The organism is Cupriavidus sp. FW305-3-2-15-C-LB2 (assembly GCF_058787575.1).
The window spans coordinates 1-42302 of the sequence record NZ_JBYSZW010000065.1 but is presented as its reverse complement, the minus strand read 5'-3'; the positions used below and the strand labels follow the sequence as shown (position 1 = coordinate 42302).

The window sequence follows — 42302 nt, the reverse complement described above, 5'->3', positions numbered from 1 at the left end:
CACGTGCACCCCCCAGACTCCCGCATCTGGCGATCCGCCCCCGAGCAGCGCGCCTTTGAAGACGCCCGCCGCCGCGTGCGCGCGCTGCGTTTCTTCTATATGCACGCCATGGTCTACGTGGCGGTCAATGCATTGCTGATCGGCTTCCATCTGGTGGGATCGCCGCATCGGCCGTGGTCTGGTGGGCCGCTCGTGGGCTGGGGTATCGGGCTGGCGATACACGGCGTGATGACGTGGAGTCGCGTCGGCCTGCTCGGGCGGCAGTGGGAAGAGCGCAAGATCGCGCAATACATGGCGCAGGAACAGGTGCGCACGCTGTCGACGGAGAAGCAGCTGGTCGAAGCCCGCATGCGCCTGCTGCAGGCCCAGATCGAACCGCACTTCCTGTTCAACACCCTGGCCAACGTGGTCAGCCTGATCGAGCCCGCGCCGCAGAAGGCCACGCTGATGCTGGAGCATTTCATCGCGTACCTGCGCGCATCGCTTGCAGCCAGCCGCGCCACGCAAGGCACGGTGGCGCAGGAGGCGAAGCTGCTGCGTGACTATCTGGCGCTGATCCGGATCCGCATGGGGGACCGGCTGCATTACTCGGTCGATGTCGACCCCGAACTCGAATCGATGCCGCTGGCGCCGATGCTGCTGCAGCCCGTGGTCGAGAATGCGATCAAGCATGGGCTGGAGCCCAAGATCGAAGGCGGGCGGCTGCTGGTCCGGCTGGAGCGGCGCGGCCCGCGCATGCTGGCGACCATCGAGGACGATGGCATGGGCTTTCGTCCCTCGGCCGGCGCCGGCGTCGGGCTTTCTAACCTGCGTGAACGGCTGGCCGTGCTGTATGACGGTGACGCCCACGTTCGGATTGAAGAACGCTCGCCCGGCACTGCCGTGCTGATCGAAATCCCGCTGCCGCGTGCATCCTGAAACGGAGACGCCCATGACGCCCACCGCCCTGATTGCCGACGACGAAGAGCACCTGCGCGCATATCTGCGCAGCAAGCTGCAACGCCATTGGCCAGAACTGCAGATCGTTGCCGAGGCGACCAACGGCATCGAAGCCGCCGACGCCATCGCACGGTTGTCGCCGAGCGTAGCCTTCCTCGACATCAAGATGCCCGGCCTGTCCGGCCTGGAGGTGGCGCAAGGGATTGAAACCGATACGCGGCTGGTGTTCGTTACGGCCTATGATGAATTCGCGCTCGATGCGTTCGAGCGCGCGGCCGTCGATTACCTGGTCAAGCCGGTCAGCGAGGAACGGCTCGGCCGCACCATCGAGCGGCTGCGCAAGGCGTTGCAGGAAGCGGCGCCTTTGCCGGAACTGGCACAGCTACTCAGCCAGCTCACACGCGCCCAGCCGCGCGCGGAAAGCGGCGGCCAGTTGCGCTGGGTACGCGCCAGCCGTGGCAATACCACCAGCCACGTGCCGATCCAGGAAGTGATGTACTTCCAGAGCGACGACAAGTACGTGGTCGTGCATACCCGCGATGGCGAGCACCTGATCCGCACGCCGCTGGCGGAGTTGATCGCCGGCCTCGATCCCGAGGTGTTCTGGCAGATCCACCGCTCGTCCATCGTCAACATGGAATACGTGGCCGGAACGCGCCGCGATGAGGCAGGGCGGCTCTTTGTCCGGATGCGTGACAGCGAAGCCGAACTGCCGGTATCGCGCGCCTACATGCACCGCTTCCGGCAGATGTAAGGCGGTCGGGGGGGGCCACTGCGCCGCCGGCTGAGGGATTCACTTGCGATCCATGAATTCCTGGATCTTGCGCTGTTCCCAGTCACGCCCGCGGCGCGACAGCCGCATCCATACCAGCAACCCATGCACGGTCAGCGCCAGGCCCCAGGCCAGGGTGGTGGTCAGCGGCCATGGCCAGCCGGTGGCGGCGTAATGCGACCACCGCGGCGACGGAAAGTAGAAGAAGCGGAACCACAGCCAGCCGTTGACGACAGCGTAGACCAGCAGGTGGATGTACCAGCCGCGCAGGGCGTGCACCATGCGGCGCGCGCGCCAGTAGGCCATGGCGTTGGGGTCGTCGTTGGGCGGGAAGGCGTGGTGCATGGGATACCCCGTGATCAAGATGGTTGGCTTGCGTCAGGTATAGGCCATTGCAAAGCGCCGCTCCAGGCCCAAGGGCCGAATCGACGGATTTCGTTCGCCGGTGGGCGCGCGGATCGCGCGAATGTCGGCGGGTCCGACCCTCCATGACCCCCGACTTGTTGCAGCTCTTGACCCGTCTCGCCGGGAATACCCGCATAGGAAAAGCCCAGTCCTTCACCATAATCATAGTAATTATGATCATAAATACGAAGCGATGGATTCCAAGCCGACCCCGCAGATAGAGGGCAGCAAACGCGTGAAGCGCTCGGACCAGGTGGTCAACGATATCAAGCGCTGGATCGTGCAGACGCACCAGAAGGTCGGAGACAAGCTGCCGCAGGAAGCAGCGTTGATCGAACAGATGGGCGTCGCACGCGGGACGGTGCGTGAGGCGCTTGCCTCGCTGCAGGCGCAGGGGCTGGTCAAGGTCAGCACGGGGCCAAACGGCGGTGCCACGCTGACGCAGCCGCCTTATGAGCGATGCCTGGAGGCAGTGTCCAACTTCCTGTACTTCCAGTCGGTCGACATCGTCACGCTGTACGCCCTGCGCCGCGCGGTTGAGCCGGAGCTGGCCGCCAACGCCGCCTTGCGCCTGACCGATGCCGACATCGCCGATCTCGAAGCGCTGATCGGGCTGAGCCACCCGGAACATGGCGGCAGCACGGACTGGAACGAGCGGCGCGAGGCCGACCTGCTGTTCCACGACCGCCTGGCCGATGCCTGCAGCAGCCCGATGCTGGCGTTGTTCTGCCGCCTGCTCAACGACATCATCCGCCGCGTCATCGTGGTCCGGAATGCGCAGGATGATTTCGACGACTTTGATGAAGAGATCTTCCACAGCCACAACGCGCTGATTGAAGCCTTCCGGTCGCGTGACCCGGAGCGTGCGCGTGCCCTGATGCAGGAGCACATGGAGCATGCCGAATCCCTGGCCCTGGAAGCCGAATCCCGCGTGGACCGCGGGAGCTTGCTGATGAGCCCGGTCGACTGGTCCCTGACGCGCTAGCGTCCCCCTTTTTTCTGCACACCCAACCGCCATCGTCGCATCCGACACGGCGGGTGGGATTCCTATTGCCTGAATCCTGGGAGCCTTGACGTGAAACCTGCTGAATTGCTTTGGCGCTGGAGCGCTGTCGATATTGCCGATGCCGTGCGGCGGCGCGAGATTTCCTGCCGGGAGGTCACGGCCAGCGTGCTGGCCCGCATCGATGCCCTTAACCCTCGCCTGAATGCGTTGCCGGAGGTGCTGGCAGAAGAGGCGATGGCCAGCGCGGATGCCGCGGACCGCCAGGTCGCTGAGGGCGCAGAGCTGGGGCCGCTCCATGGCGTGCCGGTCACGATCAAGATCAATGTCGACCAGGCAGGCCATGCCACCACCAACGGCGTGATTCCGCTGAAGCACAACGTCGCGCGTGAGGATGCCCCCGTGGTTGCGAACCTGCGTAGTGCCGGGGCCATCATCGTCGGGCGCAGCAATACGGCTACCTATTCCTCGCGCTGGTTTACCGACAACGGCCTGCACGGGCGCACGCTGAACCCGTGGGATGCGGATATCACTCCCGGCGGCTCCAGCGGCGGTGCCGCGTCCGCGGTCGCTTCCGGCATGGGGGCGCTGGCGCATGGCAATGACATCGGCGGCTCCATTCGCTATCCGGCCTATGCCTGCGGTGTCGCCGGCTTGCGGCCGACGACCGGGCGGGTGCCCGCGTACAACCCGTCGGCCACTGCCGAGCGCAGCATCACGCCACAACTCATGTCCGTGCAGGGGCCGCTGGCGCGCAGCATTGCCGACCTGCGGCTCGGCTACCACGCCATGGCCCGCTATGACGGGCGCGACCCGGCATGGGTGCCGGTGCCGCTGGAACTGCCGCTGCCGCCGGGACCGATACGCGTGGCGCTGTTCCGGCGGTGTCCGGGCGTTCCCGTCGACCCAGCGGTCAGCGCGGCGCTGGACAGTGCCGGGCAATGGCTGCAGCAAGCGGGCTACGCCGTCGAAGAAGCCAGGCTGCCTGACTTCCTGGAAGCGGCAGCGCTGTGGCGCACGCTGACGGTCGACGACAGCCGCCGCAACATCATCGCAGGCGTTGACCAGCATGGCGACGAGGCCATGCGGCAAAGCCAGCGCAACATGCTGGACGGGATGCAGGAGACCGACCGCGATGGCTTTCTCGATGCCCTGGCACGCCGCCAGGCGATCGCACGCAACTGGTCGCTGTTCATGCAAACGTATCCGCTGGTGCTGATGCCGGTGTCGTGGCAGCGCCCGAGCGTGCAAGACGCGGATACCCGCACGCCCGAAGAGAACCGGGCCTTGCTGGACGCACAGAGCCCCATGCTGGCAACAGCGATGCTTGGCATGCCGGGGCTGTCCGTGCCGACGGGCATGGCCGGCGGCGTGCCGGTCGGCGTGCAGCTGATGGCATGGCGCTTCCGCGAAGACCTGTTGCTGCGCGCCGGCCAGGCCATTGAGGACGCGGCGGGTTTTACCCCTTACACCGACCTGCAAACCGGCATCTAGACCCAGGAGCTTCCCATGAACGAACGCAAACCTGCTTACGCCCCACGGCTGTCGCGCCGCGCCATGCTGGCCGGCACCGCCGCCGCTCTGTGTACCGGTGGCCTGCTCTCCAGGGCCGCATGGGGGCAGTCCGTATCGCGCATCATCGTGCCGTTTCCGCCGGGAGGGCCGGCCGACTACATGGGCCGCCTGCTGTCCGAGAAGCTGAAAGATGCCATGGGCCGTACCGTCATCGTCGACAACCGCCCCGGTGCCGGGACGCGCGTGGCGGCCGAAGTGCTGAAGAACGCCCCGGCCGACGGCACCACCGTGCTGCTGGCACCTGTCGATCCGATGTTCATCGGGCCGCTGATCTACAGCAATATGCGCTTCAACCCCGCCACCGACTTCACGGCGATCACCGATGTGACGGGCGTCCAGTTCGGTATTGCAGTCAGCGCCAGCTCACCCATCAAGACACTGGCCGACTTCGTCAAGGCCGCCAGGGTCAAGCCGGCTGACTATTCGATCGGCATCAGCACGGTTGGCTCGCTGCTGCATTTCCTTGCCGTGGAGTTCGTCAGCCAGTCGCGCACCGGCAGTACGCTGGTGCCGTATCGCGGTGGCGCGGCGATGGTGACGGAAATAATGGGTAACCAGGTCGCGGCGGGCATGGACGCCATCACGACCTTCACCGAGCTGCATCGCGGCGGCAAGCTTCGCGTGCTGGCCGTGGCAGGGGAAAAGCGCGCCGATGCCTTGCCGGATGTGCCTACGTTTGCGGAGTCTGGTTTCCCCAACCTGGTGACCTCGTCGCGCTACCTGCTTTATGTCCGCGCCAACACGCCGGCCGACGTGACCGCGCAGTGGTATCAGGCCGTGCGCAAGGTGCTGGCCATGCCGGACGTGCGCGAGAAGCTGGCGCGCGCCGGGTATGACATCCTGCCGGGCGGCACTTCTGATGAGGTTGCCAGGTATGCAAGCGCGCTTTCGGCACGGTGGACGCCGGTGATCAAGGCGTCGGGTTTCAAGGGGGATTGAGAGGAATTTCGTAACCGCAGCCAAACTCGGCTGAAGACGATTTCTATTTGTGTCAGCTTGCTGGAGAATTCCCGCGGCACCCTCCTCCTGTAGGGTGCCGCTTTGTATTAAGCATGTCTGTCCCAGTGTCGTAATTAGCCTCAGAAGACAACCTGGGCGGCGCCAAGGGAAAGTGCCAATGGCGCCGCATCGTGCCGACTGGCGCAATTGCTGTGGCTCGCAGCCGCTCAGGCTGCGAGCCATACACCCGAGCGTATCCAGCCATGACCTCCTTCTCTTTCCGCGCCCGCCGCCTGTGGCTCGCCACAGGCTTTGGCCTGGCACTCTCCGCCTGCGCCCCGATGATCGCGACCACCCCGGCAACAGTGGAGCTCATGCAGCCAGCTGCCACGGCCAAGCGCGTCCAGCTTCTGGCGCCAACGCAGGTCAAGCTCGACACCGGCTATTCCCGAGACCTCGCTGCCAGGTCGACCTGGTCGCAGGTCGGGCGCCTCCCGCAAGGCGATGTCTACCGCCCCGTCGGCACCATTCTCACAATCGAGGGCCGCCACGTTCATGAGGCCTACCTGGTCGTCCGCAACAAGACGCTGGTGGGCTTCTATCTGCCTGGGGAGCAGAACTACTCCCCGCTAACGACAGCAGTACCTTTGAACTTGGGAGAATCGGAATGAAACGGGTTGCGCGCATGCTGATCGCCGGACTGGCGGTGTCATCGCTGCTGGCGGGATGCGCTTCGGGCGTGAAGCACGCCGAGATGGCGGCATCGATGCCCACGCTGAAGCCGGGCGAGGGTCGGATTTATTTCCTGCGTTCGGCGTCGATGTTCGGGGCGGCCATCCAGCCGGATATCCGCCTGAATAGCCAGGTCGTTGGCGAATCCAAGCCCGGCGGTTTCTTCTTCGTGGACCGCACGGCTGGCAAGTATGTCGCGGCGGCCTCGACCGAAACCGAGAAGACACTCAGCTTCGTGCTGGATGCCGGCGAGACCAAGTACGTGCGCAGCTCGCCGTCGCTGGGGCTGATGGTGGGCCGCGTGGTGCTGGAGCTGGAAACGCCGGAGAAGGCGAAGGAAGAGCTGGCGTCGCTGAGCTACACGGGGGACCAGGTGAAGACTGCGGCGAAGTAAGCGGATTGATTCAGCCGCGTTGCAGGCTGAGTCGCGCTGACGACGCCGGTGCGTCGTCAATTGACGCATCGGAATTCCGCATGGCTTGCGGCTCAGCGCGGGCCTATCAACGTAGGCGGGGCACCTCCTCGTGATGTTGGCAAAGCAGGGTTGCGCCACCCTTTTCATTGTAGTAACGTAACTACATTGAAGTTGCTAGGAGGGTCATCATGACGATCACAACCCTATCGAGCCGAGAACTCAATCAGGACGTGACAAAAGCCAAGAAGGCGACGAAGGACGGTCCGGTCTTCATCACGGACCGCGGCAAACCGGCGCATGTGCTGTTGAGCTTCGAGGAATATCAGAGGCTCACCCAGCAGCGTCGCAATATTGCAGATGCACTCGCGATGCCCGGCATTGAGGACATCGAGTTCAATCCCCCACGTGCCAACATCAAATTCCGGCCCGCTGATCTCACATGATGTTCGTGCTCGATACCAATGTCGTTTCCGAACTGCGCAAGGTCCGAGCCGGTAAGGCTGATGCAAACGTTGCAGCGTGGTCTGCCAGCGTTGATGCAGCTTGGCTCTTTGTGTCGGCGGTCACCATCATGGAACTGGAAACCGGTGTCTTGCAAATCGAGCGGCGGGATGCCCGCCAAGGTGCGCTGCTGCGGGCGTGGCTGGACCACCATGTATTGCCCGAATTCGCAGGCCGCGTTTTGCCCATTGATACCGCCGTGGCCCTGCGTTGCGCTCGGCTGCACGTACCAGACCGGCAATCGGAGCGGGATGCGTTGATTGCCGCAACAGCAATCGTGCATGGAATGACCGTCGTTACACGAAATGTCGCCGACTTCATGGCAACTGGCGTGAGCGTCCTGAACCCTTGGGACGCCTGATCGTGAGCCGCCGTCATTTCCCAAGGAGCTTCCCGACGTCACAGTCATCAATGCCGGGAAGCCATCCCCGTTAAGACGCAGGCAGCTCATCCGCCAACACACTCTCCAGCTGCGCCTTCACCAGCCCCAACAAGCAAAATGCACTAAAGCAGCCCTCGAATTGCACACTCTGCTGTTCCAGCAGGGTAAGCACACCATCCATACCAGCCGAGACTGACTGAAGGCTGTACCGCGCCGTGGATAGATCGGTTTCCGACATAGGACCTCCTATCGTTGAGTGAAGGTCCGCCGCACGACGTTAGGGAAGGGCGGCGGGCCTGACGACGAGGGTGGAAACCGGTGCCACAGCCATTGCCGGTCAGCCTTGCGGCTGCCTCATCCGGCCCGCCATAGATGGCTTGCCCGTATAGGCAAGAACGGTCGTCAGGGACGACCGTCCGGCTGCTGACATTCGGGTTTCCACACCCGGTCACCGTTGTGTGCGATGACCGTGTCAGTCTCCCGCGTCAGAGCCAACAACTCGATAAGACACTTCGCATTCCTACACGGACGCCGCATCCTGCCCGAGCCACGCCCGCCAGCAAATAGCCAAACGCCTAAACCACTCGCCTCAATCCACCAGCGTCGCCAATGCCTCCCGCGCCTCCCGGCGCAGCTTCTCCAGATCCAGCCCCACGATCGCGCCATCACGCACCACGTGCCGCCCCCGCACCAGCACATCCCGCACCGGCGTAGGCTCGCCAGCCGCCACAGGCGCAGTGCCGATGTCATGGAAGCCATGGAACCGCAGCCCGCTGACGTCATAGATCGCCAGGTCGGCAGACTGCCCTGGCGCGAGCGTGCCGATACCCGGCAGCCCCAGCACCTGCGCACCGCCTGCGGTACCCCAGTGGATGACTTCCTCCACGCGGGTTTGCGCGGCCCCGCCCAGCGCCCGGTGCACCAGCCACGCGAAATTGGCCTCATGCACCATGCTGCCCGATTCATTGGACGCCACTCCATCCACGCCCAGTGAAATCGGCACGCCCGCATCGGCCATCGCGCGCACTGGCGCAATGCCGCTGCCGAGCCGCGCATTGCTGACGGGGCAGTGCGCCATGCCGGTGTTGGTTACGGCGAGCATTCGGATCTCTTCGGGATTCACGGTGACCAGGTGCGCGAACCAGACGTCCGGCCCCAGCCAGTCGTGGTCGGCCACGAACTGCACCGGCGTGCACTGGTACTTCTCGCGGCAGAACTTCACGTAGTTGTCGGTCTCCGACAGGTGCGAATGCAGCCGCAGGTCCATGCCGCGCCCGAAGGCGGCCAGCTCGCGCAGCAGTGCGGGGGGCAGCGAAAAGGTTGGTGTCGTTGGTGCGACCACTACGCGGCGCAGGCCATCGGCCGAAGCGTCGTGATAGCGCGCCTTCAGTCGCTCGATATCGGCCAGCATCACGTCCAGCGTCTCGGGCACCAGCGCGGTGGCGCGCATACCCGGATGATCGGAGGCTGACTGGATGGCGCCGCCGCGGCACAGCACCAGGCGCATGCCAAGCTCTTCCGCTACCTCGAACAGCACGTCCCCGGTCTCCGCCCCATGGCCGTGGTGATACAGGTAGTGGTGATCGGCGCAGGTGGTGGTGCCGGACAGCAGCAGTTCGGCCATGCCCAGTCGCACGGCGGTACGAAAGATCTCCGGCGTGAAGCGCGCCAGGCGCGGGTAGGCGACGGAGGCCAGCCATTGCTCCAGCCCCACGTTCATGCCGCTGGGTACGGCCTTGAGCAGGTTCTGGAACAGGTGGTGGTGGGTGTTGACCCAGCCCGGGTAGACCACGCAACCGGTGGCGTCCAGCACAGTTTCGTCGCCCTGGCGCAGCAGGACTGCACCGATCTCGGCGATGCGGCCGTCGCGGATGCGGATGTCGGCGGCGCCCGCTCGCGCGGCATTGCCGGTGCGGCCGGTCATCACGGCGGCGGCGTTGCGGATCAGCAGGCCGCCGGCGGGCGCGGCGCTGGTGGTGTTGGTGTTCTGCACCATGTTTCAGACCCCTTGGACGTTGTCGGCACTGGCGGGCAGCTCGTCGGCTTCACGGGCGGGCACGCCGTTGAGAATCAGGTTGAGCAGCACAGAGACCACGCAGGCGATGATCACGCTGCTGTGGACAAAGGGCTGCAGGAAGCCGGGCAGCTTCTCCAGCATGCCGGGCAGCATCACGGGCATCATCGCGCAGCCGAGCGTGATGGAGACGATGGAGAGGTTGTTGGGATTGCGGTCGTATTCGACCTCTCCCAGCGTCTTGATGCCGGCGGCCACGACTACGCCGAACATGACCATGGTTGCACCGCCCAGCGCCGCGGCCGGGATCGAGGCAAACAGGGCGCCGATCTTGGGCACCAGCGCCACGGCGCACAGCATCGCGCCGCAGGTGGCCACTACCCAGCGGCTGCGCACCCCGGTGACGATGACCAGGCCCACGTTCTCCATGAAGGCGATATACGGGAACGCCGCGAACATGCCGCCGATGGCGCTGGCCAGGCCGTTGGCACGCAGGCCGCGGGTGGCATCGCGCTCGGTCAGGGGGCGCTTGACGATATCGCCGACGGCGATGAACAGGCCCATCGATTCCACCATCTGCACCACCATCACGATCACCATGGTGGTGATGGCGCCCACGTTGAAGGTGGGCATGCCGAAGGCAAACGGCGTCACCATGGTGAACCACGGTGCGCGCGCGACTTCGTCGAAGCTGCCCATGCCCAGCATCCACGCCACCGCGCCGCCGACCAGCAGGCCGATCACGACGGACAGGTTGCGGATCAGCTCGCCGCCGTGCCGGTTGATGAACAGGATCAGCGCCACCACGCCGAAGGCAACGATGAAAAAAATGGGGGCGCCGAAATCCGACGCTCCCCTTCCGCCTCCAAACCAGTGAAACGAAACCGGGAACAGCGACAGGCCCACCGCGGTGATGGTGCAACCGCTAACCACCGGCGGGAAGAAGCGCTTGAGCTTGCCAATGATCGGCGCAAGGAACATCGCGATTACGCCCGCGGCGATGATGGCGCCGCAGACGCCGTTGAAGCCCAGCGACGGATCGGTGCCGATGGCGATGACGGGGCCCACTGAACTGAATGCAACGCCCTGCATCAGCGGCAGGCGCACGCCGAACTTCCAGAAGCCGACGGTCTGCAGCAGGGTGGCGATGCCGGAGGTGAACAGCGCGGTGCTGATCAGCATGGTGGTCTGCGCCGGCGTCATCTTGAGCGCGCCGGCCACGATCATCGGCACGGCGATGGCACCGAGATAACTGACCAGCATGTGCTGGAAGCCGAGCGTCGCCATGGCGCGTGCCGGCAGGACCTGGTCGACGGGGTGAACCGCTGCTTGCATGATGTTGTCTCCTGCCGCGTGCTGGGGGAAAGTGCGCCATGCCGGCGGCGGCTGGCCCGGTCTGTTGGTTGCCGGGCTCGGTCCGTCACGGTGCCATGCGCGGCGCATGGCCGACGCATGCCTTGCACAGTAGTGATGCACGGCATGCCGTCATAGCGCTATTGCGAAGGCCCTGGCACCGGGCCGCAATCGCGCTTGCAAAATGCGCGCCCGGGGCATCAGGGGTTTCCCTTGGGTTGCGTGAGGGCGGGGGTGGTCATAGGATGGATGCGCTTCTTCATTGCTATCCGAATGCGCTGGAAGCGAAGACGTATTCCCGGCGCTTTCCACCATTTTCCCAACGCCATGTCACCCACCGCAGGATGGTCTGCTGCTGCCTCCCGCTCGCCAGTCAGCCGCGGCGGTGACCTCGACCGCATCCAGTCTCTGTCTGGCCGCGTGTTCGGTCCCACGCGGCTGCGCGCGACGGAGGCCGATGCGGCGCTCGATGCCCGTATCGACACCAGCACCATCGGCCGGCTGACGCTGGTCACCATTGCCTACAACCAGGCAGTGCAGATCGAGCCGCAGCCGAACAAGGATGAGTTCGTGATCCAGACCGTGCTGGCGGGTACGTGCCGCGTGGAGACCCCGCGCGGTGCGATGCTGATGCCGCCGGGTGCGACCTTTGTGTTCTCGCCCACCGTGCCGGCCACGTTGTCGCTGGACCCTGGCTGCGAACGCTTCAGCGTGGTGATCCGCCGGCAGCTGATCGACGAGGCGTTCCGCCAGCAGTTCAGCTTCGAGCCGCCGGTGCCGATTGAATTCGACATGCAGCCGGTGGCGGACGATGGCCGCGCCGCGCGCTGGCAGGCGCTGGTGAGCTACCTGCGCGCGGAAACGCGGGTGCGGCGCGAAGGCAGCGGCGTGCCGGCGGTGGACGGCAGCATCGAGCGCATCGTGCTGTCGACACTGCTGCTCGACCGCTTTGCCGCGGACGGCAATATGCTGCCGCGCCGGTTCGAGGCGGTGCTGCCTGACTATGTGCGCAATGCCATCGCCTACCTGCGCGCCAATCTTGAACAGCCGCTGACGCTGGAGCAGATCGCCGCACATTGCGGCGTATCGGCGCGCACCTTGCAGCTGGGTTTTCGCAAGAGCAAGAACACCACGCCGATGGAGTACCTGCGTCTGCTGCGCCTGCATGGCGCACGCGCCGATCTGCAACGGGCGCGGCAACAGAAGGGGATGGTCAGCGCGATTGCGCTGCGGCACGGCTTTACGCACCTGAGCCTGTTCTCGCGCGAGTACCGGCGCGAGTTTGGCGAGCTGCCGTCGCAGACCTTGCGGGCGGCAGCGCAGCAGGGGGGCTGACGGCGAGCCGGCCCCCTGTTGCTCAGGGCCTTCAGCACTCAGATCGTGCCCGCGGCCGCCAGGGCTTCGATCTCTGCCTCGCTCATGCCGAGCGACTTCAGGACAGAAGCAGAGTGCTCGCCGACTGCCGGAACATTCCCCATGGAAGCCGGTACGCCCGACAGCGTAGCCGGCGGCAGAAGTGCCTGGATGGCGCCACCCGGCGTCTGGACTTCCCGCCAGCGATTGCGTGCGGCAAATTGCGCGTGCTGCCAAACATCATGCATGTCGTTCAGGGGCGAGTTGGCAATGCCCCCGCGATCGAGACGCTTGACCAGCTGTTCCCCGGTCATGGAGCGGAGATGACTGGCGATCTCCTGGTCCAGCGCCGCGCGATTGGCGACGCGTTGGAGATTGGAGTTAAAGCGGTCATCTGCCGCCAGGGCCGGGTCCTCCAGCACCTCGGAGCAGAACCGCTGCCATTCCCGTTCGTTCTGCAGCCCGAAGATGACGCTGGCCCCATCGCCGGTCTGGTACTGGCCATAGGGGGCGATACCCGGATGCGCAACGCCGTTGCGTGCCGGCGGCGTGCCGCCATAGTGAGCGAAGTTCAGGGGATATGACATCCATTCGCTCAACGCCTCGAGCATGGTGACTTCAACCCGGAGGCCGGCGCCAGTCCGTGCGCGTTGCAGCAAGGCGGACAGGATGCCGGTATAGGCGTACATGCCAGCGGCAATGTCCGCGATGGAAATGCCGGTGCGCGACGGCGCAGCTTCCGTACCGCTTACCGAGATCAGGCCCGCAGCGGCCTGGATCAACAGGTCATAGGCCTTCTTGTCGCGGTATGGCCCGCTGTCACCATACCCTGAGATATCGCAGACGATCAGCTCAGGATAGTCAGCATGCAATGACTCGAAGTCCAGTCCCATGCGTTGGGCGGCTCCCGGCGCCAGGTTCTGGATGAACACGTCCGCTTCGGCGAGCAGCTTGTGCACGATCGCCTTGGCCTCGGGCTTCTTGAGATCCAGCGTGAGGCTTTCCTTGCCGCGATTTGCCCAGACAAAGAACGACGACTGGCCGTGCACGGAATGGTCATAGTCGCGGGCGAAATCGCCAACGAGCGGGCGTTCCACCTTGATGACGCGGGCGCCGAGATCGGCGAGCTGGCGGCTGGCAAAGGGCGCCGCTACAGCGTGCTCAAGCGCCAGAACGGTGATGCCATCAAGGGGGCGTAGGCTGGGTTTCATGGAGGGAGAATGAAGGGACCTGGCGGCACACGGGCCGGACGACAAAGTATAGGAACGGTCCTCTTCCCCCGAACAGTCGAGAATTCCTAAGGCGGCTTCGAAGTCTTCGAAACTGGCCGCATGCCTGCCCTTAGGGCGCAGCGTCCGGTGCGCCCCATTCGGCGACATACCGGATAAAGTCCCGCGTATAGGCCGGGAGCGCCTTCTGGCTCCGCACGACAATCCGCTGCTCGCGCCGGGCCCATGGCTCATCCAGGGTGACCCCTTCCACCACCCCTTGCTCAATCAGGGGACCCGCTACGGAACGTGGCACGAGGGAGATGCCGGCGCCTTCCTGTACGCAACGCATGGCCGCGGCAAAGTCGGGTGCATGCACGCGAACGCGTGGCTTGATGCCGGCACGCGCGGCCATGTCATTGAGGAAGAGGAAATTGCTGCTCTTGCTGCCGACGGATACCAGGTCGTAAGCCAATGCCTGTGCAAGGGACATCTTGTCGAGCAACCCGGACGGGTGGCGTGCCGGAACCACGAACATCAGCTCATCGACGCCATATCGAATGAACTCCAGGCCCCGCATGTCGATCGCGCCGGCCACCAGTCCGACGTCCGCACGGTCCTCGATCACTGCCCGCACGCTGTCCTCGCTGAGGTGCTCCTCCAGGTCGACATTGACATTCGGGTACGCCGCCAGGAACCGGCTAAGCGCGGCGGGCAGGCTGGCCATGGTGCTGCTGTTGGCGTAGACACGGATATGCCCTTCAATGCCGTCAGTATGGCGCCGCATCTCCGACTGCAAGCGTTCGACGTTCTCCATGATCGCCTCGGCATAGTGCTGTACCGTCTCGCCCGCCGGCGTCAGGGCCATGCCCTTCTGCGTCCTGTTGAACAACGGGACGCCCATCGCCTGTTCGAGGTTCTTGAGGCGGTAGCTGGCCGAAGGCGCCGTCAAATGCATATCTGACGCTCCTGCCGTCACGCTCTTGGCCTGCGCAATGGCGAGGAATACTCGCAGATCGGTGAGTTCGAAACGCACGCTTGTCTCCGTTGCCCGACAGTTCCCGGGGATGTTTAGAGGAATTCTAACGACACCCCAGGAGCTTTCGACTGGTGTCCTTGTAGGGTCCGATTCTATATTTCGGCTCGTCACCGCAGCTACCCCTGTGCTACGTGAAAAAGAATCGGAGACCAACATGACCACATTCTTCCGCAGGATCGCCAGCGCGCTGGGCAGCGCCGCAACACTCCTGGCCTGGGCGTCCCCGTCAGTGGCGCAGACAGACTACCCGGTGCGGCCTGTCCGACTGATCGTTCCGTACCCCGCTGGCGGGCCGACGGACACCTTCGCCCGATCGCTGGCTGCAAGCTGGGGCCGCAAGCTGAACACCTCGGTGGTTGTCGAGAACAAGTCGGGGGCCGGCACGATAGTCGGCACCGAGCTCGCGGCGAAAGCGGCACCGGACGGCTATACGTTGCTGCTGACCACTGTCGCGCATGCCGTGAACCCAAGCATTCACGCCAGCCTGCCGTATCGCACGATCGAGGACTTTGCGCCAGTCGGGCTGGCGGCTCGTGCGCCGCTGGTGCTGGTCGTGAACAAGGGCGTCCCGGCGAAAACACTGCCGGAATTCTTCGCTTATCTGAAGTCGCGTCCCGGCCAGGTCAACTATGGCTCAGCCGGAGTTGGCAGTGCCCCGCATCTCGCCGGGGAACTGCTGAACTACACGGCAGGAACGAAAGCGGTCCACGTCCCATATCGGGGGAGCGCGCCTGCCATGGCCGATCTTATCGGTGGCCATGTCGAATTCATGATCGACAGCGCACCGACAGGGCTGGCGCAGGTGCGCGCGGGAACGGTGCGATTGCTGGGAACGTCGATGGGAAAACGCCTGCCGCAGACCAGGGAGACGCCGGCGATTGCGGAAGCCGTGTCAGGCTATGAGGCGTACACCTGGAACGCGGTATTCGTGCCAGCCCGAACACCGTCGGCAGTTGTCCAGAAGCTGGTCTCGACACTTGGCGATGCACTCAGCGATCCCGCCCTGCAAAGCAAAGCCTTCGAACTCGGATTGCAGCTGGAGACGCAGCCTACACCAGCGGGGCTCGACCAGTTCCTGCGCGCGGAACTGGAGAAGTGGAAGCGGGTGGCCGTCGCCACGAATATGAAAGCCGACTGAGCGAAACCCGCGCAGGCCAGCGCCGGAACCAACCATCAGGAATACGGAGAAGCCATGAACGCCTATCAACTTTGTCCGCAACGCTACTTTGAGGATTTCGAACTCGGAGAGCACTTCAACCTGCCGTCCCGCACCATGACCGACGCGCTGTTCGCGGCGTTCCAGCTGGCAAGCGGGGACAACCATCCGGTTCACTACGACGTCGAGTACTGCCGTGCTCTCGGCATGCCGCACATGCTGGCGCACGGCTTCCAGGTCGTGATCCAGACTGCCGCGGGGGCGGGCCTGTTTCCCCATATGGTCGAGGAGTCCCTGAAGGGCTTTATCGAGCAGAGCAGCCGCTTCCTCGCGCCTGTCTATGTCGGCGATACGTTGTACTGCCGCCTCACCGTCACCGAGCTGGTTCCCGGTCGTACGACCGGCGTGCTGGCGATGCGGTCGGAGGTGCGAAACCAGAACGACGTCTGCGTCATGGAGGGTACGCAAAGGTACTTGCTGCGCAAGCGTGTGCCGGGCAGCAGCGGGGACTGACGGGAGGTCAGCCTCCGCTGCCGGTCAGGACCGTCAGGCTGCCTGGGCCACGGGCAGGCAGACCCTCAGCAGCGTCTGCAAGCGCAGCTTGTCGAGGTGCCGGCCGATAAATACGAACTTGCTTTGCGCGGCCTCCGCGCCCCACGCATCGGCGGGATGAAAATCCATCAGCCGGTGCACGGCTTGCAGCACGTAGCGGCGGTCATCGCCCTCCACGGCCACGATCCCCTTCATCCGGAACACATCGTCCCCTTGCGCCGCGAGCAGTGCCTTCAGGCCGTGCTCCAGGCGCTGGCGGTCGAACGGCTGGTCGAACACCAGCGATACGGACGTCACCGACGGATCGTGGCGGTGGCCGTGCGCGTCGTCATCGTGCACGTGGTCGCAATGCTCGTCGCACACGTGGTCGTGATGGTCGTGGTCGTGCGCATGTTCGTGGTGGTCAGCGTGCGCGTCCGCCTGGATCGTGCCCGTGGTAAAGCCGCCGATGCCGAGGATCTTGCCCAGGTCCACCTGTGCAAAGTTTGAGCGCAGGATCTGCGCACCCTCATTCAGGCGGTGGATGCGTGCCTCCAGCCTGTCTAGCTGCGCGGCGTTCACCAGGTCGGTCTTGTTGAGGATCACGCGGTCGGCCGCCACGATCTGGTCGACGGCCTGGTTGTCGAAGCCGGTCAGTTGGGGATCATCGAGGTGGCTCTCGATATGCACCGCGTCCACCAGCGTCAGGATGCCGTCGAGCGTGACCTGCTTGGCGACTTCGTTGTCCATGAAGAAGGTGGCCGCCACCGGCGTGGGATCGGCCAGGCCGCTGGTCTCGACCAGGATATGGTCGAAGCGCTCGGGCTGCTCCAGCAGCTTCTGCAGGATGCGCACGAGGTCGGTGCGCACATCGACCACGCAGCAGATGCAGCCGTTGGTCATCTGGTAGATCTCTTCGTCGGAGGTCATCACCAGGTCGGAATCGACATCGACCTCGCCGAACTCGTTCTCGATCACGGCGATGCGGTGGCCATGCTTCTGCGTCAGGATGTGGTTGAGCAGCGTCGTCTTGCCCGAGCCGAGGAAGCCGGTAAGGATGGTGACCGGGACGGGCGGTTGTTGTGCGACGGCAGGTGCGTTCATGTTGTCTCCTGATTGGGTACTGCGTTCCCCGCTATCGCGGGGCGAAAGTTCTCTAGTTCTCTTCAGGCGGTAGCCACGTTGGGGCGCAAGCCTTGCCAGCGTTCCACCAGCCCGTCGTGCGGCACGTCGAACAGGTCCAGCACGCGCCCCACGGTGTGGTTGACGATGTCGTCCACTGACTGCGGATGTGTGTAGAAGGCCGGCACCGGCGGCACCACGATGGCGCCCATCTCGGTCACCGTGGTCATGTTGCGCAGGTGCACCAGGTGGAAGGGCGTCTCGCGCGCCAGCAGCACCAGCCGGCGGCGCTCCTTGAGCATCACGTCGGCGGCGCGGGTGACGAGGTTGTCGGCAAGCCCGGTGGCGATGGCGGCCAGCGTGCGCATGGAGCACGGCGCCACTACCATGCCGTCGCAGCGGAACGAGCCGCTGGCGATGGTGGCGCCGATGTCGCGCACGTTGTGCACCACGTCGGCCATGGCTTCGAGCTGCGGGCGCTGCAATCCCAGTTCATGGTGCGCGGTCAGCAGGCCGGACGGCGAGCAGACCAGGTGGGTCTCCCAGCCGTCCAGTGCCGACAGTGCCTGCAGCACGCGCACGCCGTACACCGCGCCGCTGGCGCCGGTAATGGCCACCACCAGGCGTTGCTTGCGGGTCATGGGGTGGCGCCTTCCTTCGCTGCCTTCTCAGCCAGTGCCTGCAGCACTTGCTCCGGCTTGATCGGGTAGTGCCGGAAGCGCACGCCGATGGCATCGAACACCGCATTGGCAATCGCCGGCCCGATCGCGACGATCGGGTCCTCGCCCACCCCCTTGGCGCCGAACGGGCCGCCGGGGTCGGGGGCCGCTTCCAGGATCACCGTGTGGATGGGTGGCATGTCCATCGCCAGCGGCATCTTGTAGTCGACGAAGTTGGCGTTGAGCGAGCGCCCGGTGCGCATATCGATCTGGTAGTCCTCATACAGCGTATGGCCGATGCCTTGCTGGATGCCGCCTTCGATCTGCCCTGCGGCAGCCACCGGGTGGATCACCTTGCCGACGTCATGCACAGGCAACACCTGCTGCACGGTGATGAAGCCGGTTTCGGTATCGACCGCCACCTCGACAAAATGCGCGGCGAATGAATACGACTTGGTCGGGTGATAGGTGGCGGTGCCCACCAGCTGCGCGGCGGGGATGCCCTTGCGCGGCATCACGGCCTCGCGCACGGTCAGGGTCGGGCCGTCGCGGTCGCGCACGGCGATCACGCCGGCGGTCAGTGTCAGGGCCTCGGGCTCGCATTCCATCAGCTTGGCCGCGCGATCGAACAGCTGGCGCTTGATCTCGCCCGCCGCCATCTGCGCGGCCTTGCCGACCATATAGGTGGTGTGGCTGGCAAAGGCGCCGATGTCCCAGGGCACCACGTCGGTATCGCCGTGCACGACCGCCACCGCTTCGAACGGCAGGGTCAGTTCTTCTGCAACGATCTGGGCGAGGGCGGTATGCGCACCGGTACCCAGCCCGGCCGCGCCGGTCAGCAGCACCACGGTGCCATCCTCATTCATCTTGATGATGGCGTTGCCCTGCTCCTTGATGCCGGGATAGGCGCTGCTGCCGTGCATTTCGCAGCCCAGGCCCCAGCCGGTGCGGATCGGGCCGTTGGTGTCGCGCGGGCGCCGGCGCAGCGCGGGCCAGTCGACCAGTTCCATGCCTTTCTCGATGCAGGCCTCCAGGCCGTGCCCGATCAGCGGATGGTTGGACGGCGCAATGTCGCCTTCGCGCACGGCGTTCTTCAGCTTCAGCCCGGCGGGGTCCAGGCCCAGGTGCTCGGCGGCCTCGTCCATCTGCACGTCGAGCGCGTAATAGGTCTGGACCACGCCATAGCCGCGGAAGGCGCCGGCGATGGGGCTGTTGGTGTAGACGCAGCGGCCTTCGAGCAACACGTTGTCGCAGCGGTACAGCGAGACCATGGCGGCGGTGCCGACATTGGTCACACCCGGGCCATGCGAGCCATAGGCGCCGGAGTTGAACACCACTTTGGCCTGGCGCGCGGTGATGGTGCCGTCGTTGCGGAAGCCTTGCTTGAGCCAGATCTTCGCCGGATGGCGCGTGCGCCCGCCGAGGAAGGTTTCCTCGCGCGTGTATTCCATGCGCACCGGGCGGCGCGTCTCGCGCGCCAGCAGCGCGCACAGGAACTCCTGCTGGAATAGGTCCTGCTTGGCGCCGAAGCCGCCGCCCATGTGGTCGACCAGCACGCGCACCTTGTGCAGCGGCAGGCCCAGCACCTCGGCCATGATGCCGCGCACCATGAAGGCGGTCTGGGTGGAGATCCACACCGTCAGGTTGCCGTTGCCGTCCCAGCTGGTGGTGCAGACGTTGGGCTCCATGTAGGCGGGGGTGGGGCGGCCGCCTTCGTAGATGCCTTCGAGGATGAAGTCCGCCTCGGCAAAGCCCGCTTCGACGTCGCCGCGCTTGATGATCACCGGCGGCAGCACCAGGTTGCCGCCGGGTTCGCGGTCGTGGATGCGCGGGGCGTCAGAGCGCTCGGCGTCCTCGGTGGTGAAGACGGCGGGCAGCGTTTCGTACTCGACTTCGATCAGCTCGACCGCGCGCTCGGCGATCTCTTCGCTGATGGCGGCCACCGCGGCGACGCCTTCGCCCCAGTAGCGCACCTTGTCGTCCAGGATGTACTGGTCGCAGGTCACCGAGGCGGAGCGCGGGTGGGGCGAGCCGGCGTGCAGCACGCGCGGCACGTTCTCATGGGTCAGCACGGCTTTGACGCCTGGCAATGCCAGCGCACGCGAGGTGTCGATGCGGTGGATTTTCGCGTGCGCGAGGTTGCAGCGCTTCATCTTGCCGAACAGCAGGCCGGGGAAGGGCATGTCGGCAACGTATCTGGCGTTGCCGGTGACCTTGTCGAGCAGGTCGGTGCGCTTGACGCTGTGTCCGATCACGGCGTGGGTCATCATGCCTCCTCGCTGGCGCGGGCCTTGCAGCCCGCGAATTCCATGGCCTCGGCGGTCCTCTCGATGGCCTCGATGATCTTGGTGTAGCCGGTGCAGCGGCAGATATTGCCGGCAATGGCAAAGCGGATTTCGTCGCGCGTGGGACGCGGGTTCTCGTCCAGCAGCGCCTTGGCCATCACCACGAAGCCCGGCGTGCAGAAGCCGCACTGCGCGGCGCCGCACTGCATGAACTGCTCCTGGATCGGGTGCACGGTGTCGGGCGCGGGCTGCACGCCTTCGATGGTGGTGATGTGGCAGCCGTGCGCTTCGGGCGCCAGCACCAGGCAGGAATTCATCGGCTGGCCGTCGATGATGACGGTGCATGAACCGCATTCGCCCACGTCGCAGCCCTTCTTGGTGCCGGTCAGGCAGGCGTCGTTGCGCAGGGCGTCGAGCAGCGTGCCGTGCGGTTCCACCGCCAGTTCGCGCGGTTCGCCGTTGATGACGAGTTCGATTATCTTTCGCATGTTGCGGCCTCCAGGGCTTGTTCCAGGGCGCGGCGGGTCAGCACGCTGACCATCTGCCGCCGGTAGGCTTCGCTGGCGCGCACGTCGCTGATGGGGCGCGCTTCGCCCATGGCGGCGTGCGCGGCCTGCAGGACCAGGGCGTCCGTCACGCGCTGGCCGCGCAGCACCTGCTCGGCACGCACGGCGCGTACCGGGGTCGGGCCGACCGCTGCCAGCACGATGCCGACCTCGGCGCAGTGGCCGTTCTCGACTGTCAGTGATACCGCCACGCCGACGGTGGCCAGTTCCATCTGCACGCGGCGGCCATGCTTGAGGTAGACCTTGCCGGTGTGGGGGCGCGGCGCCGGCACGGTGATGCGGGTGACGATCTCGTCCGGCGCGATGGCGGTCTTGCCGACGCCGGTGACGAAGTCCTCGACGCGCAGCTCGCGCGAGCCTGACAGGCCATACAGGTGTACCGAAGCACCGTCCGCCACCAGCGGCGCGATCGAATCGGCCGACGGTGACGCGCGGCAGACGTTGCCCACCACGGTGGCGCGATGGCGCACCTGGATCGAGGCGAAGTCCGTCACGGCTTTCGCCAGGCTGGCGTAATGGCGCTGCACGAAGCCCGAGGTCTCCACCGCGCGCGTGGTCACCAGCGCGCCGATGCGCAGGCCGTTGACGGGGTCGAACGTCAGCACGTCCATGCCCGGGATCTTCTTGATATTGATCACCTGCTCGGGCTTGCGCACGGACTCCTTGATCTGGACCAGCAGGTCCGTGCCGCCGGCCAGCACGCTGGCCTTGCCGCCGCACCGGTGCAGCATGGCCGAGGCTTCCGCCAGCGTTGCCGGTTCGAAATATTCAAACGCTCTCATTGCTCCTCCTGGTCTGTGCCATCGGCGTCTGCCTGTCGTGTGGGGCGCGCACCGTTGAAGTCATCATGGGCGGATGGGCTTCATCGGTAAAGACCCGGAAACGGATTAATTGATCGTGTTACCCTCTGAATCAGACGCGCCGGCCAATCTGGCAAGACAAGTGCGCACCCCGACATCCCGGAGGTAGACAACGTGCCAAACATCAGCAACATGAACGTGTCGCTGCGCCAGCTGCGCGCGTTCATCGCCGTGGCGCAGGAGCGCCACTTCACCCGCGCGGCCGAGAAGCTGGACCTGTCGCAGTCGTCGGTCAGCGCGCTGATCCACGAGCTGGAAGGCAACCTCGGCCTGAAGCTGTTCGACCGCCACACGCGCCAGCTGCACATCACGCAGGCGGGCGCGGAGCTGCTGCCGCTGGTGAAGAAGGCGGTGGCCGATATCGACAGCGTGATCGAGAACTCCAGCGAGCTGCGCACGCTGGGGCGCGGGCGCGTGTCGATCTCGGCGTCGTCGATCCAGGCCGCGCTGATGCTGCCGCGCGTGATCCGCGAGTTCTGCGTGAGCCATCCCGGCGTGAAGGTGGAACTGCACGACGTGTCCGAGCATGAGGTGACCAAGATGGTCAGCTCGGGCGAGGTGGATTTCGGCATCGGCACCATTCCCGAGGGCCAGCCCGACCTGAGCGCCCACCGGCTGATGTCCGATCCCTTCGTGATCGTGATGCCGGCGCATCATCCGCTGCGGCGGCGCAAGACGCTGCGCTGGGAAGACGTGGCGGGCCTGCCCGTGATCGGGCCGCACAAGGGCAACCCGATCCGCGACTGCCTGGATACCGCGCTGGCCGCGCGCGGCATTTCGCTGCAGCGGGTGCACGAGGTGTTCCTGCCGCTGACCATGGTGGGCATGGTGGATGCCGGGCTGGGCATCGCGGTGATGAGCGCGGCGGTCACGCGGCTGACTTCCGCGCTGGGGCTGGCCACGGTGATGCCGACCGATCCGGTGATCCACCGCGAGATCTCGCTGCTGGTGCACGCGGACCGGTCGCTGTCACCGCCGGCCCAGGCTTTCCGCGACCTGCTCATGCGCTATCGCGCCAAGCTGGCCGACGCAGCCTGACTACGTCATGCCGGCTCCTTCGCCAGCCCGTGGGCCTGGGGGGCCGGCGAGCGGGCGTTGAACAGCAGGTTCAGCAGCACCGCGGTCAGCGTGCCGAGCAGGATGCCGTTCTGGCAGAACTTGGCCAGCAGCTCCGGCATCTGCGCGAAGAACTTGTCCGACACCAGCGGGATCATGCCCAGCGCTACGCTGACGGCGACGATATAGGCGTTCTTCTTGTTCTCGACAAAGTCCACATGGCCGAGGATGCGCACGCCGGTGGCGGCCACCATGCCGAACATCACCAGCGCGGCGCCGCCCAGCACGTATTGCGGGATCGAGGCGGCAAAGAAGGCCAGCTTGGGCAGGCAGCCCAGCACGATGAGGATGCCGCCGGCGGTGGCGCAGACCCAGCGGCTGCGCACGCCGGTGACCTGCACCAGCCCCACGTTCTGCGCGTACGAGGTGTAGGTGAAGGTGTTGAACACCGCTCCCACCAGCGCGCCCACGCCGTCGGCACGCAGGCCGCGCGCGAGGTCGTCGCAGCCCACCGGGCGGCCCACGATCTCGCCTAGCGCCAGGAACTGGCCCACGCCCTCGATCATGATCACGATCATCACCACGCACAGCGTGACCGCGGTCATGGCATCGAAGGTGGGCCAGCCGAAGTGGAAGGGCGTGATGAACTCCACCCAGTGCGCGTTGTGCAGGCCGTCGAAGTTGACCTTGCCCAGCGACAGCGCGATCACGAAGCCCACCGCGATGCCGATCAGCACCGCCACGTTGCACAGGAAACCCCTGGCAAAGGCCACCAGCGCCAGCACCGTGCACAGCACAGCGGTGGCGATGGCGATGTTCACCGGCAGGCCGAAGTTGGGATTGGGCACGGGGCCGGCCGCCGTGTTGATGGTCGGGTTGCCGCCCGCCGCCCAGTTGATGCCGACGCGCATCAGCGAGACGCCGATCACCAGCACCACCGTGCCGGTCACTACCGGCGGGAACCAGCGCACCATCTTGCCGACATAGGGCGCGGCAATGTAGGTGAAGATGCCCGCCACCATCACCGCGCCGAACACGGCCGGCAGGCCCAGCGACGGATTGGAGCCGGTGGCGATGATCGGTGCGATGGCGGTGAAGGTGACGCCCATCATCACCGGCAGGCGGATGCCGACCTTCCAGATGCCGATGCTCTGGATCATCGTCACCAGGCCGCAGCAGAACAGGTCCGCGGCGATCAGGAAGGCCACCTGGTCCTTGGGCAGCTTGAGGGCGCCGCCGATGATCATCGGCACGGCAATGGCGCCGGCATACATCACCAGCACGTGCTGCAGGCCAAGGGCCAGCAGGCGGGTCGGGGGCAGGACCTCGTCGACGGGATGCACGGGGGCATTCCCTTGCGTAGGCAGGGTGGAATTCATACTGTCTCCTTTGGTCGGTACCACGCCGGTCGCGCATTGCGCTCACGTGTCGCCAAGGTCGCCGGCAGTTTCCTTTCCGGGATGGTCAGTGGCCATCCTTCTCGTGCGATGCCCGCGCCTGTCCTGTCTTGTCAGTCCAGCATGACAGCGGCGGCGGGAAGGTACAACGTTCGCGGCGGATTTATCGATCGGGTGAAACGATGAGTCCGCCAGTTTCAGCGGGTTATCCCTTACGGCACGTGGGAGCCCGCGCGTTCCAGCCGCTTCAGCAGTGCTGCCGCGCGCTCCATCGCGGCAGGGTCGATGCGAGCGCGGATACCGTCGAAGGCAGGTCCGCGCGTGGCGTCCAGTCCCATGCGTGATGTGGTGCCCACACCCGAGGCCGAGGGGTCGAGTGCGCTGCCAGGCAGGCCGTCGACCACCACCACGTCCAGGTGCGGTTGCAGGTGCGTGGCCATCGCCCACAGCACTTCTTCATCGCGGGTGATGTCGACGTCCTCGTCCACCGCGACCACCGTCTTCAGGTACGGATCCCAGCCGAGCAGGCCCAGCATCACCTGGCGCGCCTCGCCTGGGCGGCTCTGGCGCAGCGCCACGTAGGCGTGGAAGTGCGTACCGGAGCTGGGGTAGTGCACGGCGGTGACGCCGGGGAAGCGCTCCCTGAGCTTGTCGACCATCTCCGATTCGCGCGGGATGCGGCCCAGGTTCAGGTGTTCGGCCGAGTTGCCGCCGACCACGTCGACCAGCCATGCATCGGTGCGGCGCATCACGCTTTCCACGCGCAGCAGGTTGTTGGTCGAGCGGTCCGACGAATAGCCGGTGAATTCACCGAAGGGGCCTTCGTCGACGCGCGCGTCGGGATCAATCACGCCTTCAAGCACGATCTCCGCATGCGCCGGCACCAGGATGCCGTGGCGCGGCGTGCGTACCGCTTCCAGCGGCGCGCCGAACAGGCCGCCGGCAACGTGGCGCTCGTCCACGCCGTAGGGCAGCCGCGCAGCGCCGGCCAGCATGAACAGCGGATGCGCGCCGATCACCATGGCCACCGGCAGCGGCCGGCCCAGTTCGGTGGCGCGCTGCTGCATGCGCCACAGGTGCCCGCGCGAATGCAGGCTGGTGGCGATCTCGGTCGGCGAGTGCAGCATCGAGCGGTGGTAGCTGGCGTTGCCGATGCCGGTGTCGGGGTCTTCCGCGATCAGGATCGCGTTGGTGATGTATGGGCCGCGGTCGGTGGCGAAGTGCTTGATCGCCGGGATCGTGCGCAGGTCGATGTGTTCAGTCTCGACATGGCCGGTGACGGCGCCGCTGTCCAGCACGCGCGGCGCCACCATGCGGCGGCTGCGGGTCTGGTATTCGCCATGGATGCCGGCGGGCGCCACGCCGCCCAGCATGCGCCCCACGCGCTCGCGCGAGGCGAAGAGGTTGGTCGCCAGCGACGTGCCCAGCCCTTCGACATGGTCGAACAGCAAGGCCGGATGGCGGCCCTGCGCGGCCAGCGCCCACACCAGTGCGGTCGGGTCCTGGTCCGCGCCGACCGGCTCGCGGATATGCAGCACGTCTTCGGGAAAGGCCTCGCGGTAGGCGGCCAGGAACTGGTGGAAGTCCTGCGAGGTGTCGTGAAAGGGCTTGCGCGCCGATGCCGCTGAGGCGAAGGGCGCTGAGGGTGAGTTCATGGATCGGCTCCTGTGGTCAGGGTTGGCCAGGGCGAAGGCTGCCCCGGCGGCCGGGAGTGCTCCCGGCCGCCGTGCCGTGCCTGCCTGCCGAACAGCTAGCGACTACATGTCAGCGCGTGCTGGCGTACGTATCCTTCAGCCGCGCCAATGCCTCTTGCTGCGTCCTGGGCGGCGCCGTGGTCTCGATGCCGACCAGCCGGGCGATGTTGTTGCCCATGTAGTCCTCCAGCCCGTCCTCGTCCAGGTCCATGCCCTGCGGCGCGGGACCGCACAGCATCTCCAGCTCGCGCAGCCACATGCCGGGCTCGTTGGGCGGGGTGTCGGTGCCGAACACGATCTTGTCGCGCGGCAGCTGGCGCGCGAACTCGACGATGCGCGACTGGAAGCACCAGCCCGATTCGCAATACACGTTGGGCGTGTCCATTGCCATCCAGAAGGCCTCGAACGAGTAGTTGCCGCCGGTCTGGATGCCGAAGTGGCCGATGATGAAATTGACCATCGGGAATTCGCGGATGATCGGGTAGAACATCGTCGGGATGGTGTACGGGCCGTCGCCGGTGTGGATCAGCACCACCACGTTGTACTTGGCGCAGACCTTCATCGCCGGGCGCAGCCAGTCCAGCGCGCGGTCGGGGCGGTAGCCGTGCATGTTGGCATGCAGCTTGAGCATCTTGAAGCCGTATTCCTTGACGTGGAATTCCAGCTCCTGCGCGCCTTCTTCCGGGCCCCAGCGCGGGTTGAAGGTGAAGTTGCCGATAAAGCGGTCGGGGTACTTCTGGCAGAGCTCCGCGATGTAGGCCATGTAGTCGCGGATGCCTTCGCGCCCGCGGCGGTTGCCGTCGCGGTAGCCGGTGTTGCCCGGCGGCGGCTGGATAAAGCCCATGTCGATGCGGCGCGGCTTGCCGTTGATCATGTAGGGGCCGTCCATCATCTTGAGCATGCGCTCGCCGTTGAAGGGCTCGCCGGTGTGGCGCCAGGCCTCGTCGACGAGATTGGTCGGGTGCAGATGGGTATCGATAATCATGTTGTGTGCTCCGGAGTCCGTTGTCGGTGGCGCGGGCCTGTGCGCTTACGCGGCCAGGCGTGCTTTCGCTTCTTCGAGCGTGCGCGGGACCGGCGTCGGTTCCAGGCCGATCATCCGGGCGACGTTGTTGCCGAGGTAGTCTTCCAGCGTGTCTTCATCCAGGTTCAGGCCCTGCGGCGGCTCGAAGCACAGCACTTCCAGCAGGCGCAGCCACATGCCGGGCTCGTTGGGCGGGGTGTCGGAGCCGAACAGGATCTTGTGCTTGGGCAGCACTTTGGCGAACTCGACGATGCGCGACTGCAGGCACCAGCCCGATTCGCAGTACACGTTGGGCATGTCCATGGCCATCTGGAACGGCTCAAAGCAATACACGCCGCCGGTCTGCACGCCGAAGTGGGCCATGATGAAGTTCACCGTCGGGAACTCCTTCATCATCGGCACCCATTCGGTCGGGATGCTGTAGGGGCCGTCGCCGGTATGCAGCTTGACCAGCACGCCCAGCTCGGCGCACTTCTGCAGTGCCGGGCGCAGCCAGTCGAGGGCGCGGTCCGGGCGGTAGGCATGCATGTTGGCCTGGAACTGGACCATCTTGAAGCCCAGCTTCCTGACGTAGTGCTCCATGGCGTTGACGCCGTTCTCGACGCCGCAGCGCGGGTTGTAGACGAAGCAGCCGATAAAGCGTTCCGGATACTTCTTCACCATCTCCGCGGTGTAGGCCATGTACGCGTCGATGGACTCGCTGCCTGACTTCACGCCGTCGGTGTAGGTGTAGATGGTGTTGCCCTGCGGGGGCTGGATAAAGGCTTTGTCGATGCGGCGCGGCTTGCCGTTGATGGTGAACGGGCCGTCCATTATCTGGATCAGGCGCTCGCCGGTGAACGGGTCGCCGTCGTGGCGCCAGGCCAGGTCCACCAGGTTGGTCGGATAACAGCTGGTGTCGATGATCATGGGAGATCCCCTAACAATGACTAGGTTGGACACGCATGCGGCGGGCGTGCGCGAACAACGCCGCGGGGCCGGCCTTGCATGCTGCTATCGGGAGTCTTTGTCAGGGGAGCTGTTGGACCACTGCGCCACCGACGAAACCCTCCGTCAGTGAGCAATCTCCAGTTGAACCTCGCGGCATTGCACCGCTGCTGTCCAATCGACCGCTTCTACCCACGCGCTCTTTATACCTAGCGCGCAAGCGTTGCGTCAAGCGCATCGTGTGTTGCGCCGCACGAACAGCGGGCGCACGTGCATTCCAACCATGGTACGAATCCGCTACATTGCATAAACCGTGGTGGCAGGCCCGCCGGCGCGGGGCAGGGAGAACTCGGGCCGATTGCTTTGAACGGGGTTTATCACGGGGAAGGGTGAAAAACATGCACGGCAACTATGCGGTGATGGCGGGGGCCATGCTGTCTGTTGCGCTGTCGATGGCGCTGGGCGGCTGCGGCGGGGATGGGGGCCAGACGGAGATGGTGTCGCCGACTGCGACGACCACGGCGGCCACGACAACAAAATACGGGGTCACGGAAACCACCACCAGCGCGACCACGCGCTGGGCACCGGCGCTGACCGATACCTGGCAGATCCAGCTGACCGGCAAGCTCAACACCAGCTATGCGGTGACTGCCTATGACTTCGACCTGTTCGATACGCCGCAGGCCACTATCGCTGCGCTCAAGGCCCAGGGCCGGCGCGTGATCTGCTATTTCTCCGCGGGCAGCTCCGAGGACTGGCGCCCCGACTACAACCAGTTTGCCGCCGCGGACATGGGCGCGCCGCTGTCGGGCTGGGCGGGCGAGCGCTGGCTCGATACGCGCTCGGCCAACGTGCGCCGCATCATGCAGGCGCGCATGGACCTGGCGGTCAGCAAGGGCTGCGACGCGGTCGATCCGGACAACGTCGATGGCTATACCAACAGCACCGGCCTGCCGCTGACGGCCGAGACCCAGCTCGACTACAACCGCTTCCTGGCGGCCGAGGCGCATGCGCGCGGGCTGGCGGTGGGGCTGAAGAACGATGTGGAGCAGGTGGCGGACCTGGCGGCGAGCTTCGATTTCGCCATCAACGAGCAGTGCTTCCAGTACCGGGAGTGCGGCGCCTATACGGCGTTCACGGGGCAGGGCAAGCCGGTGTTCCAGATCGAGTACGCCACCAAGTACAAGGACGCGGCCACGCGCGCCGGGCTGTGCGCCAAGGCGCAGGCCGCCAACCTGCGCACGCTGGTGTTGCCCAAGACCCTGAACGGCTCGTTCCGCTACGCCTGCGACGCCTGAGTGCCTGCGCCGGCGGGGGCGGCGCGTTCCAGCTCCCGCCAGGCCAGGTAGAGCCGGGTATCGAATTCCAGCTGGTGGTAGCGCGGCTCCATGTGTTCACAGAGCCGGTAGAAGGCCTTGTCGTGATCGCTCTCCTTCAGGTGGGCGAGCTCGTGCACGACGATCATGCGCAGGAATTCCGGCGGCGCTTCCTTGAACAGCGACGCCACGCGGATTTCCTTCTTGGCCTTGAGCTTGCCGCCCTGCACGCGCGAGATCGCGGTGTGCAGGCCCAGCGCACGCTGGGCCGAATCGAGGCGCGCATCGAAGCCGACCTTGTGCAGCGGCGGCGCGCTGCGCAGATATTCCTGCTTGATGTCCGTGGTGTACTCGTACAGCGCGCGATCGGTCTGCACGGTATGGCGCCCGGGGTAACGGCGGGCGATATGGTCCCCGAGCCGGCCGGCGGCGATCAGCTCGCGCACCTGCTCCAGCACGCCGGGCGGGTAGCCGCCCAGGAAGCGCATCGGGTCCTTGGCGGCGGGGCGCCAGGTTTCACTCACGGCAGTGGCCTGCTCAGTGGTGGTGGTGATGGTGGTGCATCCAGCTGTTGTCCAGCGAGTTGACGAAGGACTCGACCGCGTCCTTGTCGCCGGTGGCGTGGCGCATCATCTCGCCGCACTTGCAGAAGCCCTGGTACGGGGTGATGTGCGAGCAGGCCGACGTCTTCTGCAGGTACAGCGTGACGGGTTTGGTGCACTTCTTGCACTTGAACTTCAGGGTCAGGGCGGGTTTGCTCATGGCGATGGCTCGGGAAATCGGCGAAAAATCGAACCTGTCATTGTACCGGCCAGGGCGGAATCGAGCAGCGCTGCCTCAGCGCGCCGCGCCTGCCTGATACACTCCCGCCATTCCCGAACAACCCTCCAACACGCACCCATGGCACAGTACGTTTTCACCATGAACCGCGTGGGCAAGATCGTCCCGCCCAAGCGTCACATCCTGAAGGACATCTCGCTGTCGTTCTTCCCCGGCGCCAAGATCGGCGTGCTGGGCCTGAACGGCTCGGGCAAGTCCACGGTGCTCAAGATCATGGCCGGCCTCGACAAGGAAATCGAGGGCGAAGCCACGCCGATGCCGAACCTGAACATCGGCTACCTGCCGCAGGAACCGCAACTCAATCCCGAGCAGACCGTGCGCGAATCGGTGGAAGAGGCGCTGGGCGGCGTGTTCGAGGCGCGCAAGAAGCTCGACGAGATCTACGCGGCCTATGCCGAGCCGGACGCCGACTTCGACGCGCTGGCCGCCGACCAGGCCAAGTACGAAGCCATCCTGGCCGCCAGCGACGGCAATAACGTCGAGCTGCAGCTGGAAATCGCCGCCGACGCGCTGCGCCTGCCGCCGTGGGACGCCAGGATCGAGCATCTCTCCGGCGGTGAAAAGCGCCGCGTGGCGCTGTGCCGCCTGCTGCTGTCGCGCCCCGACATGCTGCTGCTGGACGAGCCGACCAACCACCTGGATGCGGAATCGGTGGAATGGCTGGAACAATTCCTGACGCGCTTCCCGGGCACCGTGGTGGCGGTGACCCACGACCGCTACTTCCTCGACAACGCCGCCGAGTGGATCCTGGAACTGGACCGCGGCCAGGGCATCCCCTGGAAGGGCAACTACAGCTCGTGGCTGGACCAGAAGGAAGCGCGCCTGAAGCAGGAAGAGGCCAGCGAATCGGCCCGCCAGAAGGCGCTGCACAAGGAGCTGGAGTGGGTGCGCCAGAACCCGAAGGGCCGCCAGGCCAAGTCCAAGGCGCGTCTGGCCCGCTTTGACGAACTGAACAGCCAGGACTACCAGAAGCGCAACGAAACCCAGGAAATCTTCATCCCGGTGGGTGAGCGCCTGGGCAACGAGGTGATCGAGTTCGACGGCGTGAGCAAGGGCTACGGCGACCGTCTGCTGATCGACAACCTCAGCTTCAAGGTGCCGCCGGGCGCCATCGTCGGCATCATCGGCCCGAACGGTGCCGGCAAGTCGACCTTCTTCCGCATGCTGACCGGCAAGGAACAGCCCGACAGCGGCGAGATCAAGATCGGGCCGACCGTGAAGATGGCCTTTGTCGACCAGAGCCGCGACGCGCTTGATGGCACCAAGACCGTGTTCGAAGAGATCTCGGGCGGCTCCGACATCCTGACGGTGGGCAGGTACGAAACGCCGTCGCGCGCCTATATCGGCCGCTTCAACTTCAAGGGCGGCGACCAGCAGAAGCAGGTCGGCACGCTGTCGGGCGGCGAACGGGGCCGCTTGCACATGGCCAAGACGCTGATTGCGGGCGGCAACGTGCTGCTGCTGGACGAACCGTCCAACGACCTTGACGTGGAAACGCTGCGGGCGCTGGAAGATGCGCTGCTGGAATTCGCGGGCTGCGTGATGGTGATCTCGCACGATCGCTGGTTCCTGGACCGGATTGCTACGCACATCCTGGCGTTCGAGGGGGACTCGCATGTGGAGTTCTTCCCCGGCAACTACCAGGAATATGAGGCGGACAAGAAGCGGCGGCTGGGTGAGGAAGGGGCCAAGCCCAAGCGGATTCGGTATAAGCCGATTGTGCGGTGAGCGTTGTGGAGGGGAGTTAATTCGCCGTTCGCGTTTTCGCGCGAATGGCGAATGACGCAGTGTTGTCGCAAGTCCTGCAGGACGGGAGGAGTGATGATGAAATCTAGCAGGTCTCCAGTTTCCCTATACCTGACGAAATCCGAAATCGCCGAGCTAAGGCGGAACAAGAAACGCATCTCAGACTTGGCTCGAAAGGCATTCAGCTCGATGAACCTGAAGGGCAAATAAAGCCCCTTGGGCCCGAGCGGCGCCAAGCGGTGAGCAGACAGCGCTCGTGCCATAAGCAAAAGCCCCGACTCAAATGAGCGGGGCTTTCTGCTGAGTAATCCCTGCGACCATTCTTCGGCCTTCTACGGCATTCTCCTAGCCCGCTTTCACCAGCCTAACCCGCGTAATCTCCGACGGCGCCCCAAACCGCTTCGGCGGCCCCCAATACCCGGTGCCACGGCTGATATAGATCCACAGTGAACCATGCCGCACCAGTCCGGCGGTGTATGGCTGCTGCATCGGCACGAACAGGTTCCACGGCCAGAACTGGCCGCCGTGGGTATGGCCGGACAACTGCAGGTCGAAACCGGCTTCCGCCGCGGCGGCAGCGGTGCGTGGCTGGTGGGCCAGCAGCACGCGCGCGCCGGCGTGTGCCGGGGCGCCGGCGATGGCGCGGTGCGGGTCGCTGCGGTGGCTTTCGTGGAAGCGGCCGGCGGAGTAGTCGGTGACGCCGCCAAGTACCAGCGCGTCGCCGTCGTGCTGCAGCACCACATGTTCGTTCATCAGCACGCGCACGCCCAGGCGGCGCAGCTCAATGATCCACGGCTCCGCGCCGGAGTAGTACTCATGGTTGCCGGTGACGAAGTAGGTGCCGTGGCGCGCCTGCAGCCGGGCCAGCGGCGCGGTGTGGGCGGATAGTTCGCGCACGGTGCCGTCGACCAGGTCGCCGGTGATGGCGACGGCGTCGGCCTGCAGGCTGTTGACGCGGTCGACGATGCGGTCGAGGTAGGGCCGCTTGATGGTGGGCCCGACATGGATGTCGCTGATCTGGGCGATGGTGAAACCATGCAGGGCGTCGGGCAGGCCGGCCACGGGCACGTCGACTTCAACCACGCGCGCCAGCCGGCGGGCATTGATATAGCCGGCCAGCGTGACCAGCAGCGCCAGCAGCGGCACCGCCACCGCACTGCCCGCGGACAGGCCGGGCGCGTGCCAGCCGAGCAGTTGCCCGGCCAGCCAGGCCGCCGCCAGCGCCACATCGCGTACCAGCGTCAGCACCAGCAGGGATGAGAAGAATCCCATTGCCAGCATGCCGATCCAGGAAACCAGGTCCGACCAGGGCTGGCTGACGCGCCGCGCCAGCAGCCCGGCCGGCAGCAGGGCGCAGGAGAGGGCCAGCCAGGCGACGGCCAATGCCTTGACCGCCATCGGCACCGGCATCGCCGGCAGCAGGCGCAGCCCGATATAGCCGTGCAGCAGGGCTGTCACGAGGGCGGCGGTCAGGATGGTGGTGCGTGGAGGCATGGGGGCGGGCCTGGGCGGAGTCTTCAAAGATGAGGCCGTGCGGGGCGGCTTCAAGGGCCGTTGTGGTGGCATCAGGCCAAGCAAGATGCACACCCGCCTTGCCTGCGCGTGTCGCAACGGCGCATTGCGGCTTGACATGGCCGCCTGCCGCCCCGACTACTTCTTTGTATGAAGGCCGCTGTCGATGGCCGCCGCGCATGCCCCATGCCACCGGCTGATCTGTCTTTTTTGGGACGGATCCTGAATGTTTTCGAATCAGATTGTTCGGCTTGGCGGCCTAATTTAGATTCGCGGGATGGGCCGTCTGTTGTGCAGCATCGTGCCCGCGGTGCCGGCCCGCCGGTGCAGGCGGCTTCCTCCCGGAGAAACCCATGTCTTTTCGCCTGAAGCAGACCAGCGCCCTGATCGCCGCGGCGTGGCTTGCATTTGCACCGCTCAGCCCGCAGGCCGCCACGCCGGCCAAGCCAGCGGCGACTGCCCTGGGCTGGCCGCGCAACTTCGACGCCGCCAACGATCACGTGGAGCTGTACCAGCCCCAGATCGAGACCTGGGACGGCAACCGGCTGTCCGGGCGCGCGGCGGTGGCGGTGGGCGAGAAGTCGGGTTCTCCGACCTACGGCGTGGTGCATTTCTCGGCAACCGGCGATATCGACAAGTCCTCAGGGCTGGTGCAACTGACCCGAATCACGGTGGACAGCGTCGAAGTGCCGACCCGGCCCGACGCCGCCGACCGGGTGCGCCAGGCGCTGGTGTCGCGCCTGCCGGCCAACGGGCTGACGGTGCCGCTGGACCAGCTGCAGGCCAGCTACGCGGTATCGCAGCAACTGGCCAAGGCTGGCCGCGTGGCGGTGCGCAATGACGTGCCCCAGATCCTTTTTGCCACCACGCCGACGCTGCTGGTGCTGGTCGACGGCGAGCCGGCCTGGCGCGCCGTGCCGGGCACGCAGTACGAACGGGCGCTGAACAGCCGAGCGCTGCTGCTGCGCGAATCCGGCGGCGAGCTGCACCTGAAGGCGGCCGGCTACTGGTATCGCTCCGAATCGGCCGGAGGCGCCTGGGAAGTGATGACGACCGTGCCCAAGGCGCTGGAGAGCGCGGCCACCAAGGCGGCGGCCGGCATGAAGCCCGACACGATGCTGCCGGCCGACGGCAAGCGGCCGGCGAGGGCGCCGGCGATCCTCTTTGCCACGCAGCCGACCGAGCTGGTCATGACCAGCGGCGCGCCGCAGATGACGCCGGTCAGCGGCGTCAGCCTGCTGACGATGTCCAATGCCGACCACGCGGTCTTTGTCGATCCGGGTGCCAACCAGTATTACGTGCTGGTCTCGGGCCGCTGGTTCCGCGCGCCGATGCTGACCGGGCCGTGGGAGTACGTGCCCGGCGCCCAGCTGCCGGCAGACTTCGCCAGGATCCCGGCGACCGACCCCAAGGCCAATGTGCTGGTCTCGGTGCCCGGCACGCCGCAGGCACGCGAGGCCGAGATCGCGGCGACCATTCCGCAGACCGCCACGGTGTCGCGCAGCAAGGCCAGCCTGGCGGTGGCGTATGACGGCGCGCCGCGCTTCACGCCGGTCACCGGCACCTCGCTCAGCTACGCGGTCAACAGCGGCACGCCGGTGATCGAGGTCGACAGCAGCCACTACTACGCGGTCGCCAACGGCGTCTGGTTCACGGCGCCGGCACCGTCCGGCCCGTGGCGTGTGGCCACCGAAGTGCCGTCGGCGATCTACACCATCCCGCCGACTTCGCCGGTGTACTACGTGACCTATGTGCGCATCTATTCGGTCACGCCGGAGACCGTGGTGGTGGGCTACACCCCCGGCTACATGGGCGTGGTGGTCAGCGCCGACGGCACGGTGGTGTACGGCACCGGCTATGTCTATCCGCCCTATGTGGGCGCGGTCTACTACGGCTACCCGGCCACCTATGGCTACGGCGCCGGCTTTGGCATCGGCATGGCCGAGGGCTTTGCCTTCGGCTTCGCCGCCGGTGCGTTCTGGGGCGCGGCGTCGCCGTACTGGGGCCCTTATTGGTGGGGCGGCGCGTACAACTGGAACTACGTCAACGTGAACCAGGCCAATTTCTACGGCCGCTGGGGCCAGGGCACCGTGACCCACGCCCAGGGCTGGAACGCCTGGACCGGCACCGAATGGCGCGGCACCGCCGGCGCCGGCTACAACCCGGCCACCGGGGCGCGCTACCAGGGCAGCCGCGGTGCGGCGTTCAATCCCTATTCCGGCAACTATGCGGCGGGCCGCCAGGGCTCGTTCGCCAATCCGTCGACCGGGCGCGAGGGCGCCGCGCGCGGCGGCGTGGCCGGCAACACCTACACCGGCAACTATGCCGCCGGCCGCCAGGCGGCGGGCTACAACGCGCAGACCGGCCGCGTCGGCGCGGCCGAGGCGGGCATTGCCGGCAATACGCAGACCGGCCAGCACACTGCCGGCAGCCGTGGCTTTGTCGCCAATCCGGACAAGAACAATGCGGTGGTGTGGAACAACGGCAACGTGTATGCCGGCCACGACGGCTCGGTGTACCAGCACACAGACAACGGCTGGCAGAAGCACACCCCCAGCGGCTGGGAACCGGTGCAGCCCGGCAACGACGCCACTGCGCGGCTAGAGCAGCAGCGCCAGGCGCGTGAGATCGGCCAGCAGCGTTTCCAGGGCACGGCCCAGCAGTGGCAGGGGCGCGGCGGTGGGGGCGGTTTTGGCGGCCGTGCCGGGGGTTTCCGCGGCGGCGGTTTCCATGGCGGGTTCCGCCGCTGAGACAGGGCCCTGGCAGCCCGCGCGGGTGCGGGCAAAAGCAAGTCGAAAGCAGTAAAGACGCCTACAAAAGAATTGAATTGGCGCCCGCAGGGCCGAGCCTTACCCTGCCGGTAAAGAGGCGAGTGCGGCCACCGGTCCGGCGCGACGGAAGGCCGCCAGCGTGCGCGCGCGGCGATCGCGTGCATAACCATGGCGGGAGAGGGATCCGTGAACACTGCTTTCCATTGGCGCGGCGCGCTCTGGCTGGTCTGCGCGATGACGCTGGCCGCCTGCGGCAAGGACAAACCGGCGCCCAGCGCACCGCCCGCGGCCGAGGTCGGCACCATGACGGTGGCGCCGCGCGATGTGCCGATCGTCTATGACTTCGTCGGCCAGACCCAGAGCTCGCAGCAGGTGGAGATCCGCGCGCGCGTCAATGGCTTCCTGGACCGGCGCGTCTATACCGAGGGCGCGGTGGTCAAGGCCGGCGAGACCATGTTCCTGATGGATCCCAAGCCTTTCGCCGCGGCGCTGGATGCGGCCAATGCCGAAATGGCGCAGCAGGTGGCGCGGCTCAAGACCGCCAATGCCGACCTGGCGCGGGTGCGCCCGCTGGCCGAGCGCAACGCGCTGAGCCAGCGCGACCTGGACGACGCCGTGGGCAAGCAGCAGGCCGCCGCGGCCGCGGTCGAGGCGGCCCGGGCCAATGTCACCAATGCCAGGCTGAACCTGGGCTATACCACGATCAAGTCACCGGTCACCGGCGTGTCGAGCTTTGCCAAGAAGCAGGCCGGCAGCTATATCGATCCGTCGAACAGCCTGCTGACCTACGTGGCCAAGCTCGACCCGATGTGGGTCAATTTCAGCCTGTCCGAGAACGAGGTGCTGTCGTCACGCTCGGAGCAGGAGTCCGGCGCGCTCAAGTTCCCGCCCAAGGGCGCCTTTGACGTGGTGATCGTGATGGCCGATGGCAGCCAGTTCCCGCATCACGGCAAGATCACCTTTGCCGATGCCTCGTTCAGCGCCGAGACCGGCACCTACATGATCCGCGCCGAGGTTGCCAACCCTGACGGCACGCTGCGCCCCGGCCAGTTCGTGCGCGTGAAGCTGCATGGCGCCGAGCGCACCAAGGCCGTGGCGGTGCCGCAGGAAGCCGTCATCCAGGGCCCGCGCGGGCAGATGGTGTGGGTGGTCGGCGCGGACAACAAGGTCCACCAGCGCGTGGTCGACGTGGGCCAGTGGACCGGCGACAACTGGGTGATCCGCTCCGGCCTGAAGCCGGGCGAGCGCGTGGTCGTCAGCGGCGGGCTGCGGCTGGCGCCCGACGCGCCGGTCAAGGCCACCGAGGTCGCGTCCGGCCAGAAGCCCCCGGCGGGTGCGGCGCCCGCCAGCGCACCGGGTGCGCCAGGCGCGTCATCCCCCGCCCAGGCCAAGAGCACGCAGAGCGCGGGGAGCAAGCCATGAAGCTTGCCCACTTCTTCATCGACCGACCCATCTTTGCGTCGGTCCTGTCCATCATCATCGTGGTGGGCGGCCTGGTCGCGCTGACCAAACTGCCGATTGCCCAGTTCCCGGACGTCACGCCGCCGTCGATCACGGTGACGACTCGATACCCCGGAGCCAGCGCGGAGGTGGTCGCCCAAAACGTAGCGGCGCCGATCGAGCAGCAGGTCAATGGCGCGGACCGGATGATGTACATGAACTCGACGAGCTCCTCGACGGGTGACCTGACCTTGACGGTGTATTTCGAGATCGGGACCGATCCGCAACTGGCGCAGGTAGACGTGCAGAACCGGGTCAACCTGGCGCTGCCAACCCTGCCTGAAGCGGTCACGGCCCAGGGCGTTTCCGTGCAGAAGCGTTCTTCCGCGTTCATGATGGTGATTGCCATCTTTTCGCCGGACAACAGCTACGACCAGACCTTTGTCGGCAACTACGCCAACATCTATGTGCTGGATGCGCTCAAGCGCATTCCCGGCGCCAACCAGTCAGCGATCTTCGGCAATCCGGACTACGCCATGCGGCTCTGGCTGCGGCCGGACCGGATGGCGTCGCTGGGCATTACCACGGAAGACGTCAAGAACGCTGTCAGCGCGCAGAACCAGCAGTTCTCCGCCGGGCGTATCGGACAGTCGCCGACCACCGATCCCGTCCTGCAGACGTTCCCGATTGCGACCAAGGGCCAGATGACCGAGCCCGCCGAGTTCGAGAACATGATCCTGCGCGCGCAGTCGGGCGACGCCGCGCTGGTGCGGCTCAAGGACATCGGCAGGGCTGAACTCGGCGTCAAGGATTATTCGCTGCGCAGCCGCTACAAGGGCAAGACCGCCACGCTGCTGGCGGTCTACCAGCAGCCGGGCGCCAATGCGCTGGACGTGGCCAAGCAGGTGCGCGGCACGCTGGCGGAGCTGAAGAAGTCGTTCCCGCCCGGGCTGGAATATGAGGTTGCGCTCGACACCACCGAGTTCGTGAACGAATCGATCAACGAGGTGGTGCACACGCTGCGCGATGCGGTGATCCTCGTGATCCTGGTCGTCTACCTGTTCCTGCAGAGCCTGCGCGCAACCATCGTGCCGATCCTTGCCGTGCCGGTGTCGATCATTGGCGCCTTCGTCGGCATGAGCATGTTCGGCTTTTCGGTCAACATGCTGACCTTGTTCGGGATGGTGCTGGCCATCGGCATCGTGGTCGACGACGCGATCGTGGTGATCGAGAACGTCGAGCGCAACATGGTGGAGTTCAAACTGCCACCAAAGGAGGCGGCCAAGCGTGCCATGGACGAGGTGAGCGGCCCCGTGGTTGCGATCGTGCTGGTGCTGCTGGCGGTGTTCATCCCGGTGGCGTTCCTGTCCGGCATTACCGGCCAGCTCTACAAGCAGTTTGCCGTCACCATCGCGGTGTCGGTGGTGTTGTCCGGGGTGGTGGCGCTGACCCTGTCGCCGGCGCTTGCGGCAATCCTGCTCAAGCCCGGCGAGCACAAGAAGAACCGGTTTTTCCAGTGGTTCAACAATTCGTTCGATCGCCTGATCCAGGGGTACGACAAGTCGCTGCAGGTCGTGATCAGGCGGACGGTGATCTCCATCGTCATCATCCTTGTCATGATCGGGGTGAGCGTGCTGATGTTCGTGCGGATACCGTCGTCGTTCCTGCCGGTGGAGGACCAGGGCTATCTGTTCGGTGCCGTGGTGATGCCGGATGCGGCCAGCCTGGACCGCACCGGCAACCTCTCCTCCCGTGCCGAGGCCTGGTATGCCAAGCAGCCCGGCGTCAGCTCGGTGGCGTCCGTGGACGGGTACAGCCTGATCGATTCGCAGAACAAGGCCAATGCTTCCACCTTGTTCATCACGCTGAAGGGCTTCCATGACCGCAAGGAAGGCGAGAGCGCGGCGGATCTGATCGCCAAGGCGAAGAAGGAGTTTGCGAGCTACCAAGACGGTGTGACCATTCCGATCAACCCGCCCTCGATCCCGGGCCTGGGAACGACCGGTGGTTTTGAGTTCTGGCTCCAGAGCACGGCGGACGGCACCTACCAGCAGCTGGAGGAGCGGGTGCATGCCTTTATCGCCAAGGCGCGGCAGCGGCCGGAGCTGACCGGGATCAATTCCACTATCAACACGCGCTCGCGCCAGTTGCTGGTGGAGGTGGATCGCGAACGCTCCGAAACCCAGGGCGTGCCCGTCGAGCAGGTCTATTCCGCGCTGCAGACCATGTTCGGTTCGCTCTTCGTCAGCCAGTTCCCGAAGAACAGCCGGCTGTTCCAGGTGATCCTGCAGGCCGAGGCCGACTACCGCTCGCGTCCGGAGGATCTCGACAAGGTCTACGTGCGCAACCGCACTGGCGAAATGGTGCCGATCAAGGCGGTGACGACATCCCGGTATGTCCCGGGCGCCGATATCATGACCCGCTTCAACAATTTCCCGGCCGCCAAGATCATGGGCGATGCCGCGCCGGGCTACAGCTCCGGGCAGGCGCTTGCGGCCATGGAGGACGTGGCGCGGGAGGTGCTTGGCCAGGGCTACAGCTTTGCCTGGAGCGGACAGGCGTACGAGGAGAAGACTGCCGGGTCGACGGCAGCAATGGTCTTTGCCTTTGCCTTGCTGATGGTGTTCCTGATCCTTGCTGCGCAGTACGAAAAATGGACGCTGCCGTTCGGTGTGCTGCTGGCGGTACCGTTCGCGCTGTTCGGTGCACTGGTTGCCATCTTGTTGCGTGGCATGCAGAACGACGTCTACTTCCAGATCGGGCTGACGGTGCTGATTGCGTTGGCGGCGAAGAATGCCATCCTGATCTTCGAGTTCGCGGTGGAAATCCGGCACAAGGAAGGCCTCAGTGCCTACGACGCGGCCTTGCATGCGGCCAGGCTGCGCCTGCGCCCGATCATCATGACCTCGCTCGCCTTTATCCTCGGCTGCGTGCCGCTGGCGATCGCCAGTGGCGCGTCGGCGGCCAGCCGACAGTCGCTGGGCACCGGCGTGATCGGCGGGATGCTCGGCGCCACGGTGATTGCGCTGTTCTTCATCCCGATGTTCTTCTGGGGGCTGGAGGTTATGTCCGAGCGCAAGCCTAAGCCCAAGGTCGGGGCCGCAGCCACCACGCCACCGGCCGGAGAACCGTCATGAGCGCGCGCCACCGGCTGGCCGGTGCCTGCCTGGCCGCAGCGCTGGGCGGCTGTGCCATCGGCCCCAACTATGAGCGCCCGGCCACGCCCGAGCCGGCGCAGTACCGCATCGATACCGGCGTGCTGTCGGTGGCCGCGGACAGCGCCTGGTGGGACAGCTTCGGCGACCCGGTGCTGAACACGCTGGTCGAGACGGCGCTGCGCAACAGCTACGACGTGCGCATCGCCGCGGCCCGCATCGATGAGTTCCGCGGCCAGCTGATGGTGGTGCGCTCGGGATTCTTCCCGCAGGTGAACCTGTCTGCGGCGGCAACGCGCCAGCGCGCCGGCACCTTCAACGGCACGCCGTTCGCGTCGCTCGATGGCCCGCGCAACTCGTACCAGCTGCTCGCCAATGCCAGCTGGGAGATCGACCTGTGGGGCCGCATCCGGCGCCAGGCGGAGTCCGCCGAGGCCAGCCTGTGGAACGCCGAGTACGCGCGCCGTGGCGTGGTGCTGTCACTGGCGGCATCGGTGGTGCAGGGCTACGCCACGCTGCGCGGGCTGGACGCGCAGCTGGAGATCGCGCAGCAGACGCTGAAGGCGCGCGGGGCTGGACTGGATATCTTCCGGCAGCGCTATGAGGGCGGGGTGATCTCGCAGGTTGAGCTGTCGCAGGCCGAGAACGATTTCTACGTGACCGAGGCGACGATCCCGGTGCTGCGCAGCGGCATCGCGCAGACCGAGAACGCGCTGTCGGTGCTGCTGGGCCGCGAGCCCGGGCCGATCGAGCGCGGCAAGCCGGTCAATGAACTGCAGCCGCCGCCGGTGGGTGCGGACCTGCCAGCCGCGCTGCTGTCGCGCCGGCCGGACGTGCTGCAGGCCGAGCAGTCCGCCATTGCCGCCAATGCGCAGCTGGGCGCCGCGCAAGCGTTGTACCTGCCGGCCGTCAACCTGAGCGGGCTGTTCGGCGCCATTGCCAGTTCGCCGGCCGGGTTGTGGCATAGTGCCTCGCAGGTGTGGGGCATCGGTGCCGGCCTGACCCAGCCGATCTTCCAGGGCGGCGCCATCCGCGGCCAGGTGCAGGCCGCCTCGGCACAGCGCGAGCAGGCCATGCTGGCCTACCAGGGCACCGTGCTGTCGGCCCTGGCCGACGTCAACAGTGCACTGTCCAACGGCATCGAGACCCGCAACCGCCTGGTCAGCCTGCGCCAGCAGGAGAAGAGCCTGGTGGTCTATGCCGACCAGTCGAGCGCGCGCTACGAGGGCGGCTATTCCAGCTACCTGGAGGTGACCACGGCACAGGAGAAGCTGTTCGCCGCGCAGCTGTCGGCGGTGCAGGGGCAGGTGGACGTGCTGACCGGCACCGCGGCGTTGTACAAGTCGCTCGGCGGCGGCTGGCCGTCGGTGCCGCAGGACGTCAGGGAGGCGGGGATGCAGGGGGATGCGAAGGTGTTGAGGCGGTAGGACGAAGTGCTGGCGCAATTGCCAGGCGCTAGCGCACCGCGTGCGCCGGAATTCACTGCCACCTCTCGCGGACGCTCCCCTCTCCCGCGAAGTGGGAGAGGGGAGCAAACCGCAGGCGTTGAAATGCGCTCACGCCACTGACCTCACCGCGCCGACCACTCCCCCTGCCTGACCCCCAGCGCCGTGAC

General features: G+C 66.0%; 37 protein-coding genes. 19 read left to right on the top strand and 18 right to left on the bottom strand.

Annotated elements, in window-relative coordinates; translation table 11 throughout:
• The first annotated feature begins 3 nt into the window (after positions 1-3).
• Positions 4-918, top strand: coding sequence for a sensor histidine kinase (locus AC3WRR_RS31900; RefSeq protein WP_041687550.1), 915 nt, complete (start codon positions 4-6; stop codon positions 916-918).
• A 13-nt stretch (positions 919-931) separates the two neighbouring features.
• Entirely contained in the window at positions 932-1693 is a 762-nt protein-coding gene (locus tag AC3WRR_RS31895) for a LytR/AlgR family response regulator transcription factor (protein WP_010812299.1), read from the top strand.
• 39 nt (positions 1694-1732) lie between these two features.
• On the opposite strand, the gene AC3WRR_RS31890 is transcribed toward AC3WRR_RS31895, so the two are convergent.
• Positions 1733-2056, bottom strand: a complete 324-nt coding sequence (locus tag AC3WRR_RS31890) for a 2TM domain-containing protein (RefSeq protein WP_010812298.1) — start codon at positions 2054-2056, stop codon at positions 1733-1735.
• 253 nt (positions 2057-2309) lie between these two features.
• Between AC3WRR_RS31890 and AC3WRR_RS31885 the strand changes: the two genes are divergently transcribed.
• The 7 genes from AC3WRR_RS31885 to AC3WRR_RS31855 all read left to right on the top strand — a co-directional run bounded on the left by AC3WRR_RS31885 (position 2310) and on the right by AC3WRR_RS31855 (position 7642).
• Complete coding sequence (locus tag AC3WRR_RS31885) at positions 2310-3101, top strand: FadR/GntR family transcriptional regulator (RefSeq protein ID WP_492299119.1); 792 nt, start codon at positions 2310-2312, stop codon at positions 3099-3101.
• A 90-nt stretch (positions 3102-3191) separates the two neighbouring features.
• Positions 3192-4613 carry an amidase family protein gene (locus AC3WRR_RS31880; RefSeq protein WP_058698050.1) on the top strand — a complete coding sequence of 474 codons (1422 nt, stop codon included), beginning with the start codon at positions 3192-3194 and terminating at the stop codon, positions 4611-4613.
• A 15-nt stretch (positions 4614-4628) separates the two neighbouring features.
• The gene (locus AC3WRR_RS31875) at positions 4629-5633 is read left to right on the top strand and encodes a Bug family tripartite tricarboxylate transporter substrate binding protein (RefSeq protein WP_058698051.1); all 1005 of its coding nucleotides are present in this window, start codon (positions 4629-4631) and stop codon (positions 5631-5633) included.
• A gap of 263 nt (positions 5634-5896) precedes the next feature.
• Positions 5897-6304 carry a hypothetical protein gene (locus tag AC3WRR_RS31870; protein ID WP_492299116.1) on the top strand — a complete coding sequence of 136 codons (408 nt, stop codon included), beginning with the start codon at positions 5897-5899 and terminating at the stop codon, positions 6302-6304.
• Positions 6301-6759, top strand: a complete 459-nt coding sequence (locus AC3WRR_RS31865; RefSeq protein ID WP_010812293.1) for a DUF2846 domain-containing protein — start codon at positions 6301-6303, stop codon at positions 6757-6759. Before AC3WRR_RS31870 ends, AC3WRR_RS31865 begins: the two co-directional genes overlap by 4 nt.
• 209 nt (positions 6760-6968) lie before the next feature.
• A complete protein-coding gene (locus tag AC3WRR_RS31860) occupies positions 6969-7223 on the top strand; it encodes a type II toxin-antitoxin system Phd/YefM family antitoxin (RefSeq protein WP_010812292.1) in 255 nt (84 codons plus the stop codon).
• Complete coding sequence (locus AC3WRR_RS31855) at positions 7220-7642, top strand: type II toxin-antitoxin system VapC family toxin (protein WP_439668320.1); 423 nt, start codon at positions 7220-7222, stop codon at positions 7640-7642. Before AC3WRR_RS31860 ends, AC3WRR_RS31855 begins: the two co-directional genes overlap by 4 nt.
• 70 nt (positions 7643-7712) lie before the next feature.
• Here the strand turns inward: AC3WRR_RS31855 and AC3WRR_RS31850 are convergent, their stop codons facing one another.
• The 3 genes from AC3WRR_RS31850 to AC3WRR_RS31840 form a co-directional block, all read right to left on the bottom strand.
• The gene (locus tag AC3WRR_RS31850; protein WP_439668319.1) at positions 7713-7901 is read right to left on the bottom strand and encodes a DUF1484 family protein; all 189 of its coding nucleotides are present in this window, start codon (positions 7899-7901) and stop codon (positions 7713-7715) included.
• Positions 7902-8252: 351 nt separating this feature from the next.
• Complete coding sequence (locus tag AC3WRR_RS31845) at positions 8253-9659, bottom strand: amidohydrolase family protein (protein ID WP_439668318.1); 1407 nt, start codon at positions 9657-9659, stop codon at positions 8253-8255.
• A 3-nt stretch (positions 9660-9662) separates the two neighbouring features.
• A complete protein-coding gene (locus AC3WRR_RS31840; RefSeq protein WP_058698055.1) occupies positions 9663-11012 on the bottom strand; it encodes a nucleobase:cation symporter-2 family protein in 1350 nt (449 codons plus the stop codon).
• A gap of 345 nt (positions 11013-11357) precedes the next feature.
• Between AC3WRR_RS31840 and AC3WRR_RS31835 the strand changes: the two genes are divergently transcribed.
• Positions 11358-12365 carry an AraC family transcriptional regulator gene (locus tag AC3WRR_RS31835; protein WP_037023832.1) on the top strand — a complete coding sequence of 336 codons (1008 nt, stop codon included), beginning with the start codon at positions 11358-11360 and terminating at the stop codon, positions 12363-12365.
• 38 nt (positions 12366-12403) lie between these two features.
• Here AC3WRR_RS31835 and AC3WRR_RS31830 read toward each other — a convergent pair whose 3' ends face one another.
• On the bottom strand, positions 12404-13594 hold the full coding sequence (locus AC3WRR_RS31830; protein WP_492299121.1) for a CaiB/BaiF CoA transferase family protein: 1191 nt from the start codon (positions 13592-13594) through the stop codon (positions 12404-12406).
• A 130-nt stretch (positions 13595-13724) separates the two neighbouring features.
• Complete coding sequence (locus AC3WRR_RS31825) at positions 13725-14627, bottom strand: LysR family transcriptional regulator (protein WP_439671031.1); 903 nt, start codon at positions 14625-14627, stop codon at positions 13725-13727.
• 157 nt (positions 14628-14784) lie between these two features.
• Here AC3WRR_RS31825 and AC3WRR_RS31820 point away from each other — a divergent pair, with 157 nt between their 5' ends.
• Both AC3WRR_RS31820 and AC3WRR_RS31815 read left to right on the top strand, forming a co-directional pair.
• On the top strand, positions 14785-15768 hold the full coding sequence (locus tag AC3WRR_RS31820) for a tripartite tricarboxylate transporter substrate binding protein (protein WP_492299114.1): 984 nt from the start codon (positions 14785-14787) through the stop codon (positions 15766-15768).
• 54 nt (positions 15769-15822) lie between these two features.
• Positions 15823-16299 (top strand): MaoC family dehydratase, encoded by a 477-nt coding sequence (locus AC3WRR_RS31815; protein WP_010812283.1) that lies wholly within the window; start codon positions 15823-15825, stop codon positions 16297-16299.
• 33 nt (positions 16300-16332) lie between these two features.
• On the opposite strand, the gene AC3WRR_RS31810 is transcribed toward AC3WRR_RS31815, so the two are convergent.
• From AC3WRR_RS31810 to AC3WRR_RS31790, 5 genes are all read right to left on the bottom strand, one after another.
• A complete protein-coding gene (locus tag AC3WRR_RS31810; protein WP_010812282.1) occupies positions 16333-17421 on the bottom strand; it encodes a CobW family GTP-binding protein in 1089 nt (362 codons plus the stop codon).
• A 62-nt stretch (positions 17422-17483) separates the two neighbouring features.
• Positions 17484-18080, bottom strand: coding sequence for a UbiX family flavin prenyltransferase (locus AC3WRR_RS31805; protein ID WP_010812281.1), 597 nt, complete (start codon positions 18078-18080; stop codon positions 17484-17486).
• The gene (locus AC3WRR_RS31800; protein WP_010812280.1) at positions 18077-20365 is read right to left on the bottom strand and encodes a xanthine dehydrogenase family protein molybdopterin-binding subunit; all 2289 of its coding nucleotides are present in this window, start codon (positions 20363-20365) and stop codon (positions 18077-18079) included. The genes AC3WRR_RS31805 and AC3WRR_RS31800 overlap by 4 nt, the downstream gene beginning before the upstream one ends.
• Complete coding sequence (locus AC3WRR_RS31795) at positions 20365-20871, bottom strand: (2Fe-2S)-binding protein (RefSeq protein WP_010812279.1); 507 nt, start codon at positions 20869-20871, stop codon at positions 20365-20367. The genes AC3WRR_RS31800 and AC3WRR_RS31795 overlap by 1 nt, the downstream gene beginning before the upstream one ends.
• On the bottom strand, positions 20859-21731 hold the full coding sequence (locus tag AC3WRR_RS31790) for an FAD binding domain-containing protein (RefSeq protein ID WP_011616130.1): 873 nt from the start codon (positions 21729-21731) through the stop codon (positions 20859-20861). The genes AC3WRR_RS31795 and AC3WRR_RS31790 overlap by 13 nt, the downstream gene beginning before the upstream one ends.
• A 192-nt stretch (positions 21732-21923) precedes the next feature.
• On the opposite strand from AC3WRR_RS31790, the gene AC3WRR_RS31785 reads away from it, so the two are divergent.
• Positions 21924-22847: a LysR family transcriptional regulator gene (locus AC3WRR_RS31785; protein WP_010812277.1), complete on the top strand. Its 924-nt coding sequence runs from the start codon at positions 21924-21926 to the stop codon at positions 22845-22847.
• A gap of 5 nt (positions 22848-22852) precedes the next feature.
• Here AC3WRR_RS31785 and AC3WRR_RS31780 read toward each other — a convergent pair whose 3' ends face one another.
• The 4 genes from AC3WRR_RS31780 to AC3WRR_RS31765 form a co-directional block, all read right to left on the bottom strand.
• Entirely contained in the window at positions 22853-24244 is a 1392-nt protein-coding gene (locus tag AC3WRR_RS31780) for a nucleobase:cation symporter-2 family protein (RefSeq protein WP_011616128.1), read from the bottom strand.
• Positions 24245-24474: 230 nt separating this feature from the next.
• Positions 24475-25917, bottom strand: coding sequence for a UbiD family decarboxylase (locus AC3WRR_RS31775; RefSeq protein WP_010812275.1), 1443 nt, complete (start codon positions 25915-25917; stop codon positions 24475-24477).
• Between the two features lie 109 nt (positions 25918-26026).
• On the bottom strand, positions 26027-26941 hold the full coding sequence (locus AC3WRR_RS31770; protein ID WP_010812274.1) for an amidohydrolase family protein: 915 nt from the start codon (positions 26939-26941) through the stop codon (positions 26027-26029).
• 45 nt (positions 26942-26986) lie between these two features.
• Positions 26987-27889, bottom strand: coding sequence for an amidohydrolase family protein (locus AC3WRR_RS31765; protein WP_010812273.1), 903 nt, complete (start codon positions 27887-27889; stop codon positions 26987-26989).
• Between the two features lie 416 nt (positions 27890-28305).
• Between AC3WRR_RS31765 and AC3WRR_RS31760 the strand changes: the two genes are divergently transcribed.
• Complete coding sequence (locus tag AC3WRR_RS31760) at positions 28306-29205, top strand: endo alpha-1,4 polygalactosaminidase (protein WP_010812272.1); 900 nt, start codon at positions 28306-28308, stop codon at positions 29203-29205.
• On the opposite strand, the gene AC3WRR_RS31755 is transcribed toward AC3WRR_RS31760, so the two are convergent.
• Together AC3WRR_RS31755 and AC3WRR_RS31750 are read right to left on the bottom strand one after the other, a co-directional pair.
• Entirely contained in the window at positions 29187-29711 is a 525-nt protein-coding gene (locus AC3WRR_RS31755) for a M48 family metallopeptidase (protein ID WP_037023855.1), read from the bottom strand. The genes AC3WRR_RS31760 and AC3WRR_RS31755 overlap by 19 nt on opposite strands.
• A 49-nt stretch (positions 29712-29760) precedes the next feature.
• The gene (locus tag AC3WRR_RS31750; protein ID WP_010812270.1) at positions 29761-29985 is read right to left on the bottom strand and encodes a hypothetical protein; all 225 of its coding nucleotides are present in this window, start codon (positions 29983-29985) and stop codon (positions 29761-29763) included.
• A 138-nt stretch (positions 29986-30123) separates the two neighbouring features.
• Between AC3WRR_RS31750 and ettA the strand changes: the two genes are divergently transcribed.
• A complete protein-coding gene (gene ettA, locus AC3WRR_RS31745; protein ID WP_010812269.1) occupies positions 30124-31791 on the top strand; it encodes an energy-dependent translational throttle protein EttA in 1668 nt (555 codons plus the stop codon).
• A 363-nt stretch (positions 31792-32154) separates the two neighbouring features.
• Here the strand turns inward: ettA and AC3WRR_RS31740 are convergent, their stop codons facing one another.
• Entirely contained in the window at positions 32155-33303 is a 1149-nt protein-coding gene (locus tag AC3WRR_RS31740; RefSeq protein WP_010812268.1) for a metallophosphoesterase, read from the bottom strand.
• Positions 33304-33674: 371 nt separating this feature from the next.
• Here AC3WRR_RS31740 and AC3WRR_RS31735 point away from each other — a divergent pair, with 371 nt between their 5' ends.
• The 4 genes from AC3WRR_RS31735 to AC3WRR_RS31720 all read left to right on the top strand — a co-directional run bounded on the left by AC3WRR_RS31735 (position 33675) and on the right by AC3WRR_RS31720 (position 42114).
• Entirely contained in the window at positions 33675-36071 is a 2397-nt protein-coding gene (locus AC3WRR_RS31735) for a periplasmic protein (RefSeq protein WP_010812267.1), read from the top strand.
• Between the two features lie 207 nt (positions 36072-36278).
• Complete coding sequence (locus tag AC3WRR_RS31730; protein WP_010812266.1) at positions 36279-37514, top strand: efflux RND transporter periplasmic adaptor subunit; 1236 nt, start codon at positions 36279-36281, stop codon at positions 37512-37514.
• Positions 37511-40669: an efflux RND transporter permease subunit gene (locus AC3WRR_RS31725; RefSeq protein ID WP_010812265.1), complete on the top strand. Its 3159-nt coding sequence runs from the start codon at positions 37511-37513 to the stop codon at positions 40667-40669. Before AC3WRR_RS31730 ends, AC3WRR_RS31725 begins: the two co-directional genes overlap by 4 nt.
• Positions 40666-42114, top strand: coding sequence for an efflux transporter outer membrane subunit (locus AC3WRR_RS31720; protein WP_439668310.1), 1449 nt, complete (start codon positions 40666-40668; stop codon positions 42112-42114). The genes AC3WRR_RS31725 and AC3WRR_RS31720 overlap by 4 nt, the downstream gene beginning before the upstream one ends.
• Positions 42115-42302 lie beyond the last annotated feature (188 nt).

What these genes read in the sequence shown, in the direction of transcription:
- AC3WRR_RS31895 (WP_010812299.1), top strand. Translation starts at nt 932, where the DNA reads ATGACGCCCACCGCCCTGATTGCCGACGACGAAGAGCACCTGCGCGCA.
- AC3WRR_RS31890 (WP_010812298.1), bottom strand. Translation starts at nt 2,056, where the DNA reads ATGCACCACGCCTTCCCGCCCAACGACGACCCCAACGCCATGGCCTAC.
- AC3WRR_RS31885 (WP_492299119.1), top strand. Translation starts at nt 2,310, where the DNA reads ATGGATTCCAAGCCGACCCCGCAGATAGAGGGCAGCAAACGCGTGAAG.
- AC3WRR_RS31875 (WP_058698051.1), top strand. Translation starts at nt 4,629, where the DNA reads ATGAACGAACGCAAACCTGCTTACGCCCCACGGCTGTCGCGCCGCGCC.
- AC3WRR_RS31870 (WP_492299116.1), top strand. Translation starts at nt 5,897, where the DNA reads ATGACCTCCTTCTCTTTCCGCGCCCGCCGCCTGTGGCTCGCCACAGGC.
- AC3WRR_RS31865 (WP_010812293.1), top strand. Translation starts at nt 6,301, where the DNA reads ATGAAACGGGTTGCGCGCATGCTGATCGCCGGACTGGCGGTGTCATCG.
- AC3WRR_RS31860 (WP_010812292.1), top strand. Translation starts at nt 6,969, where the DNA reads ATGACGATCACAACCCTATCGAGCCGAGAACTCAATCAGGACGTGACA.
- AC3WRR_RS31855 (WP_439668320.1), top strand. Translation starts at nt 7,220, where the DNA reads ATGATGTTCGTGCTCGATACCAATGTCGTTTCCGAACTGCGCAAGGTC.
- AC3WRR_RS31850 (WP_439668319.1), bottom strand. Translation starts at nt 7,901, where the DNA reads ATGTCGGAAACCGATCTATCCACGGCGCGGTACAGCCTTCAGTCAGTC.
- AC3WRR_RS31845 (WP_439668318.1), bottom strand. Translation starts at nt 9,659, where the DNA reads ATGGTGCAGAACACCAACACCACCAGCGCCGCGCCCGCCGGCGGCCTG.
- AC3WRR_RS31840 (WP_058698055.1), bottom strand. Translation starts at nt 11,012, where the DNA reads ATGCAAGCAGCGGTTCACCCCGTCGACCAGGTCCTGCCGGCACGCGCC.
- AC3WRR_RS31835 (WP_037023832.1), top strand. Translation starts at nt 11,358, where the DNA reads ATGTCACCCACCGCAGGATGGTCTGCTGCTGCCTCCCGCTCGCCAGTC.
- AC3WRR_RS31830 (WP_492299121.1), bottom strand. Translation starts at nt 13,594, where the DNA reads ATGAAACCCAGCCTACGCCCCCTTGATGGCATCACCGTTCTGGCGCTT.
- AC3WRR_RS31820 (WP_492299114.1), top strand. Translation starts at nt 14,785, where the DNA reads ATGACCACATTCTTCCGCAGGATCGCCAGCGCGCTGGGCAGCGCCGCA.
- AC3WRR_RS31815 (WP_010812283.1), top strand. Translation starts at nt 15,823, where the DNA reads ATGAACGCCTATCAACTTTGTCCGCAACGCTACTTTGAGGATTTCGAA.
- AC3WRR_RS31810 (WP_010812282.1), bottom strand. Translation starts at nt 17,421, where the DNA reads ATGAACGCACCTGCCGTCGCACAACAACCGCCCGTCCCGGTCACCATC.
- AC3WRR_RS31805 (WP_010812281.1), bottom strand. Translation starts at nt 18,080, where the DNA reads ATGACCCGCAAGCAACGCCTGGTGGTGGCCATTACCGGCGCCAGCGGC.
- AC3WRR_RS31800 (WP_010812280.1), bottom strand. Translation starts at nt 20,365, where the DNA reads ATGACCCACGCCGTGATCGGACACAGCGTCAAGCGCACCGACCTGCTC.
- AC3WRR_RS31795 (WP_010812279.1), bottom strand. Translation starts at nt 20,871, where the DNA reads ATGCGAAAGATAATCGAACTCGTCATCAACGGCGAACCGCGCGAACTG.
- AC3WRR_RS31790 (WP_011616130.1), bottom strand. Translation starts at nt 21,731, where the DNA reads ATGAGAGCGTTTGAATATTTCGAACCGGCAACGCTGGCGGAAGCCTCG.
- AC3WRR_RS31780 (WP_011616128.1), bottom strand. Translation starts at nt 24,244, where the DNA reads ATGAATTCCACCCTGCCTACGCAAGGGAATGCCCCCGTGCATCCCGTC.
- AC3WRR_RS31775 (WP_010812275.1), bottom strand. Translation starts at nt 25,917, where the DNA reads ATGAACTCACCCTCAGCGCCCTTCGCCTCAGCGGCATCGGCGCGCAAG.
- AC3WRR_RS31770 (WP_010812274.1), bottom strand. Translation starts at nt 26,941, where the DNA reads ATGATTATCGATACCCATCTGCACCCGACCAATCTCGTCGACGAGGCC.
- AC3WRR_RS31765 (WP_010812273.1), bottom strand. Translation starts at nt 27,889, where the DNA reads ATGATCATCGACACCAGCTGTTATCCGACCAACCTGGTGGACCTGGCC.
- AC3WRR_RS31760 (WP_010812272.1), top strand. Translation starts at nt 28,306, where the DNA reads ATGCACGGCAACTATGCGGTGATGGCGGGGGCCATGCTGTCTGTTGCG.
- AC3WRR_RS31755 (WP_037023855.1), bottom strand. Translation starts at nt 29,711, where the DNA reads ATGCGCTTCCTGGGCGGCTACCCGCCCGGCGTGCTGGAGCAGGTGCGC.
- AC3WRR_RS31750 (WP_010812270.1), bottom strand. Translation starts at nt 29,985, where the DNA reads ATGAGCAAACCCGCCCTGACCCTGAAGTTCAAGTGCAAGAAGTGCACC.
- ettA (WP_010812269.1), top strand. Translation starts at nt 30,124, where the DNA reads ATGGCACAGTACGTTTTCACCATGAACCGCGTGGGCAAGATCGTCCCG.
- AC3WRR_RS31740 (WP_010812268.1), bottom strand. Translation starts at nt 33,303, where the DNA reads ATGCCTCCACGCACCACCATCCTGACCGCCGCCCTCGTGACAGCCCTG.
- AC3WRR_RS31735 (WP_010812267.1), top strand. Translation starts at nt 33,675, where the DNA reads ATGTCTTTTCGCCTGAAGCAGACCAGCGCCCTGATCGCCGCGGCGTGG.
- AC3WRR_RS31725 (WP_010812265.1), top strand. Translation starts at nt 37,511, where the DNA reads ATGAAGCTTGCCCACTTCTTCATCGACCGACCCATCTTTGCGTCGGTC.
- AC3WRR_RS31720 (WP_439668310.1), top strand. Translation starts at nt 40,666, where the DNA reads ATGAGCGCGCGCCACCGGCTGGCCGGTGCCTGCCTGGCCGCAGCGCTG.